This window comes from Acinetobacter sp. ANC 4862, assembly GCF_004336635.1.
Classification (GTDB): Bacteria; Pseudomonadota; Gammaproteobacteria; order Pseudomonadales; family Moraxellaceae; genus Acinetobacter.
On record NZ_SJXH01000023.1, the window covers coordinates 1 to 53,392 of the forward strand.

Sequence of the window (53,392 nt, forward strand, 5' to 3'; positions counted from 1 at the left end):
GATTACAGCAGATTCGCCATACTGACCTTGGTCACCATTAAGTGCAGCAAGCGCTGAACCACGGATGATTGGAGTGTCATCGCCTGGGAAGTCATAAGTAGAAAGAAGTTCACGAACTTCCATTTCTACCAATTCAAGTAATTCTTCATCATCAACAAGGTCACACTTGTTAAGGAATACAAGAATGTAAGGTACACCAACCTGACGAGATAAAAGGATGTGTTCACGAGTCTGTGGCATAGGACCATCAGTCGCAGCACATACAAGGATCGCGCCGTCCATTTGAGCAGCACCAGTGATCATGTTTTTAACATAATCGGCATGACCTGGACAGTCTACGTGTGCGTAGTGACGAGTTGGAGAATCGTATTCTACGTGCGAAGTATTAATGGTAATACCACGTGCTTTTTCTTCTGGTGCAGAGTCAATTGCTGCGTAATCCTTCGCTTCACCGCCGTAAGTTTTTGCACAGATTGTTGCAATTGCAGCAGTTAAAGTTGTTTTACCATGGTCGACGTGACCAATTGTACCCACGTTTACGTGTGGCTTATTACGTTCAAACTTAGCCTTAGCCATGATGATCTTCCTCGTTTACGTCGAACACGGTCTTAAACAACTCAGCTTCGACAGGTCGCCTAAAAAACTAAACACCCAATACTTGAAAAGCAGACTAATAAGCCTGCTTTTTAAAAACTTTGTGACCAAGTCACTAAACTGTATATCTGGAGCTCTTATCCAGATTTGAACTGGAGACCTCTCCCTTACCAAGGGAGTGCTCTACCACTGAGCTATAAGAGCAATAAAATCTTCGATGGAGCGGGAGACGAGGGTCGAACTCGCGACATGCAGCTTGGAAGGCTGCCGCTCTACCAACTGAGCTACTCCCGCATTATTGGTACAACCACACTGTATCGAATTTCTTAAATTGGTGGTGAGGGAAGGATTCGAACCTTCGAAACTTTCGTAGCGGAGTTACAGTCCGCCCCCTTTGACCGCTCGGGAACCTCACCACATACACTTATTTCAGTGTCACTCTTCAACTTAACCATTCAAACTTCTAAGATGGTGCCGGCACACGGATTCGAACTGTGGACCTACTGATTACAAGTCAGTTGCTCTACCAACTGAGCTATGCCGGCGTTTCTTAGTGTTTCGTACGTTTCGTATCGGAACGGTGTGCAGTTTAGCAAAACTTGAAATCCGTGCAAGTGTTTTTTTCAAAAAAAGCGCCAAAAACTCATAAAATCAATCCATTTGATGATAATTCAACCGCTTTGATCACTGCGCGAGCTTTTATCTGGGTTTCATTCCACTCAGATTCAGGATTTGAGTCCACAACCAGCCCTGCTCCTGCCTGTACATAGACCTTATTTTCACGAATGACACAGGTACGAATGGCAATCGACATATCCATTTCACCATGCCAGCCTAAATAACCCACAGCACCACCAAAAACACCGCGTTTTACTGGCTCAACCTCATCAATAATTTCCATGGCACGGATTTTCGGCGCACCAGAAAGTGTTCCTGCTGGGAAAGTCGCTTTAAAAACATCCAAGGCATCGACATCATCACGAACCTCACCCTGTACATTGGAGACAATATGCATGACATGTGAATAACGCTCGATCACCATTTGATCAGTGACTTTCACTTTGCCAATTTTTGATACACGCCCGACATCATTTCGGCCCAAATCAATCAGCATCAAATGCTCGGCAATTTCTTTTTCATCGGAAAGCAAGTCTTGCTCAAGTGCCAAATCTTCTTCTTTGGTCTTGCCACGTGGACGTGTACCTGCCAACGGACGAACCGTAGCAATACCATTTTCCAGACGTGACAGAATTTCAGGAGAAGATCCGACAATATGGAACGGTTTTTTATTATCTAAGGTTTGCCCTTGCACTAAAAATAAATACGGCGATGGATTGAGATGACGAAGCGCACGATAAACCTGTAAAGGCTCACCATCAAAATCAGACACCATACGATGCCCCGGCACCACCTGCATCACATCGCCTGCGCGGATGTATTCTTTTACTGTTTCAATTGACTCAAGATACTTTTCTTTACCTGTGAGAGATTCAAAATGCGGTGCCGTATGTTTTTTCGCTTGCAGGCTAATCGGTTGAGCTAATACCGCTTCCAATTCATCTAATTGTTGTTGTGCCTTGGCATAGGCATCTGGGTCGTTCACATCAGCATGCACAATTAAGAATAAAGTGTCTTTTAAGTTATCAAATACAATCACTGTTTTAGACAGCATCATCCAGATATCCGGCAAACCGACAGGATCAGCTGCTGGCACATTGGTTAAACGTGGCTCGATGTAACGAACTGAATCATAGCCAAAGTAACCTACTAAGCCACCGGTAAAACTCGGCAAGGCTGGTAAGTCCTTTTGCGTTGGCACATGAAACTGGGCTTGAAAATCGCGGATGTATTGGAATGGATCGCTACAGGCCTGGGTTTCAATTGAACCATCGGCTTGTTGAATAGTTAAAACACTTTCATTGCATGAAAAAACAGTGGATTCACCCAAGCCAATAATGGAATAACGCGCCCAGTTTTCCCCGCCTTCAACAGATTCAAACAAATACGCTTGTTGATGGTCTTTAAGGCGCGCAAACACTGAAAGTGGGGTTTCGGTATCGGCTAAACGCTGACGATAAACAGGAATAAGGTTGTAACCGTCAGATTTTAAGCTGTCGAATTGAGTTTGAGTGGTCATGAGTATTCTCTATGTTTTCGATATGGGCGGGTTTTAAGTTCGTTTTGGGATTATCTGACTTAGCGTCGCCATCGAAAAACCATACAATTTCTCATTCCAATATCCTTACTTTTAAATTATTTCGTGAGTAATTCTGTTAAATCATCAACCACTTGCTGTGGCTGGCAATCATGAATATCTTCACCATGATTATAGCCATAGCTCACCACAATACAATCCACTCCTGCACGTCGTGCTGCTTCGACATCATTGCTGGAATCGCCCAGCATCAATACCTGTTCTTTTGCCAGTTGATATTCATCGACACAAAACAGCAGTTGGCGCGGATGCGGCTTGCGTTCTTCAAAACGATCGCCACCAATCACATCGACAAAATATTTGCTTAAACCCAAGGATTCCACAATCATACGCGCAGGTTGTTCTGGCTTGTTGGTCACGCAGATCATTTGTTTATTGTGTGTTAAACCCCATTCGAGAAAATCTACCACCCCATTAAAAGGCTGGGTATCGACACAAGGTTCGGCATTATAAATTCTTAAAAAAGTCTCTAATAATTGTTGATATTGCGCCGGATCAACCTGTCCGGTTAAATACTGCAAAGTGCTATGACAAAAAAGTGATGTGCCTTTCCCCACCCACGTCCGAACCTGCTCTTCAGTCACATCCGGTAATTGCAAAACATTCAGGCTCATATTCATGGCGCGATATAAATCAGATGCGGAATCCACCAAGGTGCCGTCCAAGTCAAATAGAATAAGTTCACGACTTGCCAATTTTGCTACAGACATCTTCTTCCTCTCATTATTTATCTCACCCAAACACATCTAGCCAAATAATTAAGGCATGCGATTGCATGCCTTAATTGTAGGTCGTGCAGATACTTATTTAAAGAATAACCATGCAATGATTGCAAGGATAATCAATGCAATAATGGTCATTAAACCAACCGATGCATTTTTCTGCTCTTCTTTAGCTTGCTCTACACGCGATACTGGTGCTTCAACCACTATTGGCTCTTGCTTCTCTGGAATGGCACTCAAGTCCACACCTTCAGGAATTGGGGCTGGCTTTGGCACACCAACATTGGTGGGCATACCATCACGGGTCACATTGACACTGCTATCACGCTCTTTCAGTTCAGGCATGCCTTGGTCATTCATGTGTTGCGCGACTGTTTTAGAGGCTTCCTCCGCTTCTGCAGCTGCAGTTTCAGAAACAGCAACGGCTTCCGAAGGCTGCTCAGCAGCAGGAATCACTTCTGTTTCTGCCACGACAGGTTCAAGCGCAACTGCAGCTGATTCAATTACGACACGTGCAATGTCTTTTGCAGGCTCCAGTACAGAAAACTTCAGACTGGCAAACTGAATAATATCGCCTTGTTTCAACAAGGTTTCATGTTCAATCCGTAAATCATTGACGAATGTGCCATTAGATGAATTTAAATCCTGCAGCCACAAGGCCTGCTCTTTTAGCAAGAAAGCCGCATGCTTGCGTGAGATTTCCCCGGCTTGCAATACAATATCTGCGCTCTGATGACGACCGACCAACATATCACGGTCGATGCTAATTTCTTGTCCCGTCAATTCACCGGTAATTGCTTGTATTTTCCAAGTCATGAAATGCACTTCTCTTTGCGATTTTTTCTCATCATATCACGGCAAATCTGCAATTCTTTACACACTCTGTTAAGAACCTGATCGAATCGTGGTCGTAGTTACGGTATTTTTAGTTCTTTCAACCTCAGATTTAGGTACTTGGATCACTTGCCTTTGTACCATTGGCTCAATCGCTACAGGAGTGGTAATCGTAGCGGCATTGGACTTATTTTGCCCACCGGATGGTACAGTTTGATAACCCGGTACTTTTGCAGCTGAAGGCGTTACCGGTAGACGTTGTTGATAAATATCATCCACATTTTCCGGTAACTTCGAGAAAGTACCATCCTGATCCATCGCCAGCTGCAAGCTATACAACTGACTATAACGTTGCTGAGACAAACGCTTCACATCTTTAGCATCACCGACAATGGTGGGATGGATAAAGACCAGTAAATTGCGTTTTTCATTAGATTTAACGTCAGATCTGAACAAACGCCCAATTCCTGGAATAGCACCCAAACCCGGTACAGACTGGCGACCCTGAAGAGAATTATCCGAAATCAAACCGCCTAAAACGATGGTTTGACCATGCTCAGCCAAAATCGAGGTCTTTATTGCGCGTTTACTGGTGACTAAATCCTGTGCCTGTCCGCGATCACGGGCTACAGCAGAAACTTCCTGTTCGACTTCTAAACGGACTGAGCCACCCTCACCAATATGCGGCACCACTTTTAAAGTCACACCAACATCTTTACGTTCAACCGTAGTATATGGATTGATGCCGGCTGTGGTGGTCGCAACGGAACCTGTGACAAAAGGTACGTTCTGCCCCACCACAATATATGCTTCTTCATTATCCATGGTCACAATGGATGGCGTGGAGAGTAAATTGGATTTTGTTCTACTGTTTAGTGCCTGAATCAGCGCACCATAAAGTTTACGCGAACCATTACTGCCTTCTTTATAATCGGCAAGAACCAATGAAGTACCTTTTAACCCGGCTGCTGCAGCACCTAAACCGGCAGAACCACCTGTCAAATAACCACCTGCCAGGCTGGCTAGACTTGCCCCTGCATTATCAAAGCTAATTAATCCAATGCCGCTACTTAAGTCACCCAAGGCCCATTGCACACCAAGTTGATCGGCATCACTTCCCTCAACTTCAATGATGGCAGCCTCGATGAGCACCTGTTGACGGCGTATATCCAACTGCTGAATGGCAGATTCAATTTCACGCATCAATTGCGGATCAGCTTTCACTACCAATGCGTTCTGGCTGTCATCAGCAATAATACTGACGCCATTGCCATTAAAACTGGTGATGCTATTTTGATTATTACTGTTTGATCCACCACCCAAGTTAATACTGGGGGTTGAAATATTTGATGAGCTACTGCTTGAATTATTCGAGTTGTTATTGCTGAGATTATTCATCGCATTATTACTGTTCGACGATGAACTATTTGAATTTGATGAACTGGATACAGCCTGACCGGTGACCAAGCCTTGTAAAATTTCAGCCAGACTTTTCGCACTGGCATATTTTAAACGAAAGACTTTTAATCCACCTAAACGATCTGCCGCAGGCACATCCAGCATTTCAATCATTTGACGGATACGCTTACGCGTTGCAGTATCGCCTTTCAGCACAATCCGGTTGGTACGTGTATCGGCAATGATGCGGATCCGCGAGCCTTTTAAATCTCGTGCTGCTCCAGTCGAACTCATTGATTCGAGCAAACCAATCATTTCTTCCGCTTGACTCGACTGCAGTGTCACAGTCTCGATATCGTTTTGCCCGGTACCATCTAAATTACGAATAATGGTTTCAAGCTGATAAATATTATTGGCACGGTCTGAAACAATCAGGGCATTGGTTCCCGCAACCGCTGATAAATGCGCGAACTGCGGCATTAAAGGGCGAATCGCAGGAATCAAGTCATTGGGATTGGTATTTTCCAGCCAAATCACCCGAGTCACAATTTGATCACCCGTGGCACGTTGCTTGGCATCATAAGGAATACCGGAGCTTTTAACATTGCTATCAGGTACCAGTTTGATGGTATTGCCCGAAGGAATCGCCACCACACCATTCACATTCAATACGCCAAGAAATAACTCGTAAACTTCAGCTTTATTTAAAGGTTTATTCGAAATGACCGTCACATTGCCACGTACACGTGGATCTACAGCAAAATTCTTCCCGGTAATATCTGCCACTTCATTAATAAATGCAGTTAAATCAGCGTCACGTAAATTGATTTTCCATGTCTGTGCATGGCTTGCAGTACTCACCATAGCAATAAGTGGTGCAGCTGCAAATAAGGTCCAAACTGAACGATGATGATTAAATAAAGCCATAAAATTCCGTGCTTCCTAACCCTATAATGTGACAATGCATCACTTAAAAATTCTGTTGTATGGTCATCACCTGATCACCACGCTTTATTTCCAATTTAACCTGACCTTCGCGTCTCGCCTGTTCCAGCAACTGGGCATCGCTTTGCCCCTGCCCCACAGCCTGTCCATTTAAAGACATAATCCGGTCACCCGGTTGCAAACCCAGCTTGCTGCGTAATGCTGCAGGAGTTCTTGAAGTCACTTCATAGCCCCCGCTTGCCGCATTCACCCCCATATCTTTTAAATATTGTTCACGGTCTTCCTGTATTTTTTGTACTGCTTGTCCCAGAGCACTATTTTCCTGACTCGGCACGGCTTGAATCGATTGATGATTTGAGTTTGAAGCATTCACTACCGGTTGAACGATAGCTTGATCCAGTCCATTTCCAATCCTTTTAAAGGGTAACTCTCGGGTGGTACCATTGTTTTGGCGTAATACCACACGATCCCAATACACTTCAGCCAACTGGTAAGAGGTCGTATCAATACTTTCTCCTACCCGATAGCGATCTGCCACGTCATTTACTTTAATCACCGCAGAAGAAAATTGACTCGGGAAACCCACCACCACCCCCTGTAATACAAGGTTTATATTCTCGTCCGCAGCAGCGCTCTTTCCAGCTTCTTGAAACAGTGCAAATGAAGATAAATTAGGGACTTGTGGTTGTTGTGAGCCTAATTCCACCCGCTCCAACTGTATTACTTGAGGAGGAGCCATCAACAACCAAAAAATACTCGCCAACTTCCAGCATAAATATAAAATCAGCAGTGCCAGTAATATCGGTGCAGCACGATCTGCCTGTTTCCAATTTAACTGTTGAATTTTTTCGATCCATTCATTCATTAGAAGCCACCTTTAAACAAAGGTTGGCGCGAACTAATGACATAGGTATCCAAACCCGCTTTACCTTCATAAGAAGCAATATTCATCAATAAACGTTGCGTCAATTGCACATCAAGCATCAAGCTTGGATCCAGCTCTAAAGCAATCAGCTTTTGAGCACGCTGGTCACGAAGATCAAACATCAGCTTATTATTTTCATCTGACAGTTTTCCTTTCAATGACGGCATATTCATTCGATCCTGTCGCTGAGCATAGGTATAAATCAACTCACCACCCGCCCACTGCAATTGACCGTCTGCCTGGGAAAAACCCTGCTCTTTTTTATAGTTAAAATCGATATCCTGCAATTGAATGGCATTTGTAGGCCACTGCCAATCTACCAGATTCTTTAATGTTTCAGGTGCAATTTGGCCATTCAAGTCTTGAATAATGACTTTCTTGCCAAAACCATACCCCACCACCCCATCAAGTTGGGTATGCCCACTATGGACTTCGACATGAGCCCCTAAACGCAGCAAAAACAGATCCAATGGCCGTGTTTTCCAACTTAACGACCCTCTTAGATTCCCTTTATGCCAATCTGCTTGCCCCTGCCAAATATTGCCGCTTACATTTTGCAAGACCTGGTTGTTTTTATAAAATTTTGAAATGAGCCAAGCCGCTGGAATTTGGAGTAATACGAAAATAAAAAAAACGATGATGGCAAAGATCCACCACGTGATGTATTTGGGTTTCTTTATCATCCCACCACGACCAACATATCTATTCTTCTTCCCTGAGCCACGATATTATATTTCTATACACATTATGCACACTTTTTCTACAACGCCAATTCAAAGATATAAAAAAACCAAGCATATATGCTTGGTTTTTTTAGCCTAATCCAACTGGATGACAATCTCATGAATTCCAAAATCAGATGAGGAAGTCTTCCAGTTTTGCACCGTTTTCCAGTTCAGCAACCAACCAACGTGGTTGTTTACCGCGACCCGTCCAAGTCTCGGATGGATTGTTTTTACTACGGTAACGTGGCTCCACAGATTTACGTGTGCTTTTTTTGCGTTTAGTTGCACCAAACTCTAAGATTTGTTCAATCGTCAAACCTACTTTATCTGCAATATCTAAAATTTGCTGATAAGCATCTTCAACAGCTTGATCTTTTTTAGAAGCAATTAATGCTTCAGCTTCAATTTGTAAACGCTTTAACTCTTCAACAGATAAATTACTAATGTCCGGCATCATATTAACTCCCAAGAATAGATTTTATATATTATTTATTCAAACTCGATCATAATATTTTTATTATCTAAAACATTCAATACAAAAATTTAAATAAATAACAATATTTAAAAAGATTTCACACATCTATATATCTCTATATTTATTAAACCTTTTTTAATAGTTTTAAATTTGATGATTTACAATCATCTCAATTTTATTCACTTTTTCTCGAATCACAGCAGGTATTTCAGTTTTATTCATATTTTCTTTATTTACACAAACTATGACCGCTTCACTCAATGCAACTACCGTTTGTTGTGCCTCACTCCATAATAAATAACTCATACGCAGTGCACTATTACGCATTTCCTCAACACGTACACCAATTTTAAGCTGGTCTGGATAAAATACCGGACGAATATATTTGCACTGATTGGACGCAACCACCGTATAAACATCTTGTTGAAAAACATTAAGTTCATCCATATAACGAATGCGGGCACTTTCGATATAACGATAATAGATGACGTTATTTACATGCCCAAAGGCATCCATATCTCCCCAAGCGACTGACTGCTCATAAATAACAGGATAATCCGACAGGGTTAACATTTATTTGGCCTCATATTTTTATTTCAACAAAATTTGCATTACTTTCAAATATTAAATTTAACTGCTTAATTAAATCATCCTGACCTTTTAAAGTAGATTTAATTCTTAAATAATTCATCATTACATTATCTGGGTATAGTTCAAGCAATTTATCCGCTTCAGCATAACGTGCGGTTGCAGTGTATATATGCCATTTCGCAAAGGTAAACACAGGCAAAGAAGGATATTTATTTTCCCAATAGTCAATTCGTTGCTCAACCCTTAAATAATCAGGGTTTTGTTTCAATAATTGCTGTTGAAACCATAAATAAAAAACGTCTTGATTAAACTGCTCATCTAACAAATGTAATGCCAAGTCTTYATTTTKTCGCTTTAACCATAAAGTTTTTATCTCATAATTGCGACTATAAATTTGATCTTGCAAGTCTAAATAACGTTGTTGTAAATTTTGTAAATCCTCAACATCAGCTTGATCAAAATCAAGCAATAACTGTTGCAACCATTCCTGTTTGATTTCGGTGTCTAAATGACCATATTTAGTCGAACGCAAATACATCCATGGAAATTGAAGGGCAAACTTTCCCCATAGCGCTGTTAAGCGTAAATCATAGGCACTTTTGACATCCTTTAACCACGGTGAAAGCTCATGCTGATTTAAAAATTCAAGATGGGTTAAGGCTTGCTCTCCATCATTTTGAGCCAGATAGATTTCAATGCGTTGGATTTCGGTCAATTCAAATGCCATGGCATTGCTTTGATTTAAGATTGCAAGCGCTTGTGGATATTGCTGCTGCATCCAATACAATCGCGAAGCAATAATGCCTTTTAATAAACCCGATTGCGAAAATACCCCTCGAATAAATTCATGCTGGTCTTTAGCTGCTTCTAATAACCACACCACGGCCAACTGTTCATAGGGATGTAAATTTTTAAAATTAAAAACAGTTTCTAGCTTTCTTTGTTCTCGGGTTAAATAGCGCTTGATTACCAACCATAGCAATTGAATCATTAAGCTCAGGCAGGCCAGGAAAATAAAAATGACCCAGATGTTGGTTTGAATCTGCCATTCACGCCAATATAAATAAACATAACCTGCACCATAACCATAACTTAAAACACTCAATCCGGCGATTATAATCAAGCTGATAAAAGCATAGGCAAGTAAAACCTGTTTCATTAATCCATCACCCCAATAATGCGCGCGTATTTAAACTTGGCGTCGGAACAACAGTAAATCCTTTTATTTTTTGGATATTCTGAATCAGTTGGCGTGATTTCTCATCCGGGATTTGATTTAACAATTGGATAATTTCAGTCAGCGATTCTTGATATTCTAAATATTGACCTTGCTGTAAAGCCTGATGCGCCAATAATAATCGGAGCTGCGCCTCTTTTAAAATCAATGGACGTTGCATTAAAGCGACGGCAGGTTGTTTTGCAGGCTCAATCACCAGCCAGCGCTGCCAAAAATATTTACTTTGGGGTTGGCTTGAACTTAATTGTGGCGTATTTATTTCTTGGGTTAATGCTTGATCCAGTTGGTGTATTAAATCATCAACTTTTGCCTGCTGCGCCACTCGGGTGCTTGCAAACTGCTGAATCACTTGCTGATCTTTCGCAATAACCTGATGCAAACTCTGCTTCAGTGAGGGTGCTAATGCATATTGCTCTAAATTGCGATCTAAATACATTAACTTATCTAAAGCTTCATTGAATTTTTGCTGTTTCAGCATAAATTCAATCAAATCCAGCTGCTGTTTAATTACTACAATTGGATCAATGCTTGATGCTTCGATGGTTTTTAAATCATGTTTTGCTTGAGCACCTTGCGCTACTGCTCCACCTTCAGCATTCACATGACGCTGTAAAGCCACAAGTTGATCATTTAAATTTGCATTGCTTTGTTCAATACGATGCAGACTGCTGCTTAATTCTGTTTGTTGTGCAGAGATATTAAATACCTCATAACTTAATTTTATAATCCAGAGCAAACTTAAAATGAGTAATAAAATGAGAATTTTCTTCATGTGTTCCCTTGCACAACAACAATCTGCTGCAAAATTGAATCTGTTTTTAAATCAGGTAATCGCGTGATATTAAAACATGCTAATTGATTTTTTTTATAATCCGAAACAACTTGATACAAGCGCTCACCGAGAACAAAGTAATGCCCTTTTGCAATAATCGCGTCTTGACCTTGCATCAGCTTAATCCAGTTTAGCCAGCTCGCTTCACTGCTCACCACCATCGCATACTCTGGCTCTTGTTCCAATAAAGGCAATATATCGGGAAGATTCTGCTGAGTGAGTAAAGGACAACGGCGCTCATATAAAATAAAATTAAAAATATGCATGCCTTGCTGTTTTAACTGATCCATCATAAATGGACGACCACCCTCACCACGCCAAAAAGCGATGCACGTTCCAGCATTCATGCTTTTAAGCATTGGAAGTTGCAACATCCCTTCCGATGTTTCAACCAAAGGCACTTCAGCAGTAATTCCATAAGTCGCTAAAGCTTGCGCCGTGGTTTCACCTACCGCAATCCATTGGATCTGCCGAAGCTGATTCAGGTCAATCGAGGCTTGTTTTAAATAATCCATGCCTATTTGAACCGCAGTCGGACTCACCACCACGATCACCTGAGCAGACAGCAACTGCTGATATAACTCAGATAATGCCACTGACCAAGGTCGAGCCACCAATTCCAGTAAAGGCAAATCTAAAACAGGAACTTGAGCCATACGTAAGGTATAACTCAATTTTTCCGCACGATCTTGAGGACGGGTATTAATAAACAGCATATTAATAGAGCGCTTTAAGCAAATCACCCGCACCTTGTTCCAGCAATTGCTGTGCGAGACTCACCCCTAACTGTTCAGCTTGTTCTGGTGTACCACTGAGTTCAACTTTTAACAGGGTTAAACCATCCACACTCCCCACACGGCCTTCTATATGGAGTTGCCCTTGATTTAAAGTGGCATATCCTGCGATTGGCACTTGGCAACCGCCTTCTAAATAAGCATTGAAAGCGCGTTCTGCACGAACACAGACATCGGTTTCATCATGTAAAAGCGGCAAGATAAGATCCAGTACCGCTTGGTCTGTCGTACGACATTCCAAGCCGAGTGCGCCCTGTCCAACTGCTGGCAAACTAATTTCAGGTTGCAGAGTATGACGAATACGTTCAGCCAACCCCAAGCGTTTTAAACCCGCACTCGCCAAAATAATGGCATCGTACAAACCTGAATCCAGTTTCGATAAACGCGTTCCAACATTTCCGCGCAAATCAATAATATTTAAATCAGGACGTTGTTTTAAAATCTGGGATTTACGGCGTAGGCTTGAAGTCCCGACTTTTGCACCCTGTGGTAATTCATCAAAACTGTGATAGGTATTGGAAACAAAAGCATCCAGGGGATCTTCACGTTCACAAATCACTGGCAAGCTCAAACCTTCAGGCAAAGCCATAGGGACATCTTTCATCGAATGAACAGCCAAGTCTGCACGACCATCCAGCAATGCTGCTTCTAACTCTTTAACAAATAAACCTTTACCACCAATTTTTGCCAAAGGCGTATCCAGGATTTTGTCACCCTGAGTCACGAAGGTTACCAACTCAACTTTAAGATCAGCATGCAATGCCTCTAAACGGGCACGAATATGTTCAGCCTGCCATAATGCAAGCGGGCTTTGTCGAGTTGCAATCTTCAAAATCTTCATAAATTTTAGAAACAGTCAATGTAAGTACGTTATTCTAAACTTAACGTGCTGACTTGAAAATGCAAGTGAATTTGCACAGTTGTTGTCACCAAAATCATGAAAACAGTTTTAAATTTTTTGTATTCGTTCTCTTAGATTGGGTAAATGGCGCCGGCTGACCGCCAGGCGCTCCTCTAATTCACGACAACGTACTTGATACTGGCCTGAACTAACGACTTCGAGTCCATCTAGAAAATGCACTGAAACCAAGGCATTACGATGAATTCGAACAAATTGGTCGCCAAATTCATTTTCCAGGTCTTTTAAAGTTTCATCAATCAGTACACTGCCATTTTTATGACGTACCGTGACATATTTTTGATCTGCTAAAAAATAATAAATATTTTCCACAGGCACCAACTCTACCCCACGGTAGGTTTTTGCCACAATTTGGTGGCGTTTTATATTGATTTCGTTCATATCTTCTTTTTGTTTTAAAATGCTCATTTGTGCTTGAGTCAGTTTGGTTAAATGGTCTAAAACCTGTTGTAATTCTTGCTGCATCACCGGTTTTAATAGATAGCCTTCTGCATGCGACTTAAATGCATCCAATGCATGTTCATCATAAGCAGTACAAAAAATAATCGCTGGCATAGGCTCAAGCTGACGCAAATACTGTGCACAGCTTAAACCATCAATTTCAGGCATTTGAATATCTAACAACACGACATCTGGTTCATAAAACTGAACCATATCAATCGCCTGTTGACCATGAGTTGCGGTTGCAACCACTTGATGTCCCAGTTGTGTGACTAAACGTGATAAGCGCTCTACAGCGAGAGGTTCATCATCACAAATCAGGATGTCCATTTTTCCTCCTTTCACAGTTACCATGATTTTTTTTATAGGTTAACTATGATTTTTTATTTATATCGATATTGCACAACTGTGGTAAATATTCCCTTTCCCGCGTATGTCTGAAAGATCACAGTCCGTCCATAATAAGCCTTTAGACGCTGTTTCACATTTTCAACTGCAATACCATTTCCTTGTCGTATATTTATTTTATCCTGTGTATGGGGGTTAGTAATGACTATATTGACTTGATTTTGCAATATTTCAACCAATATGCTTATCGTACTCTTTGTTAAAAATTTTTCAACTCCATGAAAAATACTATTTTCCACTAAAGGTTGTAAAGTTAATAACGGAATTTGTATCTGAGAAAACAGAACTTCATTGTCATATTTCCACTCTACGCTTAAACGATCCCCCAAACGCATCTGCTCAATGGCTAAATAATGCTGACATAATTCAATTTCATCTTTTAAGCGAACCAGTTTAAGTTCTTTAAAACTCGCACGAAATAGCCGTGATAAATTCAGTAACATTTGCTCTGCTTTATCCGGATCAATGGTAATTAAACTGATTACCGTATTTAAACTGTTAAACAGAAAATGCGGATGAATTCGCGCTTGCATGGCCTGAATACGTGCATGTAATTCACTATTTTGCTGACGTGCCGATTGCTCTCGCAAATACAGATAGCGGAAACAGAATGTCCCGATCAGCACGCCATAACTGAGATGCAGCACCACACCATCCAGTAAAACATCGCTGCTTAAATTGTGAATTTGAAAATTTTGTCCAAAATAAATCAAACCATTCAGCATGATGGTGGTCAATAAAATAATCATCTGCAACAGAATAAAGCCAACACCTAAGGCTTGCCCAAAACTTAAAGGCTGAATTTTTTTCTGAAACAGCTCAACCAATCCGACAAAAGCCAGTAAAACCCAGTTAATGAACAACATATACTGCACTAAACGCCCTACACTTAAGGCCGTCCATGATTGTGCTTCTGCCAAAGCTAAAATCATCGCCAAAATATTACTGGCAATAAATAATTCGATTAAATGTTGCCAACGCCCTATTTTCGTAAAAAAATAAGCGTATGGTTTATTTCCCTGTGTATCAGCAAAACTTTGCTCGTCTTGTCCTTCGGCAAGTGAACCTGAATTTGTTATACTCTTTTTAGTTCTAATGCTTTTTATCCTATTGAGCCGACATGACCACATCTTCTAATTCCTCAAATCCGTCACAAACCCAAACTTCGGGTATGTGGGGCGGTCGTTTCTCTGAAGCGACGGACGCTTTTGTTGCTGAATTTACAGCATCTGTACAATTTGACCAACGCTTTTATAAACAAGATATTGCAGGCTCTATTGCACATGCAACCATGCTTGCAAAAGTTGGCGTACTTACCGAGCAAGAACGTGACGATATCATCACTGGCTTGACGGCTATTCAGGCTGATATTGAATCGGGCAACTTTGAATGGCGCATTGACCTAGAAGATGTCCACATGAACATTGAGTCTCGCTTGACTCAGCGTATTGGCATCACAGGTAAAAAACTACATACCGGTCGCAGCCGCAACGACCAGGTTGCAACCGATATTCGTTTATATGTACGTGACGAAATTGATGCGATTTTAAAATTGCTGGAAAAATTACAAAAAGGCATTTTGGGCTTAGCGGCAAAAAATACCACTACGATTATGCCAGGCTTCACTCATCTGCAAACGGCACAGCCAGTGACTTTCGGTCACCATTTAATGGCGTGGTTTGAAATGCTGGTACGTGATTCTGAGCGCTTAATTGACTGCCGTAAACGTGTTAATCGTTTACCATTAGGTTCTGCTGCTTTGGCAGGTACAACTTACCCAATCGAACGTGAATACACAGCACAGCTTTTAGGTTTTGAAGCAGTTTGCGAAAACTCGTTAGATGCAGTGTCTGACCGTGACTTTGGTATTGAATTCAATGCTGCTGCATCTTTAATCATGATGCATTTATCACGTATGTCTGAAGAAATGATTTTGTGGACTTCTGCACAGTTCAAATTTGTGAACATTCCAGATCGTTTCTGCACAGGCTCTTCAATTATGCCGCAGAAGAAAAACCCGGATGTACCTGAATTGATTCGTGGTAAAACAGGCCGTGTTTATGGGGACTTAATGAGCTTATTAACGCTGATGAAAGGTCAACCATTAGCATATAACAAAGACAACCAAGAAGACAAAGAACCATTATTTGATGCCATCGACACCGTTCGTGGTTCATTGATGGCATTTGCCGACATGATTCCTGCATTGGTTCCAAATATCGAAATCATGCGTGAAGCAGCACTTCGTGGTTTCTCAACCGCAACCGATCTTGCAGATTATCTGGTTAAAAATGGCGTGGCTTTCCGTGATGCGCATGAAATTGTCGGTAAAGCGGTTGCATTAGGTGTTCAAGAAGCTAAAGATTTGTCTGAGCTAACACTTGAACAACTGCAACAGTTCTCTGACTTGATCCAAGCGGACGTATTTGAAAAAGCATTGACTCTTGAAGCATCTGTCAATGCACGTAACCACATTGGTGGTACTGCACCTGCGCAAGTCGAGGCTGCCATTGCTCGTGCCTACACACGCTTAGAAAAACTTTACGCTTAAGGAAGAATGATATGTCTCGACAAGTTTTTTGCCGTAAGTATCAAACAGAAATGGAAGGTTTAGACTTTGCCCCCTTCCCGGGTGCAAAGGGTCAGGAATTGTTTGATACGGTATCTAAACAGGCCTGGCAAGAATGGCTTAAACACCAAACCACGCTGATCAATGAAAAGCGTTTAAACGTGTTTGAACCGGATGCGAAAAAGTTTCTTGAAGAACAGCGTGAAAAATTCTTTAGTAACGATGAGTCACTAGAAAAAGCTGAAGGCCTAAAGCCTGAGTAAAATTTAAAGCGCTGCTTTAAATTTTACTCAAGACAAGCGAAGCGCGTAGTTTTGATTGTCAAAAGGGAATCTAAAAAGATTCCCTTTTTAGCTTAGGAGCACTGCTCCGCCACGCCGCAAGACCTAAAGCTATGCTTTAGGTGAGCAAGACAAACACCGAAGATGTGCGTAGGCTTTAATTTGAAAGAAATCCCCTAAAAATAGGGGATTTCTTTTTTCGCTGCTTTCTTTTTACGCAAGACAAGTGAAGCGCGTAGTTTCTAATGTCATAAAGGAGCCTTTAAAAGACTCCTTTTTTTATTTTTGGAAGCACTGCTCAACCCTTAGGAATATATTCCGCAAGATGAGAGCCTAGGCTTCGAATGAAAATTAGGACACTACCTTTATTTCCTGCAAGAGAAGCACCGAAAGCACGCGCAAGCTTTAATCCGCAAAGAATTCCCTTTATTAAAGGTTTTTGAAATGCGATTTTTTACATCTAGAAATAACTGTAAATCAAAGATACATTTCTCAATAAATCTCTACATTACAATACAATAACCTACATGAAGGATAGAAGGCATTATCCTATAATCAGTTTCAAGAAGATGGTTAAACATCTTATAAAAACTATAAATATACCCGATTTCAATCCTAGGTTTCCCCCAAAATCTAGGATTTTTTTTGTGTTCAGATTTTGACATTACCTAAAAGTAAGATCAAAAAAACACCCTGAAACGGGTGCTTTTACTTAATTTTTAAATCTAATTTAGGGCTGTTTTAAATACGGCCATGCAGCTTTCAAATAAATAAACATGGACCACAACGTCAGAATCACCGCGGTATACAATAAAAGATAAGCCAAAGTATCAAGCGGCTGCCAGTTCAGTAAAAACACTGAAATCGCAATCATTTGAAACGCCGTCTTATATTTACCGACGGTGGATACTGCAACACTGGTACGTGCCCCTAATTCAGCCATCCACTCACGCAAAGCAGATACGGTAATTTCACGTGAAATAATTACAATCGCTGCAAATGCCATGGACATACTTGGTTGCCATTGCACCAAAACAATCAGTGCAGCTGCGACCATTAACTTGTCCGCTACCGGGTCAAGAAAACGACCAAAGGCTGAGGTTTGATTCAGTGAACGAGCCAAATAACCATCGAACCAATCGGTTACCGCAGCAACGACAAAAATCGCCGTTAAAATAATGTGACGAGTCATGTTACTGTCTTGCTCAGCAACACCAACTGCAGGCGGCCAGTAAGCCACCAACAAAAAGACAGGTATTAAAGCTATACGCGCCAAAGTCAAGATATTTGGAATATTCAGGATGCGACCTGTAGTCATAGACACCGCCAATTTTTCCCCTTTATGTACAATGAAAAACCACACATATTTTGAGGATGGATTCATCGTTAATTCAGACTCACTTTATACGAATTGCTATAAAGTGTCACTAGGCAAACACGGTAACTGTCTGTCTGGAAATCGCAATCAGTCGATTCTCGGCATCCCAAAGATGAGCATATTCAGTGGAATACCCTTCTGCTGCATAATCGGTAAATACTTTATATTTAAACCAATCTTGCACATGATTATTCAAAGGGTGAACATAAGTCACGTGCCAGGTTAGTGAACTAGCCGGTGCGAAGGTTTTAAACATCGGCAATACCCCCGGTGGCCACATATCAAATGCCACCATCAAATCAGCCACGGTCATTTCCCGGTTGTCATGCCGCTCAGGATTAAAACGCATCCAACCACTAAAATCAGGATTTTCACTAGCGGTACATGGATATTGACCATCCACCCAGACCAAGTCCATCTGTCCAAAACATTCCGGGGCTAAAGGATGATGCTCCGCAATGTTTAATTGCTCAGGCCTAGGAAATTCAGGTGCAAGTTGTTCCTGTTGCACTAAAATAACCGACTGGCGATGCGTACCAAAACTGGCAATCAAGATGCTTTGCACGGCATTGTCCTGCCAGAGCCGCACTTCAACCGTGGTGACAGACTTGCCTTGACGCAAGATTTCAGCACTTAATCGAACCGGTGCCATTTGCACTGGACCGACAAAAGTGACACTGGTACTTAACAGCTGCTTTTCCGCATCTGCAACAGCAAGCAAGGCTTTTTGCATCATCATCCCTGCGACCAAACCGCCATAAATGGTGCGCCCCTGTAACCAGCCTTGCGGAATATCGACCCACTCATCCTGTTCAATTGCAGTAAATAATTGGCGCAGTGACATCCTTCGTCCTTTGGAATTTTTAATTTGCTCTATCTTTCACTTATTTTTAACTGTTGTGAATGATCAATGACTGCTGCGTCAGTGAGCACTTTGGCCAATCTGCCTGAATTTATTCATGCAAAACTTTATAAATGGTTCTCGCCATCACATCGCCTAAACCGGGAACCAGTTTTAAGTCATTTTCCGAAGCTTTCAATACGCCTTGAATCCCGCCAAAATGGGTCAGCAAATCACGGCGGCGTTTCGGACCAAGACCCGGAATCACTTCCAGGACCGATGAACCACGTTTCTTGTCACGTTTGGCACGGTGTTTGGTAATGGCAAAACGATGTGCTTCATCACGCACCTGCTGAATTAGATGCAGCGCTTTATGATCTTCAGGCAACTGGATTTTTGTGCCATCGGTAAAATGTAAGGTTTCCAGTCCCGGTTTACGCCCCTCACCTTTGGATACCCCGACCATAAAGGCATCCAGTCCCAAATCCTGCATTACTTGCATCGCCATATGTAATTGGCCTTTACCGCCATCAATCAGCAGTAAATCGGGCAACATGGCTTTTTTATAGCGACGGGTCAGCGCTTGGCGCATAGCCGCATAATCATCCCCGCCGGTAATATCATCAATGGAAAACTGGCGATAATCACGTTTCCGTGCACCGCCCGAATCAAATACCACACAGGACGCAACCGTTGCTTCACCCATGGTATGCGAGATGTCAAAACATTCAATCCGGTCAATCGGACGCCCGACCACCTGTTCTAACTGATGGAAACGCTCATTCAGTTCAAAATGATTGGCCAACTGTCCTTTAATGGCATGCTGCACATTCATATTGGCCAGTTCCAGCCACTCGGCACGTGTTTCCCGCACATTGGACTTGATCTGCACTTTCTTGGCGAATTCCTGTTGTAGCGCCTGTTCCAATTCTTTACGATCGGGGATCTCGACATTGACAATCAGCTCGGCAGGCACTTCATCGGCCACCTGAAAATAAAAGTTTGCCATGAAATCAGACAGCATTTGTCCCAGATCATCGCCCAGCATATCCGGGAAATAGCTTTTACCACCCAGCATTTTACCATTGCGCACATGCATGATCTGCACACAGGTCACCCCGGCATGGTAGGCAATCGCCAGAATATCGGCTTCACCTTTGAGTTTATAAATCGCCTGCTGTGATTGAACGTCACGTAGCAATGCCATACGGTCACGGTAAAATACCGCTTTTTCAAATTCCAAAGCTTCTGCCGCAGCTTCCATTTTGGCAATCAGTTCCTGATTCAGCTCTTTGGTATCGCCCTGTAAAAAGCGAATCGAATTTTTGACATCTTCCTGATAATCTTCAGGCGAAATTAAGCCGACACAAGGCGCAGTACAGCGTTTGATCTGATACTGCAAACACGGGCGTTTACGCTGGGCAAAATAGCTGTTTTCACACTGCCGCACATTAAACAGTTTTTGTAGCACCACCAGTGTATCCCGGGCATTATAGGCACTCGGATACGGTCCAAAAAACTTGCCGACCTGATGTTTGCCCTTGCCACGACCGGCAGCAATACGCGGGTATGGCTTGTCACTGGACACAAAAATATAGACATAAGATTTGTCGTCGCGCAGCATGATGTTGTACGGCGGACGATGCAGCTTGATCAGGTTCTGTTCGAGCAATAAGGCTTCGGTTTCCGAGCGCACCACCAGTGTTTCAATATCATAAATACGCGCCACCAAAGCCTGTGTTTTGGGATGCTCGATGGTTTTAACGAAATAGCTGGACACACGGTTTTTTAGATTCTTGGCTTTACCGACATACAGCAGTTCACCGTCTTTGCCCAACATCCGGTAAACCCCGGGCAAAGTGGTCATATTGGCTAAAATTTTTTCAATATTTTTACGTGCGTTTTCGTTCACATTCAGCCTTATTCACAATGATGTCTGCTTTGCTACATGATGTGATGGTTTTCACGCCATTTTCAAGCCAATTCAGGATTTTCCTCATCATCAAACAAAGTTCCAGCAATCACCTGATTGCTAAAAGCTATAAGTAAATCTGGCTTATTTTGCTATGCTCGAGCCATCTGAAGAATTTGGATCAAACTGAATGACGACCCACAATCATGCCATGCATATCGTTAAACCCGTCACTGCAACGCATAGCACATCTGAAAAAGATAAACTGATGGGCAAGCCTCGTTTTCATTTTGAACCACTTGAGGTCATGCAGCTGTTGAAGCAGCGCATTATTGGACAGGATGCAGCCCTGAATGAAATTGAAAAAATGCTGCATGTGGTCAAAGCCGATTTTTCCAGTCCTGAACGTCCGCTATCGGTGACTTTAATGCTGGGGCCAACCGGTGTGGGTAAAACTGAAACGGTACGCCTGATCGCTGAAGCCATCTATGGCCGCCCGGATGCTTTTTGCCGCATCGATATGAATACCCTGGCGCAAGAGCATTATGCCGCTGCGATTACCGGTGCACCTCCCGGTTATGTCGGTTCTAAAGAAGGTCATAGCCTGTTTGATGAAACTGCCATTGCCGGTTCACATACCCGTCCCGGGATTGTGCTGTTTGATGAGCTGGAGAAAGCCTCGACTGAGGTGATTCGTGGCTTAATGAATATACTGGATACTGGAAAACTCACTTTAACGTCTGGCACAAAAACCATCGACTTTCGTAACTGCATGATCTTTATGACCAGTAATGTCGGTGCACAAGCTGCGCAGCAATATCTGGATAAACTGAATTTTTTGCCGAAAAAAATGCAGGATATTTGCCTTAAAAAAATACCAACCCAAACCATTATTGAAAAAGTGATGTTTAAAAAATTCGATCCTGAATTTTTAAACCGGATTGATCGTACCCTGCATTATCAAGCAGTTCAGGATGATGCTTTACCGAAATTGGTCGAGATTGAACTGGAAAAATTCAATCAACGCCTGCAACATCAAAAGCGTGCTGTGGTTTTAACCGATACCGCCAAAGCACACTTCTACAAAAATCACGATATTCGTTTTGGCGCACGCCATTTGGCTCGAAAAATGCGCACCGAACTGGAACCGATTCTGGCGATTTATTTTTTAAATTATCCGGAAAAAGCGCAGCTCACGGTGAGCCATACGGATGGGCAATTGATGATTCAACCGGAATAACCATCTAAATAACCCTCTATGCAGTCAAACATTTGGCAGAGTATTTGACTGCAAACTATGTTCAGTTTTATTCAAATGAAATACGCGTCAACGCTGCTGATTTGCAATATTCAGCTTAAAACTTTGCAACAACGACGACTTCATTGAGTGAAAAATTGAGCTCAATTGACCTTTTTGACTAAAACTGACCAATAAAAAACTTGAAATTGGAAACTTACACCCGATCTAAATAGCCATGAAATGATTAAAAAACCTTAATTTAAACAAAAAGTTCATCACATTTTTACAAAGCACAGTAAAAGCAGAGCTGTCCACTACAAGGGTATGTTGAAAAAAAATTGATGACCCTTGCGTCACCGCTTGATACAACTTGTTATGTTCTTTTTGGATATAGTTATCGTAAGATTAGCGAAGCTCGATGTGCGCGGGAAATGCGTACATGCTTCAAAACATCAACTTAATAAGTCCTCCAAAATAAAGGAGATCAGGCATGATCCACGCTGGCAATGCCATTACCGTCCAAATGCTTTCGGACGGAATTGCAGAATTCCGCTTTGACTTACAAGGTGAGTCGGTCAACAAATTTAACCGCGCAACGATTGAAGACTTTAAAGCGGCGATTGAGGCTGTTAAAGCCAATAGCGACGTTAAAGGTTTAATCGTTACCTCTGGTAAATCAACATTTATCGTAGGTGCAGACATCACTGAATTTGGTGATAACTTTGCTCAGGGCGAAAAAGCAATTGTGGATTGGGCGATGCCTGTTCACGAAATCTTCAACAGCTTTGAAGATTTAGAAATTCCTAAAGTTGCTGCAATCAATGGTATGGCATTGGGCGGTGGTTTTGAGATGTGCCTGGTATGTGATTACCGTGTCATGTCTGAAGCTGCTCAAGTCGGCCTTCCAGAAATCAAACTTGGTATCTTCCCGGGCTTTGGTGGTACGGTTCGTTTAAGCCGTTTGATTGGTATTGACAATGCGGTTGAATGGATGGCGATGGCTAATCCTAAACGCCCTGATGCTGCACTGAAAGACGGTGCTGTTGATGCGGTGGTTGCTGCTGACAAACTTCAAGCAGCTGCAATTGACTTGGTAAAACAAGCGATTGCTGGTCGCCTAGACTGGAAAGCAAAACGTCAGGAAAAACTAGATCCAGTTAAACTTAGCCCAATCGAACAGATGATGGCGTTTAACTCTTCTAAAGGCGTGGTTCTTGCAAAAGCAAACCCTGCTCAATACCCTGCGCCTAAACTTCTGCTTGATTCTTTACAAGCGGGTGCAAGCCTTCCACGTAATGAAGCATTAAAAGTTGAAGCGGAAGGTTTTGCTAAAGCTGCGGTAACGCCACAAGCGGGTGCATTGATTGGTTTATTCCTCAATGACCAGCTGGTGAAAAAGACCTCGAAGAAACATGAGAAAGGTGCGCATCCTGTAAACCAGGCAGCTGTTCTAGGCGCAGGTATCATGGGTGGCGGTATTGCTTACCAAGCGGCAAGCAAAGGCACACCAATCATCATGAAAGACATTGGTAACCCGCAACTTGCATTGGGTATGTCTGAAGCGAACAAATTATTGACCAAACAAGTTGAACGCAAAAAAATGACCCCTGCGAAAATGGGTGAAACTTTGGCGCGTATTCGCCCGACTTTAAGCTTGGAAGAGTTTAAAGAAGTGGACATCGTGATCGAAGCCGTGACTGAAAATCCTAAGATCAAAGCTGCGGTTCTTGCGGACACTGAAAAATCAGTGCGTGAAAACACCATCATTGCATCCAATACCTCTACGATTTCAATCACACGTTTGGCAGAAAGCCTACAACGTCCTGAAAACTTCGTCGGCATGCACTTCTTTAACCCAGTTCACATGATGCCTTTGGTCGAAGTGATCCGTGGTGAGAAAACATCAAGCGAGGCGATTGCAACGACTGTAGTTCTTGCTCAGAAAATGGGTAAAACACCAATCGTCGTGAATGACTGCCCGGGCTTCCTAGTAAACCGTGTATTGTTCCCTTACTTCGGTGCGTTTGACTTATTGCTTAAAGATGGTGCTGACTTCCAGCAAATCGACAAAGTGATGGAAAAATTCGGCTGGCCTATGGGTCCTGCTTACTTGATGGACGTTGTCGGTATCGATACGGGCGTTCACGGTGCAGAAGTCATGGCTGAAGGTTTCCCTGACCGTATGAAACCGGACTTCAAAGGTTCGATTCAAACCATGTACGAAGCAAAACGTTTAGGTCAAAAGAATGACGTTGGTTTCTACAAATACGAGTTAGACCGTAAAGGCAAGAAAGCGAAAAAAGTTGATCCTACAGCGTATGAATTGATTGCATCTGTAGTGACTGGCGAAAAACGTGAATTTGACGCGCAAGAAATCATTGACCGTATGATGCTGGCTTTCTGTAACGAAACTGTTCGTTGCCTGGAAGACAACATTGTAGCGACTGCTTCAGAAGCAGACATGGCGATGATCATGGGTGTAGGTTTCCCTCCATTCCGTGGCGGTCCAGCACGTTATATCGACCAAACTGGTGTTGCTGAATATGTTGCACTTTGCGACAAATATGCACACTTAGGTAAAGCTTATGAAGCGCCACAAATGTTGCGTGACATGGCTGCTAACAACAAAAAATTCTACGGTTAAGGAGCAACGTGAATGGCTACTTTAAATCCACGTGACGTTGTCATCGTTGATGGCGTACGTTCAGCAATGGGTAAAACCAAAAACGGTATGTTCCGCAATGTACGTGCTGACAGCTTATCTGCTGAATTGGTTCGTGCCTTGGTTGCTCGTAACCAGTTTGATGTCAATGAAGTTGAAGACCTGATCTGGGGCTGTGTAAACCAAACCCTAGAACAAGGCATGAACATTGCCCGTAACATTGGTTTATTGGCAGACTTACCAAAAACTGTTGCAGGTCAAACGATTAATCGTCTTTGTGGTTCTTCAATGCAGGCAATCCACGCTGCTGCGGCGCAAATTGCGACCAACCAGGGTGATATCTTCATCATTGGTGGTGTAGAGCACATGGGCCACGTTGGCATGATGCACGGCATCGACATCAACCCAGAAGCATCTAAGCACTATGCAAAAGCGTCTAACATGATGGGCTTAACCGCTGAAATGTTAGGCCGTATGAACGGCATTAGCCGTGAAGAACAGGATGCGTTTGGTGTTGAATCTCACCGCCGCGCTTGGGCTGCAACGCAAGAAGGTCGTTTTAAAAACGAAATTATTGGTGTTGAAGGTCATGATCAGAACGGTTTCAAAATCCTGTGCGACATCGACGAAGTGATTCGTCCAGATGCTAACCTTGAAGCGTTCCAGGCTTTACGTCCAGCATTTGATCCGAAAGGCGGTACAGTGACTGCGGCTACATCTTCAGCGTTGTCTGATGGTGCTTCTGCAATGTTATTGATGTCTGCTGAACGTGCTCAAGCATTAGGTCTTAAGCCACGTGCTGTGATTCGCTCTATGGCGGTTGCAGGTTGTGATGCAGCAATCATGGGTTACGGTCCAGTTCCTGCAACGCAAAAAGCGTTGAAACGTGCTGGCTTGTCGATTGCTGACATTCAAACTTTTGAATTGAACGAAGCATTTGCTGCACAAGGTTTGTCGGTTCTTAAAGGCTTAGGCATTTATGACCAGCAAGACCGTGTGAACTTGAACGGTGGTGCAATTGCATTAGGTCACCCATTGGGTTGTTCTGGTGCGCGTATAACAACGACATTGCTGAACGTTATGGAGCAACAAGATACACAAATCGGTCTTGCGACCATGTGTATCGGTCTTGGTCAAGGTATCGCAACGATTATCGAACGTGTTTAATATTTAATTAAATACTGAGATAAAAAAAACCCCGCTTAATGCGGGGTTTTTTGTCCCTTATTTGTCCCCCAGAATACATCTACTAAATATTATTATTAATTTAAGGAATTATCTGACCACTCTTATTATCGAGAAAATAATGACAAATTTAGTTGTTAATTGGCACATTACTGAAGCTTGTAATTATCAATGTTTTTATTGTTTTGCAAAATGGAAAAAAAATGAGAATAGAGAACTTATTCATGATAATGAAAAAGTTCTCAAATTAGTTAAAGAAGTATCACTACTACCAATGATTATCAATCAAGTTCATGGAACTAACTTTACGGGGATTCGTCTTAATTTGGTTGGTGGTGAAACTTTTCTTTATAAGCAAAAGATTTTAGGAATAATTAAAGAAGCAAAAAAATATCATTTTGAATTATCAGCTATTACCAATGGCACTGTATTAGATGATGAATTAATTAAAATCATTGGAAATGAATTTTTATCTATAGGCTTTAGCGTTGACTCTCTAAACAAAAATACCAATAAAGAAATAGGTAGAACTGTGAAAAATATGCCAATGGATGCTGATGAAATTCTAAAAAAAATCAATCTACTAAGAACATTAAGCCCTAATATAGAAATTAAAATAAACACCGTAATCAATGAATTAAATAAATTAGAAGACTTTAATTCATTTATTACAAAAGCTTCTCCAACTAAATGGAAAATTTTTAAAATGCTTCCAATATTGACAGAGGAAAACTCTATCAACAACGATGATTTTTATAACTTTATAAATAGACACACCAAATTTAAGAAAATTATTTATTCAGAAAATAATGATGAAATGACCCACTCTTACTTAATGATTGATCCTCTTGGTCGCTTTTTTCAAAATAATGAACTTCTTCATGGTTACGACTACAGCCAAAGCATTTTACAAATAGGTGTAGAGACTGCTGTAAAGCAAATTAAATTTAATATTCATAAGTTTGCTAAGAGAGCAAACTTAATGCCTATTATTTCCTTATAAGCCAAATGCATAAAAGTAAGAGATTTTTTAAATCTCTTACTTTTATAAGTTCCTAATTAATCTAGTTACCTTTAAATCAAAAATTTTCATTTCTGTATCAGTATTGTTCTTTTCCCAAAGTTTGTACTCTAAAAAGAAATTATACTTTTTAAAATTATCTTCTTTTTTCAATGTAACCGTACCAGCCCTGGCACGCTGTATTTCTTTTTTTAATTTTTCATAAAAAGTATCATCACCATTTGAAAAATCATCACTAAATGTTTTTAATTCTCCTTCATAACAAATTTCCAATAACTCTAGAAATCGAGTTACGTGCTCATTTTTCTTATTTTCATTTAACGACATTCTCTATAGCTCTCATTTACGATGACATCACTCAGTTTTCCAGTTCTCGGATAATCTGTTCTTTCAACAATATAAGTCACAAAGCACGTGCATGTTTTAGCAATCTTTTCAGAAGACCAATTTGACTTTAACTTCGAGTAATTTGCTTTACAGTTTCGATCAAAAACTTCAATCTGCCAATCAGACCAATTCGTATTTAATTCTGTGTAGCTAATGTTAGATGATTTTAGTCTTTCCTGAATTTGATCAATACCAAATGCTCCCACCACGCCAATAAAGACAGAAGCCGTTAAAATAGAAATTATTTTAGAATCCTTTTGTTCTTTATTAATAACCAATAAATCATTTCTACAAGTTCCGCATTTATAAATTCCCTGACGACCAATCTCAATAACCCTATTTGTTGAATTGCATTTACTACATGTTAAATAGCCATTTGTCTCTATTTCACTCATCGCGGTTATTTCTTGTATACTTTAACTAAATATTAAAATATTTTAAATCATATAGATACAATATAAAATTACTAATCTAAAATATAATTATTAATAACTATACTTCAACTCTCTGCGCCAACAAGGTCGCAAAATACTGTTTAATCCGATTTCCCTGCGCATCGACCCGGTGCAACTCACCGATATCTTCATTGTATTTCACAATTTTCCAGCCTTCGTACAAAGCGCTTAACTCCCCGGCTTTAAATGCAAAAGGAAAGTCAGGCTGTGCAGGAATATCATCTGTATCCATCGCACAGACAATCAGGTTAAAACCATTCACATTAGTCGCTTGTTGCATCTGTGCAATGAGGGGTTTCACCGTTTTGGCTTGCAAAAACATCATCACCACAGTACAGCAAATAAAGTCATAACAACCTGTAATGCTTGGGTCTGCATTTAAATCACGCTGCTGTACATGAATATTATCAATCTGCTCGCTCTGAATAATCTGCCTCAACTTTTGCAGACTGTTTTCATTGACATCCCAGGCATCCACTTCAAAACCATGCTGACTTAAATACAGCGCATTACGCCCCTGCCCGCAGCCGACATCCAAAGCACGGCTACCTTGCAAATACGGCGTAGCAGCCAAGATTTCTGAGTGAGTGGGTGAAAGCTGATACTTTTTATAAAAATAATCTTGTGGCGTACAGTAAAACTTGAGCTGACATTGCACATCATCACTGGCAGAAACAATCTTGTGCCATGCCTGTGGCTCAATAAAAGGAGGTTGCTGCTCTGAGCTAAACACATGCTCGGACTGTACGCTACCCGATTCATCCAGCATGGCAAAATGCAGCTCACCTTTTAATACGGTCAGTTTTGCCCAGGTACCGGCTTTGGTATTGTGCTGATTTTTAAAACCTTGCGGAATACTCTGCTGTGTCCAGACAGGAAGTTCTTTATAACAAATAAGCTGTTGCATAAAAGACTGCACTCCAAAGCATCGGTGGTTGGGCTGAAATCAATTCGCTGACGATGTTTTAGCATAGCCCGTTCAACCGCAGATTGAAATAAGCTGCTTGCATTCCATTTATGCATACTCCCTGCCGGATCAAAAGCAAAAAACTGCCCGGTACGGACAGTTTTTTTTTGGGGGGGGCTTTAAAAAGCTAGATAAAAATATTTTTTACTGCAACAGTTCTTCGCGCAACCATTCCATATATTTTTCTTTGTCCATAAAGTCGGGGGCACTGCCCGTGTCCAGACTGAAATATTGCTGATTGAACTGAATCACAATCTGCTCGGTATGATGCCAGCCTTCAATCATTTCAAAGTATTGATTGAAGAAAAAACGATTTTTACCCCTGTTGTTTAAGCTTTCTAGTTTTGGATAGTTTTTATTAGCAACAAACTCACTATACACATGCTGAATATCATCAAAAACATGTATGGTTTTCATGACTCACCTGCCTAGATTTTATGTTGTGATTTTTGCGACCGTTTTAATCTAGCAACAAAATTTGAACAGCAGATGACAGCACTATTGCAAAACTGTCATGTTTGAAAGGATGAAATGGTTTTGTTCAACTGCATGAGAACTTTTCTGGACAAAAACCAAAGCTTGCAACCCATTCAACATCAATAATAAAAAATTAAATCATGAGCATCATCAAGAATATCCATTGCTATTCCATCAAATCTAGATGGGACTACAAACTCAAACATGTGTAACCACTCTGCAACATCCTGTTATCACTCTGTAAATTTAGTTGAATATTCACACAACTAAACCTCATTAAGTCCTTCACTTTAAAAAGATGAGCATCTCAGGCGTTAATATAAAAAGTACAAAATTTCTCTTTATTCTCACAATTGAGTAATCACCATGAATACGATTAAAACTACTTTGGCTATCGCTTTGGTTGCAGCGACTACATCTGCTATAGCTGCTACCACTGTAGAAACAACTCCAGTAGCTCAAGTAGCCGCGCTAAAAGCACAAGTAAAAGCAGATACCATTCAGACCGCCAGCACTGTTAAAGCAGCAGCTGCAATAACAAAAGAAAAAGCTGAAGTGAAAAAAGAAATTGCTGCAGAAAAAACAGTTGCTGCAAAAAATGCAGCAGTCGCTAAAGCGGTTAACGTAAAAGATGTAACTGCGACTAAAACCGTAGCGGCTAAAAATGCAGTTGCAGCTAAAACTGTTGTGGCTAAAGACGTGACTGTTGCTAAAGCAACTGAAGCAAAAGACGCGACTGTTGAAAAAACTGCTGAAGTTAAAGAAGTGACTGCTGAAAAAGCGGATGCTGTTAAAACTGAAGTAAAAGCCGAGAAAAAATCATTCTTCTCTTGGTTTAAAAAATCTGCTGCTTAATCTGCGGTAACGTATTTTAGCCGTAAAAAAAGGATGCCATTGATGAGCATCCTTTTTTTAGTGATAAGGAAAAAATTTGTATCTAAATACTGCCTAACTAGCGAATGCCATTATTCGGTATCGTTCTTCGCTGTTGTTGCAACTCTCTGATTGCTTCATTTAGCGAAGTATTTTCCAAAATACCCAATGAAAGTTGCTCTCGAGCAATTTGCACAGTGGTTGCGTTACGGTCTATACCAAAATTCGCGAGTATAATATACAAGCCTTCTCTTGGATCAGCTGATTGCAAACCTTGTGCAATGGCCAAAACATATTGCTGCAATGCCAATGGCAAGCTGTTTATATCTGGCATTGGTCCATCAGGCACAAAATCTATCGTCGCTACAATAGTGGGATCAACAACAAAGTTTTGAGTATCCATCTGGATCTGCATAATTCGATGCTCCAAAGCTCTCTCTTGTTGAGGGTCTTCTTTATATTGAATTAGGCGTGTGGTTTCAGCTCTTAACTCAGATTCTGTTAAGGGACTTAATCCAGGGACATTCGCTATATCGGCAAAAGTAGAGGAAATGGAAAAACTTCCGACAAGCGCTACGATTGCGCAGGACAAATTTTTTAGGAGCTTCATGGCAGTTCTACTCAACAATGAATTGAAGTAAACAAACAACCGTCGACACCTGTAATTGTATAGCGTATGCGCCTTTCAGCCAATTTCCCCAGACCAGTGGTGTTGCGGGACATTCTAACTTTCGTTAAAAAACCATCTCATTTCATATCTTAAAAAACATCAGATCTGCTGCTATAAAAAAGCTGTACGCTGGATCATGTTTCTATAAATCAGATTTTTATCTCCTCCTGCTTATACTGTCCTTCCGATATAAAACCTCTGCCACAATGGTTATTTTTCTCGCATTCCAACGCGTAAAAGTACAGGAAATGTTACATCTAAATTTTCAGACACAGCCTGTAAAGCGTTTGAAATGAGTTGAAGCGGGTCATGATCATTTTTATCTTGATAATGCTTGAGTGCTGACCATGTTTTTAAATAGCTGATCAGCTGCTGTGGCGACCATTGATATTGCAAATACATCTCTGGCACAGTCTGCTCATAAAAAGGAAACGGAATGGTTTGATACAACTCATCAATATAACGGCGCTCACTGTCCCAATAGTCGTTTAAAATGTCAAAGTACAGTTGTTGAACCAAACTGTTAAGCGCAGCATCCTGCACCTCGATCAGGCCATAACCAATGGCAGCAAACACACCTTGCGGTTTAAGCACCCGTTTGACTTCTGTATAAAATGCGTCAAAGTCAAACCAGTGAATCGCTTGTGCCACAGTAACAAGATCAATGGATTGTGCAGGAATACTGGTCTGCTCGGCTGCTTGCACCTGATAGCTGACATTTTCAAAATAAGGCGCTTGCTGCAACTGTGCTTCACTGATATCAGTTGCGACCACATGATCGAAATACGGGGCTAATAATTGGGTGAATTGTCCAGACCCTGCCCCACAGTCCCATGCGAAACTCCGTTCCGGAACATACTTTAAAATTTCTTTCACAATTTGCATGGAATAATTTGGGCGGGCTTGTTTATAGCGAAGACTATGATTGGAAAACAGGTCTTTCATTTAATTATTCTCAAAATATTCCTTAATTTAATCAATCACCTGATCAATTTTAAAACTGGTTTGGGCAATCGGATTGAGCTGATCATTCAACTGATAATATTTAACATCGTAACTCCCCACTTTCCATCCATTAACTGGATTAAAGCTGACCCAGTTTTGCTCCCGATTGACACTGACCCGCTGTGGCATAAAAAACAGCACTTCCCCTGTAGACGGGTTGCTCCAGCGTACAAAGACCTGCTCGTTATTGGGTACTTTCCCCAAAGTATCAAAATGCGCAAATAGTTGCTGTCCGGCATAAATCTGCCTCGGTAACACACCACCTGCTGAATATTGTTGCTGCGTACTAACTGTGGCTTTACCTGCCAAGACTTCATTCGGATCATTTTTTGCATCAACAAATTCACTGACCAGACGTTTGGCAAATACGTGCTTATTTTGAATATTGGACAAGTCATAGCCCGGAAAGGATTGTTAAAGTGAATATTGAACATCCGGTTCTTTTCATTTTTTATTCTCGAATTGTTATTACGGTTATTTTATACGAAAAAAGTTCAGCCGAAAAAAATGCTGACAAAAAAAAACCTCAAACATTGTTTGAGGTTTTTTCAAATATGGTGGCGAGACCCAGGATCGAACTGGGGACACACGGATTTTCAATCCGTTGCTCTACCTACTGAGCTATCACGCCGATGCGGTGTATTAAGCCGTATCTGTCATCAATAGTCAATATAATTCATCACATTTTTATTTGATCGAATATTTTTTACCCAAAAAAAATCCCTGATGGGATCAGGGATTGAAATCTTGGAATAGATTTTGAATATGGTGGCGAGACCCAGGATCGAACTGGGGACACACGGATTTTCAATCCGTTGCTCTACCTACTGAGCTATCACGCCGATGTCGCGTATTAAACAGTTTAAGTGTTTTTCAGTCAAGTAGGTTTTATGCTTTTTTAAACAAGTGTTTATTTTTACAGCAAATCTCATGTTATTTGCTTATTTTTTATTTAAAACTCCATTTATTATTTAGCGACATGGCTATTTTTAACTTATAAAAAAACAGTCTCAAGGCTTCATGCTGATCAGTTAAAAGCTGTTTAATAAACTTGCTGGCTTTTTAGATCAAATATTCTGAGCACATGGACTCCTTACGAAACAGTGTTTCTCATTCGCCAGATGAGCAGTGAAGCTTCGCAAGAAAAGTATCTTAGGGTGCAGTGCCCTCATCCCTAAAACAATTGCGGATGACATTTCCGCGTATCAAATAACATGATGAATTCGCAATAAAAAAATGCCAGTCAATTTTTGAACTGACTGGCATTAGCCTCAAGGCTGCTTTTTTATAAGGGATTCAAGCCTAAATTTTTTCCAGATGCGCCAGACAACGATGAATGGCACCACACCCCGGTTCAAAAACTTTAACGCCTTTTTCTTCTTCCAGTCGGCAGACTTCGCTCACCAGTCGTTCTGCAACCCCGCGTCCACGGTTAGCCGGGTGCACTACAATATTTTCCAAAACTCTACTTTCCCCTTGTCCGGTACACCAAATCGCCCCAATCAACTTAGTATTAAATTCTGCTGTGTAAACTAAGGTATACTGAGCCAAGTTTTGCTCTAGTTGTTCAATGGCATCCTGCCCATCTCCAAATTCCGGGCTCGTGTCATACAGTCGCTCAAGCTGGCTGCGCACTTCGTCATTTTCTAGTGAAGTATAAGCATGTACGGTAATAGGCATTGATTAACCCTCCTGAGCAATCTAATATGCGATGATTTCGTCATCGCGAAAAATTTTTACATCATCATTTTTGACGTTTTTTGAGGAACGTGTCTATGACGCAACGTATCAGTGAAGTGGTAAGAAACACTAACGAAACCAAAATTCGAGTTCGGGTGAATCTTGATGGTACGGGTCAAGGCACCCTCAACACAGGTGTTCCATTTTTAGATCATATGATTGATCAAATCAAGCGACACGGCTTATTCGATATCGATATTCACTGTGATGGTGACCTGGATATCGATGATCATCATACAGTAGAAGACTGTGGGATCACACTCGGACAAGCATTTGCGCAAGCACTTGGCGACAAAAAAGGCTTAAAACGCTATGGTCATTTTTATGCACCACTGGATGAGTCTTTAAGTCGTGTCGTGGTCGATTTATCCGGTCGTCCGGGCTTGTTTATGGATATTCCATTTACACGTTCGATGATTGGTCGTTTTGATGTGGATTTATTCTCTGAATTTTTTCAAGGCTTTGTAAATCACGCGTTAATGACGTTGCACATTGACAACCTGAAAGGTAAAAACAGCCATCACCAAATCGAAAGCGTGTTTAAAGCATTTGCACGCGCTTTGCGTATGGCATGTGAAATTGATCCACGTGCAGAAAATACTGTTGCTTCAACTAAAGGTAGTTTGTAATGACCCGTATTGCCCTTCTTGACTATGGCATGGGAAATTTACACTCTGCAGCCAAAGCCCTGGAACATGTGGGCGCAACTGTAGATGTGACCAATGATCCCAAACTGATTGCCCAAGCCGATAAAATCGTATTTCCCGGTGTAGGTGCCATGCGTGACTGCATGCAAGGCATGCATGAAGCAGGTATTGATGAAGTGGTACGTAATGCCGTATTCAACAAGCCTGTTTTGGCAATTTGTGTCGGTATGCAAGCTTTAATGCAACGCTCTGAAGAAAATGGCGGTACCGATGCACTGGGTATTTTTGAAGGTGAAGTGAAACACTTCCCACACATGGATGGCCTCAAGGTGCCGCACATGGGCTGGAACCAAGTGCATCAGGTAGACCCAAGTCATCCAATGTGGAAAGACATTGAGCAGGATGCGCGCTTCTATTTCGTGCATAGTTTCTATGTTGAACCGAAAGATGCTGCCCTCGTTGCCGCAACCTGTGACTACGGTTTAAAATTCTGCACGGCATTGCATAAAGAAAACCTGTTTGCTACCCAGTTCCATCCAGAAAAAAGCCATACCGCTGGTTTGCAATTACTGAAGAACTTTGTGGAATGGGATATCTAAAGCTCTTCCAATCAGTTTTAAACAAAGCTCACTTCGGTGGGCTTTTATTTTGCCTAAACTCGGAAAAGCGATTAAGCTGAATTTAAAATAAATGACTGTATCGATTCATCATGGAAGAGCTTCTGCTTCAAACCTTACCCAGCAAAGAACAAATTCAGGCATTGCCTTTATTTCAGAATCTTCCCTTACAGCAGATTCATGTGATTCACAGCATTGAACAATGTCTTGCCCTTGAACAAGAGCTGAAAACCTGTGCATTACTTGGTTTTGATACCGAATCCAAACCCACATTTAAAGTCGGTGAAGTATCAACAGGACCGCATCTGATTCAATTGGCCACTCACGATACAGCCTATTTATTTCAAATTAACCCCGAAATATTAGCATTTCTAAAACCTGTTTTTGAAAATCGAGATCAAGTTAAAGTGGGCTTTGGCTTAAAAAATGATGCCCATCTGTTTCGTAAAAAAGGCATTGAGCTGAATAGCATGATTGAACTGTCTAAATGCTTCTCCGCCTTTGGTTTCCCCAATCCCATGGGGCTGAAAAATGCCATGGCACTTTTATTTCAGGTGAATTTTCCTAAAAGTAAAAAAATCAGCACCTCCAACTGGGCGCGCAAAATACTGACATCCCATCAAATTCAATACGCGGCTGCCGATGCCTATGCACCTGTACTGGTCTTTGAAAAATTACTTGATTTGGACTTACTTCCTAAACATATTCCCAACAGTTCATTAAAATTACGCATTCGCCCGAATAAAATAAAAGCTGAAACTGAGGCTTAGAGATTTAGCAATACTTTGCTAAGATGGCATACAACGAATTTAACGAGATTAGGCAAGGAGCGAAAGCATGCTGATCATCCCTGCAATTGACCTGAAAGATGGCAAATGTGTCCGTTTAAAACAAGGCCGTATGGAAGACGATACCGTATTTTCAGACGATCCAGTTGCAACTGCACAGCATTGGGTAAATGAAGGCGCGCGCCGCTTACATTTGGTTGATTTAAACGGTGCTTTTGCCGGAACGCCCATCCATAAACCTGTGGTTGAAGCGATTGCTAAAGCTCAACCTGACCTTCCAATTCAAATTGGGGGTGGTATTCGCTCGTTTGAAACCATCGAACATTACTTGGATGCAGGTGTATCTTTCGTCATTATCGGGACTAAAGCAGTTCAAAATCCTGAATTTGTTGAAGAAGCATGCAAGAAATTTACGGGTCACATCATTGTCGGTATCGATGCCATGAATGGCATGGTGGCAACCGATGGCTGGGCAAATGTCACTGATGTAAAGGCGACTGACCTTGCAAAACGCTTTGCAGATGCAGGTGTATCGAGCATTGTTTATACTGACATCGCCCGTGACGGCATGATGCAAGGTGTAAACATCGAACAGACTGTCAATCTTGCAGCCTATTCAGGTTTGCCGGTCATTGCTTCTGGCGGTGTAACCAATCTTGACGACGTTCGCAATTTAAAAGGCCAACCGGGCATTTTAGGTGCGATTACCGGTCGTGCCATTTACGAAGGCACACTGAACCTTCGTGAAGCGCAATCACTTTGGGATGATCAATCCATTTAATATGCTGATCCATCCTTAAGAGGTCTTCGGACCTCTTTTTTATTTTTTAGATTCTCAGATGAATTTCTCCCTCGTGTAAATATGTCAAATGCTCCTTCCTGGTTTAAAGCCAAAGCCCCACAACTTGCCTTAATTTTGATTACCATGATTTGGGGTGGATCATTCCTTACCGTGCAATACGGCTTAAATTTTGCCAGCCCGATGTTTTTTGTCGGCTATCGTTTTGCTGCAGCGATGTTATTTGTCTGTCTTTTTTCCTGGAAAGATTTAAGCGGTATAAATCTGAAAGAAATTGCTGCAGGTGCGTTGATTGGCCTGGTGATTGCCATTGGCTATGGTACGCAGACGATTGGATTGAAAACCATCAGTAGCAGTGAATCGGCTTTTTTAACTGCATTATATGTGCCTCTAGTGCCGATTTTATTATGGCTGTTGTTTCGTAAAATGCCACAAATCATGACTTGGTGCGGTGCAGGTTTAGCCTTTCTCGGTTTAGTGTTTTTAACCGGCAATGGCTTTGGTCAAATCCAGCTGAACTTTGGACAGCTGATTACTATTCTCGGTTCAATCGCCATCGCCCTTGAAATTATTCTGATTGGTTTCTTTGCAGGTAAAGTCAATGTTCGCCGTGTGACGGTGATTCAACTAGGATTTGCCTCGTTTTTTGCCTTTTGTATGATGCCTGTGGCCGGTGAAACATGGAATCCAGTATTTTCATGGCCACTTATTATCATTCTCTGTGGACTGGGATTGGCCAGTGCAGCCATTCAACTGGTGATGAACTGGGCACAGCGCGAGGTTGCCCCTTCACAAGCGGCAATCATTTATTCAGGTGAACCGGTTTGGGCAGCATTGATTGGTCGTATCGCAGGTGAACGTTTACCCTTACTTGCCATACTTGGCGGTGCTTTAGTGGTATTGGGTGTGATTGTAAGTGAATGGAAACCGAAATTTTTAAAGAAAAATAAAGAAGTGAATCCTTAAAAATTTAATTACTCTCTATAATCCTCACCCTAGCCCTCTCCCATAGGGAGAGGGAACAAACTAAATTAGGCGATAAAAAACAATGTTCTGCAAGTGAGAAGTAAGCTACCCATTTTTAAAACGATGTTATTTATAAAAAAGCAGCTTTACGCTGCCTTTTTATGATCAAACATTGTTATTGATACATTGGCTCATTATCATTCAAGCGAACAATGCCTTTGATGGCACGATAGACAATCCAGATCCAGGAAATCCCAATAACACTTAGACAGAACGTAGTTGCAATAAGTGCCACACCCGCGAAAAGATCAGTATTTTCACCCGTAAAAAATAAGAAAAAGAACGGAATAAAAGCGATAATATTCCAGAATAAATACCACCAGAAGGTCCGAATTTGCCAAGTAAAATGGCTTTCAAAAATAGAGCCGCGTACATCGCTGCGTTTGACATAATTAATGATTAATGCAATGACCGCAAGTAAGCCACCTGAAAAAATAGCAATAATATAAAGGATATAAAGAACTAAAGTTAGGGTACGATTGGAATCTTGATCGATAGAATAATTCATTGTTATACCTTTTAAAGTAAGCATTCTCCTTTAAAATTTAATGACATTTAAAGGAGAAATTAGCCATAAAATCAAAAGAATGTTTAAGGCTATAGTACAAAAATAAATCTTTCTAAATGGTTGTTTTTGTGTTTTATGGCGCATTTTCTCCTGTGCCAGCCATGCTGTAGGCCAGCCCCCAAGAAAGGATAAAATATGTAAGGTTTGTTCAGGCACACGGCGATTGCCCAGCAGAGCTGCCTCTTTATCTTGGGCATACATCCAGTAAGTCAGGGCATTAATAATGCTGATAAACAGCAACACCATTCCACTCAACATTCCCAATAGGGTGAAAACAGCTAAAGCCAAAATATAACCCACACAGGCGATTTGCATGGGTTTTAATTTTTGTTGTTGTACATTTAAATTTTTCGGTTTGGGCAATATTTTTTGTGTTTGCGATGCTTTGAGATACATCACCTGTTGTGCACGGAAACGCCCGTCCCCATCCAGTAATACCGTGTATTCAAGTGCACAACCAATAATAGGACGTGGACCTTGACGGGCAAAATCCTTAATGTGTAAAAACACGCGATCTTTCGAGGCATCATTCGGTTGAATAAACCCATAACCTTTATCATCAAACCATTCGACTAATCGCCCCTGATCGCGCATTTTTATTTCCTATTTTTAAGCAGTCACAAATTTTAGTCTCTCTACCAGCATATTACGCATCTCTTGTGGATTTTTCTGCAAAATATCATCTCCAGTACGTCCCTGCTGTGCATTTTTTTGTGCAACTTGTAAACGCATCAGCCAAAACCGAGCTGCTGCCATCGCCAAATATAGCTCTAAACAGGCTTTTTCATCAGTCGTTAATGGACGTACGGTTTCATACGCTTCCAAGAAAACTTGTGCCTTAACTTCGTTTAAATGCACGTCTGGATATTCGGTACAAAAGTCATTTAAAGTAATGGCGATATCAAACAGAAACTCATCTTTATTCAGTTCGTAAAAATCCAGAATACCTTTTAATTCGTTACCTTCAAACAAGGTATTGTCGCGAAATAAGTCTGAATGAATAAAACCTTTAGGACGGTTGGGATAGACCGCAGTTAAAGCCTCATACAGACCCAGAACTTCACTCAATAAAATAGCATCCGCAGGATTTAAAGTCGGTTTTAATTCTTTAGCGACTTGTAACCAATAATCATGATTACGATACTCTGCACGTTCTAAAGGAAAATCTTGTAATGCGATATGCATTTTCGCCTGGGCAATGGCAATCGCTTGTGCTTGTTCCACAGTCGATGGCATCGGGTGTTGACCGATCATGCGTGGTGCAATTTGAGCAGGCTTATTTTTTAGAGTATGGATAGCTTTACCCGCATAATTTAACGGCACGGGTACTGCTAAACCATATTTGCCTAAATGCTCAAGTACTGGAACCAATTCCCCTGCGCCTTGCTCATCCATCTCTTCAAATATAGTGAGTACATACTGCGTAGCATTTTCACAAACTAAAAAATAGTTTGTATTCTGAATACCTCCTTGAATTGGAATCAGGTCAATCACCTCTAATCCATAAGGTGCTGCAAAAGCCTGAACTTCCTGTAAAGTCAAAGTGGTATAAACCGACATAGAAAACCTGCAAAAAAACTTACATAATTTTGATAGAATACCTTCTCCAACTACCAAGGTGTAGCACCTTCGTGGCGAAGTTTCATAATCGGCTGTTATTTTTGGAAAAAATTATGCTTGCTAAACGTATTATTCCTTGCCTTGACGTAGATAATGGTCGAGTGGTGAAAGGTGTGCAATTCCTTGATATTCGTGATGCAGGCGACCCGGTTGAAGTTGCACGTCGCTATAACGAACAAGGTGCCGATGAAATTACCTTCTTAGATATTACTGCAACCTCGAGCGGCCGTGACACCACTTACCGTACTGTTGAACGTATGGCAGAAAGTGTATTCGTTCCCTTAACCGTAGGTGGCGGTGTGCGTAAAGTTGAGGATATTCGCTCATTACTCAATGCAGGTGCCGATAAAGTCAGCATTAACTCGGCTGCGGTATTTAATCCAGAATTTGTACAAGAAGCATCGCAACGCTTTGGGGCACAATGTATTGTGGTCGCCATTGATGCGAAAAAAACCGGTGAAAATAAATGGGAAATTTTCACTCACGGTGGTCGTAAACCTACCGGTATTGATGCCATTGAATGGGCTGTAAAAATGGCTGAATATGGCGCAGGTGAACTGCTGATTACCTCTATGGATGCGGATGGTACCAAATCGGGTTACGACCTCAAATTAATGCGTCAAATCAATGATCGCGTAAATATTCCGACCATTGCTTCGGGTGGTGTCGGCTGTTTACAACATTTAGCGGATGGAATTTTAATTGGCGGTGCAGATGCAGTTTTGGCAGCGTCTATTTTCCACTTTGGTCAATACACCATTCCTGAAGCAAAACAATATCTCGCAGCACAAGGCATTGAAATGCGTCTTTAATTTTTTGATGTGATCAAGCTTAAAAAGGGTGTTTTAATAACACCCTTTTTTTATTTTAATAAAGCCAAAATAAAAATTAAGATAAAAAAAAGGAGTCTTAGAGACTCCCTATAAACCAAGAAAACTACAGCGCGTGGTTTCTTGCAACATAAAACAAAAGATATATACACTGACCAGGTCAAGTTTGCTTACAACTTAACGATGCAGCAAATATAGAATAAAAAGGCATTGGAATATTGACCATCAATGCCAAAAATATTGACAATTTACGACATGACTTTAAAAGTCAGTATTGATCGTCCATTTAAAATCAAAAGATTAGTTTAAACTCGCTAAAATTAAAACCATAAACGCTCGATCCTTTATTTCTCAACCGATAATGGAGGCACTTTTTCTACCCATTTTGCAGGAAAGTAAGTCTCTGCCACAAAATTCAATACCTTTGAAATAGGTTGAGGCAATGCAATGCCCAGCGGATTCTGTTCTTGCAAATCTTTTGATGAAATCACCCGGGTTCCGAGCACATAGTCAAACCAAGGCTTGGTCACACACCAGTTGGCATCCTGATTAGAATTCATATGATGATCATAATGCCAGGGAATTTTTTTCATTGCCCAGTCTGGCTCTAAATGGGCACGGCGATGAATATAATAATAATTACAGGCACTATAGACTGCGGCGAAAGCCATGCCTTTCGAGACAGGATAAAACATTAAACTGGTGCTCGTCGCCACTACTGCCAGAGAAACGATTTCATTTTTAGTGCGCCAGTTTGAAATGCCTTCGACATAGCCATGATCATGAAATGCCGTTTTACGAACTTCACGATGATGTTCCCAATGTGATTTCATACTTTCAGGTACAGGGCTATAACGCGGCTTTCCAGTACGATGCGTACCATGCAAAATATATTTATGTGCAATCCATTCAAAGCCATTGGCCACCACCAATCCAACCAAAAAACCTTTCCACATATCAGTTCTCCTTCAATTGTATTGAATATAGACAATGAACTGTGCTAAATATTGACCATAATATAAAACTTCATTGACAAATTACGACAATAAAAAGATCAATATGCAGCAACTCAAGGATTACACAGGCTCCGTTTACGGGGGACTTGGACATTTACTTTATGCCTATAGCCAGGCTAAAGGCATAACTATTTCTAAAAAACTGGAACAAATTCAAAACTTGGAACGTTTTGAATTCGGTGTTTGGCGTGACTTACTGACGGATATGCAACAGCATATTCAAGTGCCTGCACTGGGCTTGGATATTGCCGAATTTGTACAACCCAAACATCTCGGTATCCTTGCTTATATTGCGCTGTCCTGTAATACCTTGGGGGAAATGTTACAACGTTATCATGATTTTCACCGCTTGATTTACGATGGCAGTGCTTTACATGTCAATATGCGGGGTGACTATTTAACCATTGGTTGGGGGGATATTCCCTTTCATATGACCACCCAACTCACCCATGAAATTTCGATCGCCTTGCTGTTTCAGTTTGTGAAACACTTCATGGAATTTGATGATATTCACTTGCATGAGGTTCATTTTGTTCATCCGGCACCGAAAAATATCGCGCTATATGAGCAATATTTCCGTTGTAAAGTTCGCTTTTCACAACCGGTTGCACAAATTGTTGTGCCTGTTTACGAGCTTGCAAGACCTTTTCAGCAAGGTGACCAAACCCTGCAACATCTGCTGATGCAGCAAGCTCAAGCGCTGTTGGACAAGCTTCCCAATTCCACCCAACTGGATCAACGTCTACAACAGGCAATTTTAACCGGCTTACAAAAAAACCTGTATCAAATCGAACCCATTGCCCAGCAATTAAACATGTCGGTACGCCAGCTACAACGCCATTTACAACAACAAGGCACAAGCTATCAACAGCGCATGCAAGAAGTTCGACATCTGCTAGCAGAACAATATTTAAAAGATCCGCATTTAAGCCTGCAAGACATTGCTTTATTGCTGAGTTATTCTGAACAAAGTGCTTTCCAACGCGCCTTTAAACAGTGGACTGGCTCTACACCACAACAATGGAGACAACAACAATATTGCTAAAATCTAATCCCGGTCATACTAGTGCCATGTCTCTTCATCCTGTTGGGATTGAGAAATGTTCAATTACTTCGGTTAATCCAGCACGGAGTACCGGCATTGCCTTCTTTGCGGAAACAGCTGTGTTAATTCAGCTTTGGCTATTCTGGGTAGCTCCGATTTTTGGTGCCATTGTTGGCGCGCTCATTTATAAAGTAGTGGCCTCGAAAAAAGAGTAAAATATCACCCATAAAAAAGCTCACATCAGGTGAGCTTTTTTATGTTCCATGTGGAACATTTTGTTTTTATAGCTATTTATAAAAATGGATTTTCAATTTCCTGTTCATCTTGACGATCAATTTTCTCCGGCAAATTGGGTTCGTTCTCTAAGGCACTGACCACATCATTTAAAAATGCCTGTAAAATCTTGGCAGCTTGCAAGCCAGCCTGGTCTTTAGTCAGCTGCAAATTGCCATAAATACTGACACAATCTTCTTGGTTTTCTAAAGTGAGGTCGTGAATAGCATGCGATTCGGTACCATTTACAAAAGGCTTGAACATTGTATTCTCACTGATCTTTGTTGTTATTTAAAAGGTAGGATGATTTCCCTCATCCTACCTAAAAAAGGCTTATTTCAACAACTGTAAAATGTACTGTAAAAGTCCTTCAATCAATTGTTTAACAATTGAATCTTGAGTATTTGAATCCATCGTTGGTGCCACATTCTTGTTCTCACCCGATGGTGTAGTCGTTGCAGACGAGCTTAGCGAGGAAGATTTAAACTGTTTCTGTAAAATGCTGAGTGCGTCTGCACTGACTTCTTCGGCACACTGGCTTTCTGCGTCCCAATGTGAATAGGCAATTTTCTGCGTTGCTTTGACCGCACTTGCCTTTAATGGCAAATTGTAAGTATTGCGCTTTTGGTCTTCTGTTAACTGAGGAAAAATATTAATTCCAGTGAGATCTTCCAATGCACATATACTGATCACATGCACTTTTGGTGCAGTATCTTTCAGGGTATTGTCGGCATAGTACACACCTGCAGCCCCTGTTTTTGGCATATAGATGGCTTTGTAGGTCGCTGTTGGAACAATGACACCTTTACCAATCGTTTTGAGTTTTTTCGCAGAATATACAGGCCCTGTGACCACATAAACTTCCTGCTTCTGCTTGGTCACAATCGCCCGCGTAGCTTCCTCTAACTCACGCCAGACCTGCTGATTATTTTTAGGCGCTTGCGGCACCATATTGGCGAGAGAAAAACTGTCATATTGCGCAGCTTTAGTGGGCATATCTGCATTCGGTGCCATATGTCCGCGATCATAACCTGATGCTTTATAATCCGCTAATGTCGCCTGATGTTCCACTTTGACTTTGGTTTCTTCATGAAAGCTATCTTCACGCGGAATTTTTTGACTTAAGCGTTGTGGAGTCAAGGCTTCTGCAACCCACAAAGGCGTTTTCGACACCCCCGAATACATTACATTGAAACCATTAAAACACAGTGGATAAGTATTTTTATTGAGACTTTCTTTTGTTAAATAAGGTGGAATATCACGATAAAATTGATCTAAACAAGCCGAATTTGATGAAGATGGCAACGAAACAAATTGCTGGATTTTTTCTTGTCCAAACGCAATCGCAAAACTACTGGTCGCGACCAAACCTAAAATAATTTTTAAACTATTTTGATTTAAAAGTTGAACCCAGGATTTACTGGTTTTACGTTTCTTAATTGCCATTTCTAGATAAACACTCATTTTCCATGAGCTTAACAAGCAGGGAAAATGAAGTATATGTAGCGAAAGTTGTTTGTTTAACATTTAAGCAAAACATGGTTAACAAAAGCACAGTTGTTGTAACAGTATGTCTCATTTTCTAAAGCTTTTATAAAGACTCTTAATGGCTTTACGTATGTTTGATTGAAAAACTGATCCTCATTATGACAAGGTAAAAATACGCAAGATTCGGAATTATTATTTCTACGGAGTATTTTATGCATTCGAAGCTGTTAGGTTTAAGTCTGGTTACAGGACTAATGAGTGCAACTGCATTCGCAGAACCCGCAATTCAACCTGGCGATTCTTTAGAAAGTTTATCTAAAGTTAAAGTGACTACTACCGTGAATGGTCAAGCAGGTTCGATTCAAGATTTAGTGACAAGTGGTCAAATCCGTATTGTCGATGCAAACCAAATCGCTGCTGAACCGACTCAAGCTGGATCTGAGACACAACAAGCACAAACCAATTTAGCTGCAGATGAAACTGCGCCACAGGCTGCAGACATGAATACCACAGCACAAACGGTTGAAGCCTCGCCAGAGCAAGCAAATAATCCTGCTCTCGAGCAAAGCGCTCAAGCTGCGTCTGAAAATGTAGATCCAATGCAGCCCAATGCAGAATTAGCTGCACAACAAACTGAACAAGTGATGAATCAAGAAGCTGCAGCTGCACAAGCGCCAGTGAATGATGCCAATCAAAATGTGGCTGCTGCGCCTGTCAATGCTGCAGATATGTCGCAAACAGATGTAACCAACGAGGCTATCGCTGTGGCACCGATGAATACTGCTGAAACAAATGAAGCATTTGCTGCTACACCTGAAGCTACACAGCCAAATAATGCCGTACAAGCTACTCCAGAAGCTGATGTTACAGATGCGCCAGTGAATGCCTCTCCAGAAGCTCCGGCTGCAGAATAAACAGAGAACTAATCACTCTCTCGTTTTCAGGGCTTTCTTCCTCCAAATAAAAAACCAAGGATTTTCCACCTTGGTTTTTTATTGTCTGTCATTTTTGGCCGTTAAATTTCGATTTGACTGCCCAGCTCCACCACGCGATTAGGTGGGATTTGATAAAAATCGCTGACTGGACTGGTATTACGTTGCATGGAAATAAACAGTTTTTCACGCCACGGAGACAAGCCATCTCCGACTGTATGAATCAGTCGATCACGTGAAATAAAGAAGCTCATTTGCATCATGTCGAAGTCAAAACCTAACTGTTGATAGGCCTGTTCCAGTGCCTCTGGAATATTGGGCTGGTCTTTAAAACCGTAATACACTGAAATACGATAGAAACGGTCATCCAGTTTCTCGACTTTATTACGCTCTTCTTCTGCCACATAAGGAATATCACGGGTGATGACCGTCACCATAATATTCAACTCATGCAGTACTTTATTGTGCTTAATATTGTGCAACATGGCATGCGGCACAATATTTGGCGTACCGGTCAGGAATACTGCAGCACCCGGAACAAAGTGTGTTTCGGCACTCATGCTAATACTTTTGATGAACAGATCGATCGGCAATGCATCTTTTTCCAAACGTGCAAGTACAATTTCTCGTCCTGCTTTCCAGGTCATCAAAATAGTATAAACCACTGCACCAATCAAAATTGGCACCCAACCACCGGCAATAATTTTCAATGAGGTTGATGCCACAAAAACAAAATCAATCAGCAAGAAAGGTACGGCAAATAACAGAACTTTCCACACTGGCCAACGCCAAAAACCATAGGCGAGGAACGAAATTAAAATCGTACCGCACAGCATGGTCATGGTAACGGCAACCCCATAAGCACTGGCGAGATTGGCACTATTTTCAAACAATAAAATCAGGATAATTACCGAAATGAATAACACCCAATTGATGAATGGCAAATAGATTTGACCTTGTTCAACATCCGAAGTGTGATGCACGGTTAAGCGCGGCAAATAGCGCAGTTGAATCGCCTGATTGGTCATTGAGAACACGCCCGTAATGACCGCTTGTGATGCAATGACTGCCGCAGCAGTTGCTAAACCAATCATGGGAAATAAAGCCCAATCCGGAACCAGCATATAGAATGGATTGGCAATTGCATCTGGGTTACGGAGCAACAGTGCCCCCTGTCCTGCATAGTTAAACAGTAGACAAGGTAAAACAATGATGAACCAAGCGAGGCGTATCGGTAAGCGACCAAAATGTCCCATATCCGCATATAAGGCTTCGCCACCGGTTATGGTCAGAATCACTGCACCCATGGTCAGGAAAGCCACATACGGCTGATGGACAATAAAGTTGAAGGCCCAATGCGGGCTCACCATGGTCAATACAAATGGCGTTTGGATAATACTCCACACACCCAGTGCACCAATAGATAAAAACCAAGCCATGGTTAAGGGGCCAAAATATTTCCCCATGGTCGCCGTACCATGCCGTTGTACGAGAAACAATCCAGCCAAAATACCAATCGCTAAAGGCATTAACCATTGGTTAAACATCGGTGTCGCGATACTCAAGCCTTCAATGGCTGACAAGACAGAAATTGCCGGGGTAATGATGCCATCACCAAAGAACAGTGATGCACCAATAAAGCCTAAAGCGATCAGATAAATCTTTTTGTTCTCGGCAATACGTGAGGTCCGCAGGTTCAATGCCAATAACGACATAATCCCGCCTTCACCATTATTGTCTGCACGCATAATGAGGGTGACGTATTTGAAACTAATCGTCAGCATCATGCACCAAAAGATTAGCGATAAAATTCCAAGCACGGAGGCTTCAGTGATAGCGAGATGGGCGGTGAGGAAACATTGCCGAAGGGCATACAATGGACTGGTACCAATGTCTCCGAATACAACCCCAAGTGCTGCGAGGGTAATCACAGGTAAGGCGGCTTTCTTTGCAGTACTTTGCATATTTTGTCTTCGTTTGTAGACACAATTTTTTCGCCATCATATCACCGAGAAAAAACTTTTGCTTTAAATCAATTGTTTCAACTTGGCAGAGTTCATTTTTTTGGTTATCATCGCGGCGCAATGGTGAGGTGTCCGAGTGGCTTAAGGAGCACGCCTGGAAAGTGTGTATACGTTTGCGCGTATCGAGGGTTCGAATCCCTCTCTCACCGCCAGAATTTAAAAAAGACCTAAATCGAACGATTTAGGTCTTTTTTATTGCTTATAAAATCGCTTAGCACCCTATTCGGTTCATTTATTTTCAAAATTTTTATGCATGACTATAAATAATTTCTTAATCTTCTTATTTAAAATTTCGAATCAAGCAACGATAAAAATAACAATAAAAAAAATTATCATCAAGCTGCAATATTCTGCTGATAATAATCGTATTACAGCACCTTCAATCAAATCATAAAATCACATTCAACATATAAAAAACTGCTATTCGGGAGTAAGCATGAATACCAGCCATAATTATGTAAAACAGATCAAGAATGCGAAACGTGGGGGTTATACCCCAACCATTGCCAAAGATATTAATAAACATAAAGTTCAGAAAGCCATACGTTTAATTGAACAATGGAGAAAGCTCGCAGATGAACTCAAGCCACAAATGCAAATCGACATGGCATTAACATTAGAAGAATGTGCTGAAGATTTATATCAAATTTTAAGGAATAAATAACACTGCTAAAATTGAAAGATTGTTTTACGTCGATACATTTTTTTGATTCTTCAAAATATCAAAAAATATGAATGCAATTCAATCGCTCATTTTTTGGCTTGCGTTTTTAACAAAATTCGCTATTATTCATCCCACGTTGCCGGCATAGCTCAGTTGGTAGAGCAACTGACTTGTAATCAGTAGGTCCACAGTTCGAATCCGTGTGCCGGCACCATTTTATACTTAGCCTCGCTTTTTAGTGAGGCTTTGTTGTTTCTGGACTTTGGCTTTTCAAAGACTAGCTAAAATGTCAGTGCTTATTATTTTTTCGCGCTGATTTGCACATACTTGACCCAACCATCTGCATAAAGCTTGGCACATAATTTTGCTGTCATGCGAATTTTAAATGCATCCAAATCTGTAGGCTGTTGGGGTAATTGCTGCAATTTGTGAAAATATTTTGCAAAACCCTGTAAAACTTCTTCAGATAAATCACGGATTTCAATACCCTCAAAATCATAGCTCTGCAAAGTTTGTTTCAGGACTGATTCCGTCATTAAATTATTTAAATTCACATCCGCTGCTTTTAACAACCACTGATACTTTTTCTTTTGGAATGAATTTAAATCCAACCATTGATCAGACAACATTAGATAATGAAAGCCCAGTCTGCCATTTGAATTTAAAACACTCCCGACTGAATCGAGAAATAAATTCAAATTTGAGTGATAGGCAGCGTCGATACACAGCACCACATCAAAGCCAGATTTGAACTGAATCTGTTTTAAATTTAAAAAAGAGTATGGGTGAATTGCAGTAATTTGAAGAAGATGTTTTTGAATTTGAATCACACAACTGGATTGTAATTCCACAGCTTCAATGTGTTGAACATGATATTGCTGCTGCCAATGAAGCAGACTTGCGCCCTGCCCACAGCCTAAATCGAGCAATCTGTCATTTGAAGTTAAATGGACTGCTTGCGCCAACTGATCTGCCAATTGACGACAAGCATCGGGATAGGATGACGCTGCATCATCCCAATAGCCCAAATTACTCCAAGCGAGTTCAGCATCGTCCCCTAACTGTTTTGCGTTAATCGCATACTTATGTTGTGAAAACTGCTGCTGAATCGTTTGAAGCCATTTCATGTATTAGTAGCCGAGTTGTGGGGCAACCTCAACTTTAGGTTTTAATCCCATAAACGGCAATGGGGCATTAAGAATTTCCGCAATATGAATTGCTGAAGTCACTGCCGATTCTAAAAGTGGCAAACCATCGCAAGACCAAGAACCACAATAGAACACTTTACGGTTGAGATCTTTATGGCGTTGTTGCAGCTCTTTATTTAAAGCCACGGTTTGTGAGTCCACCACAGCACGAGTTAAGGTAACGCTGGAAATGATTTTTTTAGGATCAATATCAGTCACCGGTTGCCAAGTCTGGAATACCGGATTTTTACCGACCAGACTTGGCTCAACCGAATTCAACCATACCGTGAACTGTTGACGGGTAAATTTACGATCCATCATATAACTGAGTACCGCCCAATCTTTACGCTTGGGTGGCATCACGGTTTGATCGGTGTGAATCACCAATTGACCCTGTTCAAACTTGAATTTCTTTAACAGCTCAATATCATCTGCAAATTGTTCATTATTTAAAAACGTTTCAATTTTATTGGTCGGTGTCGCCACAATGACACGGTCAAAAATGCGTTGCTCACATAACGCATTTTCAACTAAAACACCATTTTCTTGTTCTTTGACCTGGGTAATGGCAGAGCTATTATGAATTTCAATGCCTTCAATCAGCTTGTCTACCAACGCTGGTGTGCCACCCTGAAGACGCAGCAAAGCATCGCCATCGGTCAATTGACGCAAGAACGTCAATAAAGGTTTTGCCGGCCATTCGCCAATGGTTTTCGGGTTACAGGTACAAATGGTATAGAGCACCGGCATGACTGCGCCATGCCAGAATACTTCTTCAATATCATTATTATTTATAAATTCAGCCAAGGTAATATCTTGATTCTTTGATTTGAAGAATCGAGTGATGGCCGCTTTCAGTTGCAGCATGCCTTTGACCAAGCGCCAACCGTATTGTTGAAGCCCTTTACGGTTGTTAATAATCGGAAAGTTACCAATTCGACTACGCGTGGTGGTCAGCCATGTTTCAGTGCGGTCTTCAAACAACCAGCTGCATGCCATATAGGTACGCACCGGGAAAGTGGGGATACCCAAATATGTCGCCAAACTAAGGGTGTTTTTCCACAAATGAGGATTCATTACACGCAAGGGCGCATCAATTAAACCGCCTTCAAATTCAATGCTATGGCTATCCATACCACGTCCAGGCAAGGCTTCAAAAATAGTTATACTATGCCCTGCATCTTTAAGAATTCTGGCGGCAGCTAGCCCAGCCATGCCACTACCAATAACTGCAATATCCAAAATTATTATCCGTCAGTTACACATAAGATTATTGAAATTATGAACCAAGCGAGATTAAAAAGCGGTATTAAAATCTTCCAGAATATGTTTTTTTAACAAAACTCATCATGATGGAGATCCTAAAAATTTTTACATTTATTTACATAGAAAAAATCTAAAATAAACACAAGAAATTATTAAAATTTTTACAAATAAATTTAAAAAACCCTTTAAAAAAGAATATATATATTAACCAATATTATAACAATCGTTTTACAAAAGCATAAAATATCACTATGATGCATCACATAATAATTTGACTATCATATCCACTATCACCACCCTATAACTATGCAAATGCTGTAAAAACAACAAAATTTATTTCGCAAAAAGCCCCTAAATATTTTAGGGGCTTCTTTATTTCTTGAATGAGCAATGAATGGCCAAAATTAACTGGCAACCGGGATTTCACCGAATTTGCCATTGTTAAAATCATTAAAGGCTTGCACGATTTCATCTTTGGTATTCATCACAAATGGACCATAGCCTTGAATGGGCTCATTCAAAGGTTGACCAGTGAGCACCAGGAATTTGCTGTCTTTAATCGCTTGCAGCTGAATATCGGCTTCACCATCTTGAGCAAACAGGACAATGGAACTACCTTGAACGTGCTGCGTTCCATTCAACTGCATTTCACCGGATAGCACCACAACCAGTACATTGTGGTCTACAGGTACATGAATATGATGCACCTGTTCTGCTTTCAATTCACCATCCCATACATTTACAGGGCTATAAGTAGAGGCAGGACCTGAATGCTCTACATGATCGTCTATATAGCGACCGGCAATCACCCGCAGATGTCCCGCACCTTCCTCAAGTTCAATGACTGGAATCTCTTGTGCTTCAATCGCCTGATATTTAGGTGCGGTCATCTTGTCTGCCGCAGGCAAATTCACCCAAAGCTGCACCATTTCAAACAAGCCACCATTCTTGGCGAATTCTTCAGAATGAAACTCTTCATGCACCAAACCTGCACCCGCAGTCATCCACTGCACATCGCCAGTTTTAATCTGACCGCCGCCACCTGCTGAATCTTTGTGAGTAACCCCACCTTGATAGGCCAGCGTCACCGTTTCAAAACCACGATGCGGATGTGAACCGACCCCATGCTGCTGTGTGGTCGGGCTAAAATGATATGGTGCTGCATAGTCCAAGAGTAAAAATGGACTAATCGCCTGCCCTAAACGATCATAAGAAAACAGGTTTTTAACAGGAAAGCCATCACCCACCCAATGCATGTTCTGGTTACGGTAAACGCCAATAATTTTTTTCATTTCAAAGCTCCTATCACTAGGAAATAATATGGATTTATCTTAAAACTTTTAAAGTCACCAGCCTAGCGCATGAGCAATATACAGCGTCCCAAGCATAGGATAATCTCCTGACTATTTTAAAATGATAGAAATCTGCATAAATGGCTTTTAATCCGGATCACCTTTTCCAATCGTGAAGCCAGCTATTCACTCCATTCAGTCTAATCCTGTTGAGCGAAGTGCCATTGGAGTTGTATTCCTTTAAAAAAGTCTGAGTTGCTTTAAATCGTTCATAAGAAACTCCTCTAAAAAATAAAGTCATGTAGAAATCACTCATTAAAGATGAAGACCCAAAAATTGAGCGGCAAATAGCCTAGCAATCTCGCTTTATTTATTAAATTTTACCGATAAAAAATCCAGGAGCTAAGTCCTGGATTTTTGGGGAGAGTATTTTAACTTGAGATTAAATTTTACCAATCAAATCGATTGAAGGAGCAAGTGTCGCATCCCCTTCTTTCCATTTTGCCGGGCAAACTTCACCTGGGTGCGCATGGACATATTGAGCCGCTTTCACTTTACGCAGAAGCTCTTGTGCATCACGACCAATACCACCGGCATTGATTTCAACAATCTGGATTTTACCTTCAGGGTCAATCACGAAAGTACCACGGTCAGCCAAGCCTTCAGACTCAATCAGAACTTCAAAGTTTTTCGTCAAAGTCCAGGTTGGATCGCCAATCATTGTATATTGGATTTTTTTGATTTGGTCTGAGCTGTCATGCCAAGCTTTATGGGTAAAGTGGGTATCAGTCGATACTGAATAAATCTCAACGCCCATTTTTTGGAATTCAGCATAGTTATCAGCTAAATCGCCTAATTCCGTTGGACAAACGAAAGTGAAGTCTGCAGGATAGAAGAACACCACTGACCATTTACCGATCATGTCTTTTTCAGACACTTGAATGAATTCACCATTTTTATAAGCTGTTGCATTGAATGGCTTTACTTCAGTATTGATTAAACTCATGAGATATTTCCTCTAGCTCGTTTCTGGGATTGCTTATCTTGTGAAGCTAGAATACGAAATATCTTAAAATTGGTAAAACCGTACTTTTTCATAAAAATAATCGAAAAAATAGATTTATTATTTCTATCGATTTTCTGGAAATAATTGTTTTAGACAATAAAAAACCCTCTGCAATGAGAGGGCTTTGAAGATGACTTGCCGTTTTAGATCAATTAGAAGGGAAGTCCATATAAATAAAGATATAAGTAAATTAATTCATGAAGTTAAACAAAATTTATAATTTTTTTGTAAAGTTAAGAAGAATCAAGAAGAGTTTTTTTCTGCTTTATGATATAGAGGTGGTCCCACATGTTTGAACAACTAAAAGCTTATTTATAAGTGATACTCTGCTCTAGTTAAGCTACCTTATTTTGTTGTGGTAGCTGGTCATAGTAAAACTCATCTGGAGTCATTTTGTCCAGACTCGAATGAGGTCGTTTCAAATTATAAAATTCAAAATATGCGTTTAATTGCTTCTTCGCATCCAAAACATTGCTGTAGGCTTTGAGATACACCTCTTCATATTTAACGCTCCGCCATAATCGTT

At 41.1% G+C, this 53,392-nt stretch carries 54 protein-coding genes, 8 tRNA genes and 1 pseudogene; 19 read left to right on the forward strand and 44 right to left on the reverse strand.

Features of this window, described 5'->3' with window-relative positions; all coding sequences use genetic code 11:
• The 19 genes from E0409_RS10570 to E0409_RS10660 form a co-directional block, all read right to left on the reverse strand.
• The coding region (locus E0409_RS10570) for a GTP-binding protein (protein ID WP_131290624.1) at positions 1-576 on the reverse strand (576 nt) is incomplete at its 3' end.
• A 147-nt stretch (positions 577-723) separates the two neighbouring features.
• Positions 724-798, reverse strand: a tRNA-Thr gene (locus tag E0409_RS10575).
• A gap of 14 nt (positions 799-812) precedes the next feature.
• A tRNA-Gly gene (locus tag E0409_RS10580) sits at positions 813-888 on the reverse strand.
• Between the two features lie 38 nt (positions 889-926).
• Positions 927-1,010, reverse strand: a tRNA-Tyr gene (locus tag E0409_RS10585).
• A 53-nt stretch (positions 1,011-1,063) separates the two neighbouring features.
• A tRNA-Thr gene (locus tag E0409_RS10590) sits at positions 1,064-1,139 on the reverse strand.
• Between the two features lie 98 nt (positions 1,140-1,237).
• Complete coding sequence (gene trpE / locus E0409_RS10595) at positions 1,238-2,731, reverse strand: anthranilate synthase component I (protein WP_131290627.1); 1,494 nt, start codon at positions 2,729-2,731, stop codon at positions 1,238-1,240.
• A gap of 116 nt (positions 2,732-2,847) precedes the next feature.
• On the reverse strand, positions 2,848-3,519 hold the full coding sequence (locus tag E0409_RS10600; protein ID WP_131290630.1) for a phosphoglycolate phosphatase: 672 nt from the start codon (positions 3,517-3,519) through the stop codon (positions 2,848-2,850).
• 93 nt (positions 3,520-3,612) lie between these two features.
• The gene (locus E0409_RS10605; protein WP_131290633.1) at positions 3,613-4,347 is read right to left on the reverse strand and encodes an FHA domain-containing protein; all 735 of its coding nucleotides are present in this window, start codon (positions 4,345-4,347) and stop codon (positions 3,613-3,615) included.
• Between the two features lie 69 nt (positions 4,348-4,416).
• Positions 4,417-6,690 carry a type II secretion system secretin GspD gene (gene gspD, locus E0409_RS10610; RefSeq protein WP_131290636.1) on the reverse strand — a complete coding sequence of 758 codons (2,274 nt, stop codon included), beginning with the start codon at positions 6,688-6,690 and terminating at the stop codon, positions 4,417-4,419.
• Between the two features lie 43 nt (positions 6,691-6,733).
• Complete coding sequence (locus E0409_RS10615; RefSeq protein ID WP_131290639.1) at positions 6,734-7,573, reverse strand: type II secretion system protein N; 840 nt, start codon at positions 7,571-7,573, stop codon at positions 6,734-6,736.
• Complete coding sequence (gspN, locus tag E0409_RS10620) at positions 7,573-8,316, reverse strand: type II secretion system protein N (RefSeq protein ID WP_131290642.1); 744 nt, start codon at positions 8,314-8,316, stop codon at positions 7,573-7,575. Before gspN ends, E0409_RS10615 begins: the two co-directional genes overlap by 1 nt.
• A gap of 172 nt (positions 8,317-8,488) precedes the next feature.
• Positions 8,489-8,815: an H-NS histone family protein gene (locus E0409_RS10625; protein ID WP_131290645.1), complete on the reverse strand. Its 327-nt coding sequence runs from the start codon at positions 8,813-8,815 to the stop codon at positions 8,489-8,491.
• Between the two features lie 162 nt (positions 8,816-8,977).
• Positions 8,978-9,406, reverse strand: coding sequence for an acyl-CoA thioesterase (locus E0409_RS10630; RefSeq protein WP_131290648.1), 429 nt, complete (start codon positions 9,404-9,406; stop codon positions 8,978-8,980).
• 10 nt (positions 9,407-9,416) lie between these two features.
• A complete protein-coding gene (locus E0409_RS10635; RefSeq protein WP_131290651.1) occupies positions 9,417-10,583 on the reverse strand; it encodes a heme biosynthesis protein HemY in 1,167 nt (388 codons plus the stop codon).
• 7 nt (positions 10,584-10,590) lie between these two features.
• Positions 10,591-11,433, reverse strand: coding sequence for a hypothetical protein (locus E0409_RS10640; protein WP_131290654.1), 843 nt, complete (start codon positions 11,431-11,433; stop codon positions 10,591-10,593).
• Complete coding sequence (locus E0409_RS10645) at positions 11,430-12,209, reverse strand: uroporphyrinogen-III synthase (protein WP_131290657.1); 780 nt, start codon at positions 12,207-12,209, stop codon at positions 11,430-11,432. Before E0409_RS10645 ends, E0409_RS10640 begins: the two co-directional genes overlap by 4 nt.
• Before the next feature lies 1 nt (position 12,210).
• The gene (gene hemC, locus E0409_RS10650; RefSeq protein WP_131290659.1) at positions 12,211-13,128 is read right to left on the reverse strand and encodes a hydroxymethylbilane synthase; all 918 of its coding nucleotides are present in this window, start codon (positions 13,126-13,128) and stop codon (positions 12,211-12,213) included.
• Positions 13,129-13,236: 108 nt separating this feature from the next.
• Complete coding sequence (locus tag E0409_RS10655; RefSeq protein ID WP_131290662.1) at positions 13,237-13,977, reverse strand: LytR/AlgR family response regulator transcription factor; 741 nt, start codon at positions 13,975-13,977, stop codon at positions 13,237-13,239.
• A 53-nt stretch (positions 13,978-14,030) separates the two neighbouring features.
• Positions 14,031-15,185: a sensor histidine kinase gene (locus tag E0409_RS10660; protein ID WP_131290665.1), complete on the reverse strand. Its 1,155-nt coding sequence runs from the start codon at positions 15,183-15,185 to the stop codon at positions 14,031-14,033.
• Here E0409_RS10660 and argH point away from each other — a divergent pair.
• Both argH and E0409_RS10670 read left to right on the forward strand, forming a co-directional pair.
• Positions 15,176-16,606 carry an argininosuccinate lyase gene (argH, locus tag E0409_RS10665; RefSeq protein WP_131290668.1) on the forward strand — a complete coding sequence of 477 codons (1,431 nt, stop codon included), beginning with the start codon at positions 15,176-15,178 and terminating at the stop codon, positions 16,604-16,606. The two genes, E0409_RS10660 and argH, sit on opposite strands and share 10 nt — an antisense overlap.
• An 11-nt stretch (positions 16,607-16,617) precedes the next feature.
• Positions 16,618-16,887, forward strand: a complete 270-nt coding sequence (locus E0409_RS10670) for an oxidative damage protection protein (protein ID WP_131290671.1) — start codon at positions 16,618-16,620, stop codon at positions 16,885-16,887.
• 748 nt (positions 16,888-17,635) lie between these two features.
• Here the strand turns inward: E0409_RS10670 and pgsA are convergent.
• The 3 genes from pgsA to uvrC form a co-directional block, all read right to left on the reverse strand.
• Positions 17,636-18,223: a CDP-diacylglycerol--glycerol-3-phosphate 3-phosphatidyltransferase gene (gene pgsA / locus E0409_RS10675; protein WP_131290674.1), complete on the reverse strand. Its 588-nt coding sequence runs from the start codon at positions 18,221-18,223 to the stop codon at positions 17,636-17,638.
• Between the two features lie 109 nt (positions 18,224-18,332).
• Entirely contained in the window at positions 18,333-19,127 is a 795-nt protein-coding gene (locus E0409_RS10680) for an acyl-CoA thioesterase (RefSeq protein ID WP_131290677.1), read from the reverse strand.
• Between the two features lie 109 nt (positions 19,128-19,236).
• On the reverse strand, positions 19,237-21,036 hold the full coding sequence (gene uvrC, locus E0409_RS10685) for an excinuclease ABC subunit UvrC (RefSeq protein ID WP_131290680.1): 1,800 nt from the start codon (positions 21,034-21,036) through the stop codon (positions 19,237-19,239).
• A gap of 190 nt (positions 21,037-21,226) precedes the next feature.
• Here uvrC and E0409_RS10690 point away from each other — a divergent pair, with 190 nt between their 5' ends.
• From E0409_RS10690 to E0409_RS10705, 4 genes are all read left to right on the forward strand, one after another.
• The gene (locus E0409_RS10690) at positions 21,227-22,276 is read left to right on the forward strand and encodes an AAA family ATPase (RefSeq protein ID WP_131290685.1); all 1,050 of its coding nucleotides are present in this window, start codon (positions 21,227-21,229) and stop codon (positions 22,274-22,276) included.
• A 490-nt stretch (positions 22,277-22,766) separates the two neighbouring features.
• Positions 22,767-24,920 (forward strand): fatty acid oxidation complex subunit alpha FadB, encoded by a 2,154-nt coding sequence (gene fadB, locus E0409_RS10695; protein ID WP_131290688.1) that lies wholly within the window; start codon positions 22,767-22,769, stop codon positions 24,918-24,920.
• Positions 24,921-24,932: 12 nt separating this feature from the next.
• Positions 24,933-26,105 (forward strand): acetyl-CoA C-acyltransferase FadA, encoded by a 1,173-nt coding sequence (gene fadA / locus E0409_RS10700; protein ID WP_131290691.1) that lies wholly within the window; start codon positions 24,933-24,935, stop codon positions 26,103-26,105.
• A 139-nt stretch (positions 26,106-26,244) separates the two neighbouring features.
• Positions 26,245-27,126, forward strand: a complete 882-nt coding sequence (locus E0409_RS10705; protein WP_131290695.1) for a viperin family antiviral radical SAM protein — start codon at positions 26,245-26,247, stop codon at positions 27,124-27,126.
• Between the two features lie 42 nt (positions 27,127-27,168).
• Here E0409_RS10705 and E0409_RS10710 read toward each other — a convergent pair whose 3' ends face one another.
• The 4 genes from E0409_RS10710 to E0409_RS10725 form a co-directional block, all read right to left on the reverse strand.
• On the reverse strand, positions 27,169-27,471 hold the full coding sequence (locus E0409_RS10710; protein WP_131290698.1) for a hypothetical protein: 303 nt from the start codon (positions 27,469-27,471) through the stop codon (positions 27,169-27,171).
• A complete protein-coding gene (locus E0409_RS10715) occupies positions 27,462-27,926 on the reverse strand; it encodes a hypothetical protein (RefSeq protein WP_131290701.1) in 465 nt (154 codons plus the stop codon). The genes E0409_RS10710 and E0409_RS10715 overlap by 10 nt, the downstream gene beginning before the upstream one ends.
• A gap of 97 nt (positions 27,927-28,023) precedes the next feature.
• Positions 28,024-28,893 carry an SAM-dependent methyltransferase TehB gene (gene tehB / locus E0409_RS10720; RefSeq protein WP_131290704.1) on the reverse strand — a complete coding sequence of 290 codons (870 nt, stop codon included), beginning with the start codon at positions 28,891-28,893 and terminating at the stop codon, positions 28,024-28,026.
• Between the two features lie 204 nt (positions 28,894-29,097).
• A complete protein-coding gene (locus E0409_RS10725) occupies positions 29,098-29,370 on the reverse strand; it encodes a hypothetical protein (RefSeq protein WP_131290707.1) in 273 nt (90 codons plus the stop codon).
• A gap of 426 nt (positions 29,371-29,796) precedes the next feature.
• On the opposite strand from E0409_RS10725, the gene E0409_RS10730 reads away from it, so the two are divergent.
• Positions 29,797-30,285 (forward strand): hypothetical protein, encoded by a 489-nt coding sequence (locus tag E0409_RS10730; RefSeq protein WP_131290709.1) that lies wholly within the window; start codon positions 29,797-29,799, stop codon positions 30,283-30,285.
• Between the two features lie 97 nt (positions 30,286-30,382).
• On the opposite strand, the gene E0409_RS10735 is transcribed toward E0409_RS10730, so the two are convergent.
• From E0409_RS10735 to E0409_RS10760, 6 genes are all read right to left on the reverse strand, one after another.
• A complete protein-coding gene (locus E0409_RS10735) occupies positions 30,383-30,913 on the reverse strand; it encodes a protein-tyrosine phosphatase family protein (RefSeq protein ID WP_252151807.1) in 531 nt (176 codons plus the stop codon).
• Between the two features lie 270 nt (positions 30,914-31,183).
• Positions 31,184-31,918, reverse strand: a complete 735-nt coding sequence (locus E0409_RS10740; RefSeq protein ID WP_131290712.1) for a class I SAM-dependent methyltransferase — start codon at positions 31,916-31,918, stop codon at positions 31,184-31,186.
• A 27-nt stretch (positions 31,919-31,945) separates the two neighbouring features.
• Entirely contained in the window at positions 31,946-32,371 is a 426-nt protein-coding gene (locus tag E0409_RS10745) for a hypothetical protein (RefSeq protein WP_131290715.1), read from the reverse strand.
• Between the two features lie 162 nt (positions 32,372-32,533).
• Positions 32,534-32,609, reverse strand: a tRNA-Phe gene (locus E0409_RS10750).
• Between the two features lie 135 nt (positions 32,610-32,744).
• Positions 32,745-32,820 (reverse strand) — tRNA-Phe (locus E0409_RS10755).
• A gap of 460 nt (positions 32,821-33,280) precedes the next feature.
• Entirely contained in the window at positions 33,281-33,658 is a 378-nt protein-coding gene (locus E0409_RS10760; protein ID WP_131290718.1) for an acetyl-CoA sensor PanZ family protein, read from the reverse strand.
• A gap of 95 nt (positions 33,659-33,753) precedes the next feature.
• Between E0409_RS10760 and hisB the strand changes: the two genes are divergently transcribed.
• The 5 genes from hisB to E0409_RS10785 all read left to right on the forward strand — a co-directional run bounded on the left by hisB (position 33,754) and on the right by E0409_RS10785 (position 37,535).
• A complete protein-coding gene (hisB, locus tag E0409_RS10765) occupies positions 33,754-34,347 on the forward strand; it encodes an imidazoleglycerol-phosphate dehydratase HisB (RefSeq protein ID WP_131290721.1) in 594 nt (197 codons plus the stop codon).
• Entirely contained in the window at positions 34,347-34,964 is a 618-nt protein-coding gene (gene hisH / locus E0409_RS10770) for an imidazole glycerol phosphate synthase subunit HisH (protein ID WP_131290724.1), read from the forward strand. The genes hisB and hisH overlap by 1 nt, the downstream gene beginning before the upstream one ends.
• Before the next feature lie 110 nt (positions 34,965-35,074).
• A complete protein-coding gene (locus E0409_RS10775; RefSeq protein WP_131290727.1) occupies positions 35,075-35,752 on the forward strand; it encodes a 3'-5' exonuclease in 678 nt (225 codons plus the stop codon).
• Between the two features lie 67 nt (positions 35,753-35,819).
• A complete protein-coding gene (gene hisA, locus E0409_RS10780) occupies positions 35,820-36,551 on the forward strand; it encodes a 1-(5-phosphoribosyl)-5-[(5-phosphoribosylamino)methylideneamino]imidazole-4-carboxamide isomerase (protein ID WP_131290730.1) in 732 nt (243 codons plus the stop codon).
• Between the two features lie 81 nt (positions 36,552-36,632).
• On the forward strand, positions 36,633-37,535 hold the full coding sequence (locus E0409_RS10785) for a DMT family transporter (RefSeq protein WP_131290733.1): 903 nt from the start codon (positions 36,633-36,635) through the stop codon (positions 37,533-37,535).
• 175 nt (positions 37,536-37,710) lie between these two features.
• Here E0409_RS10785 and E0409_RS10790 read toward each other — a convergent pair whose 3' ends face one another.
• Genes E0409_RS10790 through E0409_RS10800 form a run of 3 tightly spaced genes read right to left on the reverse strand, consistent with a single transcriptional unit; the run spans position 37,711 to position 39,723 of the window.
• Positions 37,711-38,103 carry a DUF4870 family protein gene (locus E0409_RS10790; protein WP_131290737.1) on the reverse strand — a complete coding sequence of 131 codons (393 nt, stop codon included), beginning with the start codon at positions 38,101-38,103 and terminating at the stop codon, positions 37,711-37,713.
• Between the two features lie 30 nt (positions 38,104-38,133).
• Entirely contained in the window at positions 38,134-38,757 is a 624-nt protein-coding gene (locus E0409_RS10795) for a DUF1294 domain-containing protein (RefSeq protein WP_131290741.1), read from the reverse strand.
• 15 nt (positions 38,758-38,772) lie between these two features.
• A complete protein-coding gene (locus tag E0409_RS10800) occupies positions 38,773-39,723 on the reverse strand; it encodes a homoserine kinase (RefSeq protein ID WP_131290744.1) in 951 nt (316 codons plus the stop codon).
• A 113-nt stretch (positions 39,724-39,836) separates the two neighbouring features.
• Between E0409_RS10800 and hisF the strand changes: the two genes are divergently transcribed.
• The gene (hisF, locus tag E0409_RS10805; protein WP_131290747.1) at positions 39,837-40,595 is read left to right on the forward strand and encodes an imidazole glycerol phosphate synthase subunit HisF; all 759 of its coding nucleotides are present in this window, start codon (positions 39,837-39,839) and stop codon (positions 40,593-40,595) included.
• A 362-nt stretch (positions 40,596-40,957) separates the two neighbouring features.
• On the opposite strand, the gene E0409_RS10810 is transcribed toward hisF, so the two are convergent.
• A complete protein-coding gene (locus E0409_RS10810; RefSeq protein ID WP_131290751.1) occupies positions 40,958-41,569 on the reverse strand; it encodes a hypothetical protein in 612 nt (203 codons plus the stop codon).
• 103 nt (positions 41,570-41,672) lie between these two features.
• Here E0409_RS10810 and E0409_RS10815 point away from each other — a divergent pair, with 103 nt between their 5' ends.
• Together E0409_RS10815 and E0409_RS10820 are read left to right on the forward strand one after the other, a co-directional pair.
• Positions 41,673-42,674 carry an AraC family transcriptional regulator gene (locus E0409_RS10815; RefSeq protein WP_131290754.1) on the forward strand — a complete coding sequence of 334 codons (1,002 nt, stop codon included), beginning with the start codon at positions 41,673-41,675 and terminating at the stop codon, positions 42,672-42,674.
• 65 nt (positions 42,675-42,739) lie between these two features.
• A pseudogene (locus E0409_RS10820) lies at positions 42,740-42,889 on the forward strand (aquaporin); the annotation flags it as partial.
• 76 nt (positions 42,890-42,965) lie between these two features.
• Here the strand turns inward: E0409_RS10820 and E0409_RS10825 are convergent.
• A complete protein-coding gene (locus tag E0409_RS10825; protein ID WP_131290757.1) occupies positions 42,966-43,211 on the reverse strand; it encodes a hypothetical protein in 246 nt (81 codons plus the stop codon).
• Positions 43,212-43,280: 69 nt separating this feature from the next.
• Positions 43,281-44,393, reverse strand: a complete 1,113-nt coding sequence (locus E0409_RS10830) for a DNA/RNA non-specific endonuclease (protein WP_131290776.1) — start codon at positions 44,391-44,393, stop codon at positions 43,281-43,283.
• 254 nt (positions 44,394-44,647) lie between these two features.
• On the opposite strand from E0409_RS10830, the gene E0409_RS10835 reads away from it, so the two are divergent.
• Positions 44,648-45,349 (forward strand): hypothetical protein, encoded by a 702-nt coding sequence (locus E0409_RS10835; protein WP_131290759.1) that lies wholly within the window; start codon positions 44,648-44,650, stop codon positions 45,347-45,349.
• 101 nt (positions 45,350-45,450) lie between these two features.
• Here E0409_RS10835 and E0409_RS10840 read toward each other — a convergent pair whose 3' ends face one another.
• On the reverse strand, positions 45,451-47,331 hold the full coding sequence (locus E0409_RS10840) for a potassium transporter Kup (RefSeq protein WP_131290761.1): 1,881 nt from the start codon (positions 47,329-47,331) through the stop codon (positions 45,451-45,453).
• A 122-nt stretch (positions 47,332-47,453) separates the two neighbouring features.
• Between E0409_RS10840 and E0409_RS10845 the strand changes: the two genes are divergently transcribed.
• The 3 genes from E0409_RS10845 to E0409_RS10855 all read left to right on the forward strand — a co-directional run bounded on the left by E0409_RS10845 (position 47,454) and on the right by E0409_RS10855 (position 48,269).
• Positions 47,454-47,543 (forward strand) — tRNA-Ser (locus E0409_RS10845).
• Positions 47,544-47,827: 284 nt separating this feature from the next.
• Entirely contained in the window at positions 47,828-48,055 is a 228-nt protein-coding gene (locus E0409_RS10850) for a hypothetical protein (RefSeq protein ID WP_131290763.1), read from the forward strand.
• Positions 48,056-48,193: 138 nt separating this feature from the next.
• A tRNA-Thr gene (locus E0409_RS10855) sits at positions 48,194-48,269 on the forward strand.
• Between the two features lie 85 nt (positions 48,270-48,354).
• Here E0409_RS10855 and E0409_RS10860 read toward each other — a convergent pair.
• From E0409_RS10860 to E0409_RS10880, 5 genes are all read right to left on the reverse strand, one after another.
• The gene (locus tag E0409_RS10860; RefSeq protein ID WP_131290765.1) at positions 48,355-49,182 is read right to left on the reverse strand and encodes an SAM-dependent methyltransferase; all 828 of its coding nucleotides are present in this window, start codon (positions 49,180-49,182) and stop codon (positions 48,355-48,357) included.
• 3 nt (positions 49,183-49,185) lie between these two features.
• Complete coding sequence (locus tag E0409_RS10865) at positions 49,186-50,484, reverse strand: FAD-dependent oxidoreductase (RefSeq protein WP_213073369.1); 1,299 nt, start codon at positions 50,482-50,484, stop codon at positions 49,186-49,188.
• 428 nt (positions 50,485-50,912) lie between these two features.
• Positions 50,913-51,800 (reverse strand): pirin family protein, encoded by an 888-nt coding sequence (locus E0409_RS10870; protein ID WP_131290768.1) that lies wholly within the window; start codon positions 51,798-51,800, stop codon positions 50,913-50,915.
• A 442-nt stretch (positions 51,801-52,242) separates the two neighbouring features.
• A complete protein-coding gene (ahpC, locus tag E0409_RS10875; protein WP_131290770.1) occupies positions 52,243-52,806 on the reverse strand; it encodes an alkyl hydroperoxide reductase subunit C in 564 nt (187 codons plus the stop codon).
• 395 nt (positions 52,807-53,201) lie between these two features.
• A partial coding sequence (locus E0409_RS10880; protein ID WP_165541327.1) for an integrase core domain-containing protein occupies positions 53,202-53,392 on the reverse strand: 191 nt, incomplete at its 5' end.

Bases quoted from the DNA above. Each gene is read 5' to 3' on its own strand.
- E0409_RS10680 (WP_131290677.1), bottom strand. From the start codon at position 19,127: ATGTCACTGCGCCAATTATTTACTGCAATTGAACAGGATGAGTGGGTC.
- E0409_RS10810 (WP_131290751.1), bottom strand. From the start codon at position 41,569: ATGTGGAAAGGTTTTTTGGTTGGATTGGTGGTGGCCAATGGCTTTGAA.
- E0409_RS10785 (WP_131290733.1), top strand. From the start codon at position 36,633: ATGTCAAATGCTCCTTCCTGGTTTAAAGCCAAAGCCCCACAACTTGCC.
- E0409_RS10870 (WP_131290768.1), bottom strand. From the start codon at position 51,800: ATGAAAAAAATTATTGGCGTTTACCGTAACCAGAACATGCATTGGGTG.
- E0409_RS10815 (WP_131290754.1), top strand. From the start codon at position 41,673: ATGCAGCAACTCAAGGATTACACAGGCTCCGTTTACGGGGGACTTGGA.
- E0409_RS10800 (WP_131290744.1), bottom strand. From the start codon at position 39,723: ATGTCGGTTTATACCACTTTGACTTTACAGGAAGTTCAGGCTTTTGCA.
- trpE (WP_131290627.1), bottom strand. From the start codon at position 2,731: ATGACCACTCAAACTCAATTCGACAGCTTAAAATCTGACGGTTACAAC.
- E0409_RS10690 (WP_131290685.1), top strand. From the start codon at position 21,227: ATGACGACCCACAATCATGCCATGCATATCGTTAAACCCGTCACTGCA.
- E0409_RS10640 (WP_131290654.1), bottom strand. From the start codon at position 11,433: ATGAAGAAAATTCTCATTTTATTACTCATTTTAAGTTTGCTCTGGATT.
- E0409_RS10660 (WP_131290665.1), bottom strand. From the start codon at position 15,185: ATGTGGTCATGTCGGCTCAATAGGATAAAAAGCATTAGAACTAAAAAG.
- fadB (WP_131290688.1), top strand. From the start codon at position 22,767: ATGATCCACGCTGGCAATGCCATTACCGTCCAAATGCTTTCGGACGGA.
- hemC (WP_131290659.1), bottom strand. From the start codon at position 13,128: ATGAAGATTTTGAAGATTGCAACTCGACAAAGCCCGCTTGCATTATGG.
- E0409_RS10740 (WP_131290712.1), bottom strand. From the start codon at position 31,918: ATGAAAGACCTGTTTTCCAATCATAGTCTTCGCTATAAACAAGCCCGC.
- fadA (WP_131290691.1), top strand. From the start codon at position 24,933: ATGGCTACTTTAAATCCACGTGACGTTGTCATCGTTGATGGCGTACGT.
- E0409_RS10715 (WP_131290701.1), bottom strand. From the start codon at position 27,926: ATGAGTGAAATAGAGACAAATGGCTATTTAACATGTAGTAAATGCAAT.
- E0409_RS10860 (WP_131290765.1), bottom strand. From the start codon at position 49,182: ATGAAATGGCTTCAAACGATTCAGCAGCAGTTTTCACAACATAAGTAT.
- ahpC (WP_131290770.1), bottom strand. From the start codon at position 52,806: ATGAGTTTAATCAATACTGAAGTAAAGCCATTCAATGCAACAGCTTAT.
- argH (WP_131290668.1), top strand. From the start codon at position 15,176: ATGACCACATCTTCTAATTCCTCAAATCCGTCACAAACCCAAACTTCG.
- E0409_RS10655 (WP_131290662.1), bottom strand. From the start codon at position 13,977: ATGGACATCCTGATTTGTGATGATGAACCTCTCGCTGTAGAGCGCTTA.
- gspN (WP_131290642.1), bottom strand. From the start codon at position 8,316: ATGATAAAGAAACCCAAATACATCACGTGGTGGATCTTTGCCATCATC.
- E0409_RS10725 (WP_131290707.1), bottom strand. From the start codon at position 29,370: ATGAAAACCATACATGTTTTTGATGATATTCAGCATGTGTATAGTGAG.
- E0409_RS10730 (WP_131290709.1), top strand. From the start codon at position 29,797: ATGAATACGATTAAAACTACTTTGGCTATCGCTTTGGTTGCAGCGACT.
- tehB (WP_131290704.1), bottom strand. From the start codon at position 28,893: ATGCAACAGCTTATTTGTTATAAAGAACTTCCTGTCTGGACACAGCAG.
- E0409_RS10625 (WP_131290645.1), bottom strand. From the start codon at position 8,815: ATGATGCCGGACATTAGTAATTTATCTGTTGAAGAGTTAAAGCGTTTA.
- E0409_RS10840 (WP_131290761.1), bottom strand. From the start codon at position 47,331: ATGCAAAGTACTGCAAAGAAAGCCGCCTTACCTGTGATTACCCTCGCA.
- pgsA (WP_131290674.1), bottom strand. From the start codon at position 18,223: ATGACTACAGGTCGCATCCTGAATATTCCAAATATCTTGACTTTGGCG.
- E0409_RS10630 (WP_131290648.1), bottom strand. From the start codon at position 9,406: ATGTTAACCCTGTCGGATTATCCTGTTATTTATGAGCAGTCAGTCGCT.
- E0409_RS10615 (WP_131290639.1), bottom strand. From the start codon at position 7,573: ATGAATGAATGGATCGAAAAAATTCAACAGTTAAATTGGAAACAGGCA.
- E0409_RS10830 (WP_131290776.1), bottom strand. From the start codon at position 44,393: ATGGCAATTAAGAAACGTAAAACCAGTAAATCCTGGGTTCAACTTTTA.
- hisF (WP_131290747.1), top strand. From the start codon at position 39,837: ATGCTTGCTAAACGTATTATTCCTTGCCTTGACGTAGATAATGGTCGA.
- E0409_RS10835 (WP_131290759.1), top strand. From the start codon at position 44,648: ATGCATTCGAAGCTGTTAGGTTTAAGTCTGGTTACAGGACTAATGAGT.
- E0409_RS10825 (WP_131290757.1), bottom strand. From the start codon at position 43,211: ATGTTCAAGCCTTTTGTAAATGGTACCGAATCGCATGCTATTCACGAC.
- E0409_RS10850 (WP_131290763.1), top strand. From the start codon at position 47,828: ATGAATACCAGCCATAATTATGTAAAACAGATCAAGAATGCGAAACGT.
- E0409_RS10710 (WP_131290698.1), bottom strand. From the start codon at position 27,471: ATGTCGTTAAATGAAAATAAGAAAAATGAGCACGTAACTCGATTTCTA.
- E0409_RS10605 (WP_131290633.1), bottom strand. From the start codon at position 4,347: ATGACTTGGAAAATACAAGCAATTACCGGTGAATTGACGGGACAAGAA.
- E0409_RS10705 (WP_131290695.1), top strand. From the start codon at position 26,245: ATGACAAATTTAGTTGTTAATTGGCACATTACTGAAGCTTGTAATTAT.
- E0409_RS10600 (WP_131290630.1), bottom strand. From the start codon at position 3,519: ATGTCTGTAGCAAAATTGGCAAGTCGTGAACTTATTCTATTTGACTTG.
- E0409_RS10760 (WP_131290718.1), bottom strand. From the start codon at position 33,658: ATGCCTATTACCGTACATGCTTATACTTCACTAGAAAATGACGAAGTG.
- hisB (WP_131290721.1), top strand. From the start codon at position 33,754: ATGACGCAACGTATCAGTGAAGTGGTAAGAAACACTAACGAAACCAAA.
- E0409_RS10790 (WP_131290737.1), bottom strand. From the start codon at position 38,103: ATGAATTATTCTATCGATCAAGATTCCAATCGTACCCTAACTTTAGTT.
- gspD (WP_131290636.1), bottom strand. From the start codon at position 6,690: ATGGCTTTATTTAATCATCATCGTTCAGTTTGGACCTTATTTGCAGCT.
- hisH (WP_131290724.1), top strand. From the start codon at position 34,347: ATGACCCGTATTGCCCTTCTTGACTATGGCATGGGAAATTTACACTCT.
- E0409_RS10735 (WP_252151807.1), bottom strand. From the start codon at position 30,913: ATGAAGCTCCTAAAAAATTTGTCCTGCGCAATCGTAGCGCTTGTCGGA.
- E0409_RS10670 (WP_131290671.1), top strand. From the start codon at position 16,618: ATGTCTCGACAAGTTTTTTGCCGTAAGTATCAAACAGAAATGGAAGGT.
- hisA (WP_131290730.1), top strand. From the start codon at position 35,820: ATGCTGATCATCCCTGCAATTGACCTGAAAGATGGCAAATGTGTCCGT.
- E0409_RS10645 (WP_131290657.1), bottom strand. From the start codon at position 12,209: ATGCTGTTTATTAATACCCGTCCTCAAGATCGTGCGGAAAAATTGAGT.
- E0409_RS10795 (WP_131290741.1), bottom strand. From the start codon at position 38,757: ATGCGCGATCAGGGGCGATTAGTCGAATGGTTTGATGATAAAGGTTAT.
- E0409_RS10775 (WP_131290727.1), top strand. From the start codon at position 35,075: ATGGAAGAGCTTCTGCTTCAAACCTTACCCAGCAAAGAACAAATTCAG.